At 69.3% G+C, this 42,883-nt stretch carries 34 protein-coding genes and 1 tRNA gene; 19 read left to right on the top strand and 16 right to left on the bottom strand.

The features are described 5' to 3' along the window. Window positions 1-25: 25 nt before the first annotated feature. Window positions 26-814, top strand: coding sequence for a histidinol-phosphatase (gene hisN, locus FFS20_RS11460; RefSeq protein ID WP_137825978.1), 789 nt, complete (start codon window positions 26-28; stop codon window positions 812-814). 1 nt (window position 815) lies between these two features. Next, the gene (locus FFS20_RS11455) at window positions 816-2,090 is read left to right on the top strand and encodes an aminotransferase class I/II-fold pyridoxal phosphate-dependent enzyme (RefSeq protein ID WP_137825977.1); all 1,275 of its coding nucleotides are present in this window, start codon (window positions 816-818) and stop codon (window positions 2,088-2,090) included. 134 nt (window positions 2,091-2,224) lie between these two features. Here FFS20_RS11455 and FFS20_RS11450 read toward each other — a convergent pair whose 3' ends face one another. Beyond that, complete coding sequence (locus tag FFS20_RS11450; protein ID WP_137825976.1) at window positions 2,225-2,773, bottom strand: YceI family protein; 549 nt, start codon at window positions 2,771-2,773, stop codon at window positions 2,225-2,227. A gap of 216 nt (window positions 2,774-2,989) precedes the next feature. Between FFS20_RS11450 and FFS20_RS11445 the strand changes: the two genes are divergently transcribed. Together FFS20_RS11445 and FFS20_RS11440 are read left to right on the top strand one after the other, a co-directional pair. After that, window positions 2,990-3,066, top strand: a tRNA-Met gene (locus tag FFS20_RS11445). Between the two features lie 262 nt (window positions 3,067-3,328). Beyond that, entirely contained in the window at window positions 3,329-4,309 is a 981-nt protein-coding gene (locus FFS20_RS11440; RefSeq protein WP_137825982.1) for an iron-siderophore ABC transporter substrate-binding protein, read from the top strand. A 202-nt stretch (window positions 4,310-4,511) separates the two neighbouring features. Here the strand turns inward: FFS20_RS11440 and FFS20_RS11435 are convergent, their stop codons facing one another. Then, entirely contained in the window at window positions 4,512-7,502 is a 2,991-nt protein-coding gene (locus tag FFS20_RS11435; RefSeq protein WP_137825975.1) for a UPF0182 family protein, read from the bottom strand. Then, window positions 7,499-8,539: a S16 family serine protease gene (locus tag FFS20_RS11430; protein ID WP_249356817.1), complete on the bottom strand. Its 1,041-nt coding sequence runs from the start codon at window positions 8,537-8,539 to the stop codon at window positions 7,499-7,501. Before FFS20_RS11430 ends, FFS20_RS11435 begins: the two co-directional genes overlap by 4 nt. 297 nt (window positions 8,540-8,836) lie before the next feature. Between FFS20_RS11430 and FFS20_RS11425 the strand changes: the two genes are divergently transcribed. Next, window positions 8,837-10,408, top strand: coding sequence for a zinc-dependent metalloprotease (locus tag FFS20_RS11425; protein WP_137825973.1), 1,572 nt, complete (start codon window positions 8,837-8,839; stop codon window positions 10,406-10,408). Continuing rightward, window positions 10,409-10,969, top strand: a complete 561-nt coding sequence (locus FFS20_RS11420) for an NUDIX hydrolase (protein ID WP_137825972.1) — start codon at window positions 10,409-10,411, stop codon at window positions 10,967-10,969. It abuts the gene before it with no gap. A 4-nt stretch (window positions 10,970-10,973) separates the two neighbouring features. On the opposite strand, the gene FFS20_RS11415 is transcribed toward FFS20_RS11420, so the two are convergent. Then, the gene (locus tag FFS20_RS11415) at window positions 10,974-11,525 is read right to left on the bottom strand and encodes a M48 family metallopeptidase (protein ID WP_137825971.1); all 552 of its coding nucleotides are present in this window, start codon (window positions 11,523-11,525) and stop codon (window positions 10,974-10,976) included. Window positions 11,526-12,026: 501 nt separating this feature from the next. Between FFS20_RS11415 and FFS20_RS11410 the strand changes: the two genes are divergently transcribed. Then, on the top strand, window positions 12,027-12,929 hold the full coding sequence (locus FFS20_RS11410) for a hypothetical protein (protein ID WP_249356815.1): 903 nt from the start codon (window positions 12,027-12,029) through the stop codon (window positions 12,927-12,929). Here the strand turns inward: FFS20_RS11410 and FFS20_RS11405 are convergent. Next, window positions 12,906-14,945, bottom strand: a complete 2,040-nt coding sequence (locus FFS20_RS11405; protein WP_137825970.1) for an ATP-dependent DNA helicase UvrD2 — start codon at window positions 14,943-14,945, stop codon at window positions 12,906-12,908. The two genes, FFS20_RS11410 and FFS20_RS11405, sit on opposite strands and share 24 nt — an antisense overlap. Next, on the bottom strand, window positions 14,942-15,919 hold the full coding sequence (nudC, locus tag FFS20_RS11400) for an NAD(+) diphosphatase (RefSeq protein ID WP_137825969.1): 978 nt from the start codon (window positions 15,917-15,919) through the stop codon (window positions 14,942-14,944). Before nudC ends, FFS20_RS11405 begins: the two co-directional genes overlap by 4 nt. 93 nt (window positions 15,920-16,012) lie before the next feature. On the opposite strand from nudC, the gene FFS20_RS11395 reads away from it, so the two are divergent. Beyond that, the gene (locus FFS20_RS11395; RefSeq protein WP_249356813.1) at window positions 16,013-17,227 is read left to right on the top strand and encodes an aminoglycoside phosphotransferase; all 1,215 of its coding nucleotides are present in this window, start codon (window positions 16,013-16,015) and stop codon (window positions 17,225-17,227) included. A gap of 199 nt (window positions 17,228-17,426) precedes the next feature. On the opposite strand, the gene FFS20_RS11390 is transcribed toward FFS20_RS11395, so the two are convergent. Both FFS20_RS11390 and FFS20_RS11385 read right to left on the bottom strand, forming a co-directional pair. Next, on the bottom strand, window positions 17,427-20,558 hold the full coding sequence (locus FFS20_RS11390; RefSeq protein ID WP_137825968.1) for an ATP-dependent DNA helicase: 3,132 nt from the start codon (window positions 20,556-20,558) through the stop codon (window positions 17,427-17,429). Next, window positions 20,558-23,884: a UrvD/REP family ATP-dependent DNA helicase gene (locus tag FFS20_RS11385; protein WP_137825967.1), complete on the bottom strand. Its 3,327-nt coding sequence runs from the start codon at window positions 23,882-23,884 to the stop codon at window positions 20,558-20,560. Before FFS20_RS11385 ends, FFS20_RS11390 begins: the two co-directional genes overlap by 1 nt. Window positions 23,885-23,959: 75 nt before the next feature. Here FFS20_RS11385 and FFS20_RS11380 point away from each other — a divergent pair, with 75 nt between their 5' ends. Together FFS20_RS11380 and FFS20_RS11375 are read left to right on the top strand one after the other, a co-directional pair. After that, window positions 23,960-24,559: a TetR/AcrR family transcriptional regulator gene (locus tag FFS20_RS11380; protein WP_232623565.1), complete on the top strand. Its 600-nt coding sequence runs from the start codon at window positions 23,960-23,962 to the stop codon at window positions 24,557-24,559. Between the two features lie 169 nt (window positions 24,560-24,728). Continuing rightward, the gene (locus tag FFS20_RS11375; RefSeq protein WP_137825966.1) at window positions 24,729-24,953 is read left to right on the top strand and encodes a DUF3107 domain-containing protein; all 225 of its coding nucleotides are present in this window, start codon (window positions 24,729-24,731) and stop codon (window positions 24,951-24,953) included. Between the two features lie 377 nt (window positions 24,954-25,330). On the opposite strand, the gene FFS20_RS11370 is transcribed toward FFS20_RS11375, so the two are convergent. Further along, on the bottom strand, window positions 25,331-25,963 hold the full coding sequence (locus FFS20_RS11370; protein ID WP_137825965.1) for a ferritin-like fold-containing protein: 633 nt from the start codon (window positions 25,961-25,963) through the stop codon (window positions 25,331-25,333). A 61-nt stretch (window positions 25,964-26,024) separates the two neighbouring features. Between FFS20_RS11370 and FFS20_RS11365 the strand changes: the two genes are divergently transcribed. After that, window positions 26,025-27,509, top strand: coding sequence for a DEAD/DEAH box helicase (locus FFS20_RS11365; RefSeq protein ID WP_137825964.1), 1,485 nt, complete (start codon window positions 26,025-26,027; stop codon window positions 27,507-27,509). 173 nt (window positions 27,510-27,682) lie between these two features. Here FFS20_RS11365 and FFS20_RS11360 read toward each other — a convergent pair whose 3' ends face one another. Next, on the bottom strand, window positions 27,683-28,540 hold the full coding sequence (locus FFS20_RS11360) for a PHP domain-containing protein (protein ID WP_137825963.1): 858 nt from the start codon (window positions 28,538-28,540) through the stop codon (window positions 27,683-27,685). 57 nt (window positions 28,541-28,597) lie between these two features. On the opposite strand from FFS20_RS11360, the gene FFS20_RS11355 reads away from it, so the two are divergent. Both FFS20_RS11355 and FFS20_RS11350 read left to right on the top strand, forming a co-directional pair. Further along, a complete protein-coding gene (locus tag FFS20_RS11355; protein ID WP_137825962.1) occupies window positions 28,598-30,100 on the top strand; it encodes an aminopeptidase P family protein in 1,503 nt (500 codons plus the stop codon). Continuing rightward, window positions 30,097-31,290 (top strand): P1 family peptidase, encoded by a 1,194-nt coding sequence (locus FFS20_RS11350; protein ID WP_137825961.1) that lies wholly within the window; start codon window positions 30,097-30,099, stop codon window positions 31,288-31,290. Before FFS20_RS11355 ends, FFS20_RS11350 begins: the two co-directional genes overlap by 4 nt. Before the next feature lie 308 nt (window positions 31,291-31,598). On the opposite strand, the gene FFS20_RS11345 is transcribed toward FFS20_RS11350, so the two are convergent. Next, on the bottom strand, window positions 31,599-33,518 hold the full coding sequence (locus tag FFS20_RS11345; protein WP_137825960.1) for a calcineurin-like phosphoesterase C-terminal domain-containing protein: 1,920 nt from the start codon (window positions 33,516-33,518) through the stop codon (window positions 31,599-31,601). A gap of 166 nt (window positions 33,519-33,684) precedes the next feature. Here FFS20_RS11345 and FFS20_RS11340 point away from each other — a divergent pair, with 166 nt between their 5' ends. The 4 genes from FFS20_RS11340 (at window position 33,685) to FFS20_RS11325 (ending at window position 38,352) form a co-directional block, all read left to right on the top strand. After that, window positions 33,685-34,962: a CBS domain-containing protein gene (locus FFS20_RS11340; RefSeq protein WP_137825959.1), complete on the top strand. Its 1,278-nt coding sequence runs from the start codon at window positions 33,685-33,687 to the stop codon at window positions 34,960-34,962. Window positions 34,963-34,964: 2 nt separating this feature from the next. Then, window positions 34,965-35,498: a DUF1003 domain-containing protein gene (locus tag FFS20_RS11335; RefSeq protein WP_137825958.1), complete on the top strand. Its 534-nt coding sequence runs from the start codon at window positions 34,965-34,967 to the stop codon at window positions 35,496-35,498. Next, the gene (locus FFS20_RS11330) at window positions 35,498-36,625 is read left to right on the top strand and encodes an Mrp/NBP35 family ATP-binding protein (RefSeq protein ID WP_137825957.1); all 1,128 of its coding nucleotides are present in this window, start codon (window positions 35,498-35,500) and stop codon (window positions 36,623-36,625) included. Before FFS20_RS11335 ends, FFS20_RS11330 begins: the two co-directional genes overlap by 1 nt. Before the next feature lie 242 nt (window positions 36,626-36,867). Continuing rightward, complete coding sequence (locus tag FFS20_RS11325; RefSeq protein ID WP_137825956.1) at window positions 36,868-38,352, top strand: polysaccharide deacetylase family protein; 1,485 nt, start codon at window positions 36,868-36,870, stop codon at window positions 38,350-38,352. Window positions 38,353-38,512: 160 nt separating this feature from the next. Here FFS20_RS11325 and FFS20_RS11320 read toward each other — a convergent pair whose 3' ends face one another. Next, window positions 38,513-38,989 (bottom strand): twin-arginine translocase TatA/TatE family subunit, encoded by a 477-nt coding sequence (locus tag FFS20_RS11320; RefSeq protein WP_137825979.1) that lies wholly within the window; start codon window positions 38,987-38,989, stop codon window positions 38,513-38,515. 71 nt (window positions 38,990-39,060) lie between these two features. Between FFS20_RS11320 and FFS20_RS11315 the strand changes: the two genes are divergently transcribed. Both FFS20_RS11315 and FFS20_RS11310 read left to right on the top strand, forming a co-directional pair. Continuing rightward, complete coding sequence (locus FFS20_RS11315) at window positions 39,061-39,399, top strand: MGMT family protein (RefSeq protein ID WP_137825955.1); 339 nt, start codon at window positions 39,061-39,063, stop codon at window positions 39,397-39,399. 32 nt (window positions 39,400-39,431) lie between these two features. Next, window positions 39,432-40,070: a class I SAM-dependent methyltransferase gene (locus FFS20_RS11310; protein ID WP_137825954.1), complete on the top strand. Its 639-nt coding sequence runs from the start codon at window positions 39,432-39,434 to the stop codon at window positions 40,068-40,070. A 111-nt stretch (window positions 40,071-40,181) separates the two neighbouring features. On the opposite strand, the gene FFS20_RS11305 is transcribed toward FFS20_RS11310, so the two are convergent. The 4 genes from FFS20_RS11305 to folP all read right to left on the bottom strand — a co-directional run. Beyond that, the gene (locus FFS20_RS11305) at window positions 40,182-40,352 is read right to left on the bottom strand and encodes a DUF3117 domain-containing protein (RefSeq protein WP_009375197.1); all 171 of its coding nucleotides are present in this window, start codon (window positions 40,350-40,352) and stop codon (window positions 40,182-40,184) included. A gap of 120 nt (window positions 40,353-40,472) precedes the next feature. Continuing rightward, window positions 40,473-41,708 carry a hypothetical protein gene (locus tag FFS20_RS11300; RefSeq protein WP_137825953.1) on the bottom strand — a complete coding sequence of 412 codons (1,236 nt, stop codon included), beginning with the start codon at window positions 41,706-41,708 and terminating at the stop codon, window positions 40,473-40,475. 3 nt (window positions 41,709-41,711) lie between these two features. Then, window positions 41,712-41,975: a DivIVA domain-containing protein gene (locus FFS20_RS11295; protein ID WP_137825952.1), complete on the bottom strand. Its 264-nt coding sequence runs from the start codon at window positions 41,973-41,975 to the stop codon at window positions 41,712-41,714. 206 nt (window positions 41,976-42,181) lie between these two features. Continuing rightward, window positions 42,182-42,883: dihydropteroate synthase (folP, locus tag FFS20_RS11290; RefSeq protein WP_137825951.1), on the bottom strand; the 702-nt coding region annotated here is incomplete at its 5' end.

Below are 42,883 nucleotides of genomic sequence, written 5' to 3'. Positions count from 1 at the left end.
GTCCAACGCTGGCTAGAGTGGAGGGATGAACGACCTCGACCTCGCACTCGACCTCGCCGACCTCGCCGACTCCCTGAGCCTCTCCCGCTTCGTCGCCGCCGACTTCACGGTCGAGACGAAACCGGACCTCACCCCCGTCACCGAATGCGATCGGGCCGTCGAAGAGGCGATCGTCGACCGCCTGCGCCTGACCCGGCCCGAGGACAGCGTGCTCGGTGAGGAGTTCGGGTCGCACGGGACCTCCTCACGGCGCTGGATCATCGATCCCATCGACGGCACGAAGAACTACGTGCGCGGCGTGCCCGTGTGGGCGACCCTCATCTCCCTCTACGACGGTGAGACTCCGCTCGTCGGCGTCGTCTCGGCTCCCGCCCTCGGCAGGCGGTGGTGGGCAGGTGCCGGTGCAGGGGCCTTCGCCTCGGCGATCGGGGGCCCGGCCCGCCGCATCACGGTCTCCGAGGTCGGCGACCTCGCCGATGCCTCCCTCTCCTTCGCGTCGCTGGGCGGGTGGCGCGACCTCGGTGTCCGCGAGGAATTCATCGCACTGACCGACCGGCTGTGGCGCACCCGCGGATACGGGGACTTCCTCTCCTATATGCTCGTCGCCGAGGGCGCGGTCGACATCGCGTGCGAACCGGAGCTCGCGCTCTACGACATGGGGGCGCTCGTCCCGATCGTCACCGAAGCCGGCGGCACCTTCACGAGCACGACCGGCGTGCCGGGACCGTTCGGCGGCAATGCGGTCGCGACCAACGGCCTCCTGCACGAGACCGTCCTCGATGCCCTCGGGCGCGTGGCCCCGGAGGGATTCTGACATGGACCGGGATCAGACCAGACCGAGCCTCGACCGTGCGCCGCTGTGGCGGGAGATGGCCGCAGCCGCAGGCCTCATCGGCAGCGACGGCGCGATCGCCGAGACGATCTACGGCCAGATGACGGCGCTTGCGGCAGCCACCGGCGCGGTCAACCTCGGCCAGGGCGCGCCGGGCACCGACGCTCCCGGGGAGCTCCTCGCCGCCACGGCTGCGGCGATGGACGAGGGATTCAACCAGTACGCTCCCGGTCAGGGCTACCCGGTTCTGCGGGAGGCCGTCGCCGCGCAGCGGGCCCGGGACTTCGGCCAGTCGGTCGACCCCGACGATGTGCTCATCACCTGCGGAGCCACCGAGGGGCTGACGGCGGCAGTCCTCGCCCTCCTCCCCCGCGGGGCCCGTGTCGTGACGTTCGAACCGTTCTACGACGGGTATCCCGCGGCCGTCGCCGCGGCCGGCGGCGAGCTCTCGACGGTGCCCATCCTGCCTGATGGGAACGGCGGATTCCACCCGGATTGGGAGGAGTTCGACCGCGTCATGGCGTCCGTCTCCCTCGTCATCGTCAACACTCCGCACAACCCGACCGGCTTCGTCTTCTCCGCCGCTGACCTCGCGCGCATCGGCGACGCCGCGGCGGCCGCGGATGCGTGGATCCTCACCGATGAGGTCTACGAAGAGCTCATCCTCGCCGGTGACGACCATGTTCCCCCGGCCGTGGCGGTGAGCGATCCGGCCCGCGTCGTCACCGTCTCCTCGGCGGGCAAGAGCTGGAACATCACCGGGTGGAAGATCGGCTGGGTCATCGCTGAGAAGCCGGTGCGGGAGGCGATCCAGGCGGTCAAGCAGTTCCTCACGTTCACCGGGGGCGGGCCGATGCAGATCGGCCTCGCTCGTGTCCTCGAGTCCGGCAGCGGGTTCACAGCTGTGAATCGGGCATCGCTGCGGGCCCGCGCCGAGGTGCTCGTTCCCGCGTGTGCGAACGTGCCGGGCGCCGCGGTGTCGACTCCGACTGCCGGTTACTTCACGGTCGTCGACTTCGCCGCGCTCACCGAGCTCGATGCGTTCGCCCTCAATGATCTGCTCGCACGGGAGCACGGGGTCGTCGGCATTCCCGTGCCGGCTCTCTGTCGGCCGGGATCGACCGCGGCACAGACGTACCGCAGTGCGATCCGATATTCGTTCTGCAAGTCCCCGACCGATGTCGACGAGGGTGCCCGGCGGTTCGGCGCCCTGGCCGAGGCGCTCCGGGCCGATCCGACCCTGCTGCGCGGCCGCTGACGCCGAGGGCACCGCTGTGGCGCGGCAGGGAGCTCTGCCGTGGCTGTCCCCTCAGGGACTTCTGAGACACGACGAAGGCGGACCGCCTGGGCGGTCCGCCTTCGTCTTTCGGTCGGCACTGTCGCAGGCAGCGATCAGGCCTTCGTCAGCTCGAGGTCGAGGACGATCTTGATCTTGTCGGAGACGAGGAGCTCGCCGCCGCCGAGGACGGCCGAGAACTCCATGCCGAACTCCTTGCGGTCGACGGTCGCCGACGCCGTGAGACCGGCCACCTCGTTGCCCATCGGGTCGGTGGCGACACCGTGGAACTCGCTGTCGAACGCGACCTGCTTCGTCACGCCGCGCATCGTCAGTTCGCCTTCGAGCTCGAAGTCCTCACCCGACTCGGCCTTGACGCCGGTCGACTTGAAGATGAGCTTCGGGTGCTCGTCAGCGGCGAAGAAATCGCTCGTCTTCAGGTGCTGATCGCGCTGCGAGTTCCTCGTGTTGATCGACTCGACGACGGCCTCGGCGGTCACCGAGCTGTCCTCGAGGGTGTCGCCGACCTCAACGGTGCCGGAGATGTCCTCGAAGTTGCCGCGGACCTTCGACACGCCGGCGTGGCGGGCAGTGAAGGTGAACTCGGAGTGGTTCGGATCGATGTTCCAGGTGCCGGCGGTGAGTCCCTTGGGAAGTGCGGTCATGATCTCTGCTTCTCCTTATGGTTGAAATTTGAAGTACGCGGACGACTATAGTTCAGTTTTCAACTACATGCAAGCCCTGCGCGTCGCAGCGTCTGCGACCCCGCAGGACTCCCCTCACCCTGGGGCGGACGAGTGAACCCAAGGTTACCTTGTGGCAAAGGTCACGCGACGAGAATTTTGCGCAGGAATTACGCTCGTGTAATGTTGAGACCACGCCGCGGGGTGGAGCAGTTCGGTAGCTCGCCGGGCTCATAACCCGGAGGTCGGAGGTTCAAATCCTCCCCCCGCCACCACAGTGGCAGAACCCCCAGTCAGGTCAACTGACTGGGGGTTCTTCTCATTCACGGCACTCCCCCTCCTGCGGCTCGAGCCTCTCGGTCAAGCACAGGCGCGGATGGCAGGCCGTGCACGGCCCATGTTCCGCTCTCCCGCTTGATCGAGAGCCGGCACGGAGCCACCGCACAGTCCCGTGCCTGCAGCGCCCCGGCGAGGTGAGGGTAGACTAACCCGGTGAAGACTCCCAAGCATTCCCGCGCGCTCTCCGCTGCGGCCACTCTGCTCACTCTGACCCTTCTCGCCTCCGGCTGCGCGGCGACCGAAAACTCCTCGGACGACTCCGCCGGCAACACCGACGTCGCCACGGGCGGCAAGGAATTCGGCACTGCCGATGAGAAGACCGCAGCACTCGGCAGCGACGCCGCTCCCGGGGAATTCCCGCGCACCGTCGACCATGCGCTCGGCACCACGGAGATCGGGAAGCGGCCCGAACGCGTCGTCGTCCTCGACACCGGAGAGCTCGATGACGTCCTCGCCCTCGGCATCACCCCTGTGGGCATGGTGACGACTGAGGGCGCACAGCCCGTCCCCTCCTACCTCGCCGAGGAGACGAAGGGCGTGGAGACCGTCGGAACGATCAGCGAACTCGACCTCGAGAAGATCGCCTCCCTCGAACCGGACCTCATCCTCGGCAGCCAGCTGCGGGCCGACAAGCTCTATGACGAGCTCGAGGCGATCGCGCCGACGGTCTTCTCCATCCGCCCCGGGTTCCCCTGGAAGGAGAACTTCCTTCTCGTCGGCGACGCCCTCGGCCTCGAAGAGGAGGCGACGGCCGAGCTCAACGAGTACGGTCGTGAGGTCAAGGCCCTGGGCGACTCCGTGACCGGCGATCCGACGGTCTCCCTCGTCCGCTTCATGCCCGGGAAGCTGCGCCTCTACGGCAACGCCTCTCTCATCGGCGTCATCCTCGCCGATGCCGGCCTCGCGCGTCCCGAGATCCAGGACGTCGATGATCTCGCTGTCGAGATCTCCCCCGAGAAGCTCGATGAGGCCGACGGTGATGTCATCTTCTACTCGAGCTACGGCGAGCCCGGCGCCACCGGGGAGACCGAGGCGCTGCAGACGAGCCAGTGGACGAACCTGCCGGCGGTGAAGAACGGAAAGGCCCACCGCGTCGATGACGATGTGTGGTTCCTCGGGCTCGGGCCGATCGGAGCCAAGCAGGTCGTCAAGGATCTCGACGGGTATCTCGCGCAGTAACGATCCCCGCAGGCGTGCCCCGCAGCCGGTGCCCCGCAGCCGGTGCCCCGCACACGGTGTCCCGCACGCGGTGTCCCGCACGCGGTGTCCCGACGACGACGGCCCCGGAAGGGTGTCTCCTTCCGGGGCCGTCGTGTCAGCCGAACGGGGCCGTTGTGTCAGCCGAGCTGGGCTGTTGTGTCAGCCGAGTTGCGGGCTCGGGTCAGTTGCCTCCCTGATCGGGGGCCGGCGACTCGGGCGGTGCCGTGGCCCCGCCGTCCTCGGCGAGCGAGGGATCGGCGGCGATGGCATCGTCGATCGCCTTCTTGAGGCGGTCCTGAGCCTCACCATAGGCCTGGAAGTCCCCGGCCTTGAGAGCGGCGTCGGAGTCCTCCATCGCCTTGCGCGCTTCCTGCAGGGCTTCGTTGAGACCCTGGTCCGCGGGCTGACCGCCGCTGTCGCCACCGGAGGAGCCGGACGTCCCGCCCCCGCCCTCGGTGCCGGCGTCACCGGCCTGGGCACCGGAGTCACCGCCGAACACCTGGTCGAGCGCCTCGTCGAGGGTCGGGGCGAACCCGATGTTCTCACCGAAGGCGACGAGCACATGCTGGAGCAGCGGGTAGGACGTCTCACCGGCAGACCGGACGTAGACCGGCTGGACGTAGAGGAGACCACCGCCGACGGGCAGCGTGAGCAGATTGCCGTTCTGCACCTCCGACTCACCCTGACGCAGCAGGTTGAGGCTGCGCTGGACATCGGGTGCGGTGTTGAAGTTGTTCTGCGCCTGACCGGGACCGGGCACAGTCGTGTTGCGCGGCAGCTGCAGAAGTCTGAGCTTGCCGTAGCTCTCCGAGATCTCCCCCTCAGTGGACCCTGCATCCGCATCCGCGGAGAGGAAGCCGGTGAGGTTGTTGCGCGACTGCCCCTCGGAGGACTGCGCGGGGATGTAGGAGCTCGTCAGCGAGAACGACGGCGCATCCTGGCCCGGCATCTGCAGGGTCATGTAGAACGGCGGCTGGGTCAGCCCGCTGTTCGCCCGCTTGGTCGGGTCGGTCGGCAGCGCCCAGAAGTCCTGACCGGTGTAGAACTCGCTGGCCGAGGTCACGTGGTACCGGGTGAGCAGCTCGCGCTGGACCTTGAAGAGGTCCTCCGGGTACCGCACATGGCTCATGAGATCACCGGACATCTCCGAGGCCGGCTTGATGAGGCCGGGGAAGATCTTCATCCATGTCTTGAGGACCGGATCGTTCTCATCCCACTGGTACATGTCGACCGAACCGTCGTAGGCGTCGACGGTGATCTTCACGGAGTTCCGGATGTAGTTGACCTCTTCGTCCGGCAGGGTCGCCACGGTGCCCGGCGCCGAGGCGGTCGTCGAATCCTCGGTCGCCTCCTGAAGCGGCTGCGGAGTCGAGTACGGGTAGTCCTTGGCCGTCGTGTAGCCGTCGAGGATCCACTTGATCTTCCCGTCGACGACGGCCGGGTAGGGATCCCCGTCGATCTTGAGGAACGGCGCGAGCTTCTCCACACGCGACCGCGGATGGCGTTCGTAGAGGATCTGCGAATCGGAGTTGACCGCGTCGGAGAGGAGGATCTGCTCGTCCTGGTACTTCAGGGCGTAGGCCAGGCGGTTGAAGAGGTTGCCCACCGACGGTCCGCCGTCACCTTGGAAGGTGTTGTTGACCTGTCCGGAACCGCTGTCCTCATCCGAGGGGTAGTCGAGTTCGCGCGGGGTCGAGCCCTCCGGGCCGCCGACGATCGAGTACTCGGGCGAGCTCTCGCCGAAGTAGACCCGCGGCTCGTATTCGGGGAAGTCACCGCGCGGCGGAATATCGGACTCCATGAACGTCGGCTCGCCGTCGGGGTTGCGCTGGTTGCCGTTGGCGGCGACGACGCCGAAGCCGTGGGTGTAGACGATCGCCCGGTTGTACCAGCTCTGGTTGCTCACCGAGCTCGGATTGAGCTCGCGCACCGCGATGACGGTGTCGCGCATCTGCCCGTCGATGTTGTACCGGTCGACGTCGAGCTGCGTGGGGAACGAGTAGTACGGCCTGACCTGCTGCAGCTGGCGGAAGGTGTCCGAGACGAGGTTCGGGTCGAGCAGACGGATCGACGCCGCGGTCTCGGCGTCGGCGCGCAGGGCGCCCGCCTCGCCGCTCGTGCTCGGCTCGTACGGCGTCACCTCGATGTCGTTGAAGTCGAAGGCCTCACGGGTGGCGTCGATGTTGCGCTGGATGTACTCGGACTCGAGGCTCTGCTGCGAGGGGTTGACCTGGAACTGCTGCAGGAGCGCCGGGTAGGCGATGATCGACACGCCGCCGAGGACGAGGAGGGTGAGGGTGGCGATGATCGAGATCCGCCAGTTGCCCTTCCACGCGGTGTAGACGAAGAGGAGCGCGACGAGCACGGCGGCGATCGCGACGATCGCCATCGCCGGCAGCGCGGCACGGTCGTCGACATAGGTCGCACCCGGCACGATGCCGCCGGTGGCGGTCAGCCGGTCGTAGCGGCTCAGCCACAGACGTCCCGCCTGGACGAGGACGAGCAGGGCGACAGTGATGCCGATCTGCCACTGCGCGGTCTTCGTCAGGGTGACACCCCGCTGCTCACCGGGGCGGATGCCGCCGAAGAGGTAGTGGGCGACGAGAGCGGCGATGAGCGAGAGGACGAGGGCCATGCCGAGCTGATCGCCGATGAGGCGCAGGCCGGGCAGAACGAAGACGTAGAAGGACTTGTCGATGCCGAACTGCGGATCGGACTCTCCGAACGACGTCGAGTTCAGCCATTCGAGGACGACGTTCCACTGCGCCGAGGCGGTGATGCCGGCGAGGATGCCGACGACGGCGGGGATCGCCAGGGTCGCAACCCGACGCAGGGGTTCGATGGCCTCACGGTAGCGGTCGAGGTTCTCCTGCCGCGGTGTCGTGGGGGCGTAGACGGGGCGATTGCGGTAGGCCAGGTGGAGGCTCAGCCACACCGGCACGGCCATGACGAGGAAGCCTGCGGCGAACGTGATGCCGCGGGTGAACCACATCGTGCGGAAGACCTCGGAGGCCCCGAGCTGACCGAACCACAGGACCTCGGTGTAGACCTGGGTGAACGCGATGAAGGCGACGAGGAGGATCGCCACCGACACCAGTGTCAGCAGCAGGGGCGACCGCCGTGATCCTGATCCGGGCATCTTCGCGGAGGAGGGTGAGGACGTGGTGCTCACTGCTGACCTTTCTCGTTGGTGGTGTCACCGGTCGTGCACGACTTCAGCTGGGACGTGTCTCCGGTGGCATAGCTTTCGACGGCGGAACGGGCGTCGTCGAGGGTGTCGATGCGGGCGACGGTGATCTTCGACTGATCGGCAGCCCCGATCACCTCGGCGCAGTTCTCGGCGGGTGAGAGGAAGAACGTGGCGCCCTTCGCGGTGGCGGCCGCGACCTTCTGCCGGGCCCCGCCGATGGGGCCGACGGTGCCGGCGGGATCGATCTCGCCGGTGCCGGCGACGTGCTTGCCGCCGGTCATCGAGCCGGGGGTGAGCTCGTCGACGATCGCCAGGGCGAACATCGTTCCGGCCGAGGGTCCGCCGATCCCCTCGACGTTGAAGGACACGTCGACGGGGAAGTCGAACTGCTGCCGCATCATGATGCCGATGGCCTTGCGCCCGTCGATGGTCGCCGGGTCGAGGCTGAGGTCGACCTCGGAGCCGTCGCGCTCGACGACGAGGTCGACGGTGTCGGAGTCCTGCACGGTCGAGCTCATCGTCGCAGGCGCCGCCGCGTCGTCCTCGAGGGAGGTCCCGTTGACGGAGACGAGGCGGTCGCCCTTCTTGAGCTTGCCCTCGGCCGGCGATCCGGGCGTGACGTCGTCCACGAGGAGGTCGACGGTGTAGGGCATGTCGAGTTCGCCCATGGCCGCGGCGACGGCGACGTCCTGGCTCGACGTCATCTCCACCGTGTTCGCCTCGGTGACCTGTTCGCGCGTCGTGTCGAGCGGGTAGTACGCCTCGGTCGGCACGACGGTCTCCTGACCGTCGATGAGGGCGCCGAGGGCCTGGGTCGCGTACGTGTCGCGACCGGGTCCGCCGCTAACGGCCACGGTGAGCATGTCGATCTCACCGGTCGTCGGGTAGGTCTGGGCACCGGAGACGCTGATCATGGGCTTGCCCTGGTAGTCGCCGAGGGTGTTGAACACCGGCCCGGGCAGCTGCAGCATATAGGGAATCGGGATGAGCACGGCCAGCGCGATGAGCAGGTAGGTCATGACCCCCGCCGAGGTGGCGAAACGGGGCGAGCGTCGACGGGATCGGCTCCGTGGGGCGGGTGCCTGGACAGGCACCGCTCGGGGGGCATTCTCTGACATGGATTCCTTTCGGTGCACCGCGTCACCAGTCTAGTTGAAAGGCGACGGGCGACTTCTCAGACTCCTTACGCCCGGTGCGAACACGCGCCCCTTTCGCCGGGTGCGAACATGGAGCGAAACTTCGCGCGATTGGGAAGCTTCGCACATGTCCCGAGGTTAACGTGGTGATGACTACGATTCTCGAAGGCGCGTGAGACCATGAGCGACGACAAGTCCAACGACAACAGCAACGAGCAGAACCCGTTCGAGCAGATCTTCGGAATGCTCTTCGGCCAGGGCGGTCCCGGCAATCCGGGCGGTCCGGGCCAGGGCGCCTCCGGTCCGCAGGGCTTCAACATCGACCCGGCGATGATGGCGACGATCATGAGCCAGATGCAGGGTCTCTTCGGCCAGGGAGCCGACCCGAGTGCACAGGCGACGCAGATCGCGCTCCGCAGCGTGCCCTCGCCGGATCCCGCGGTCAGCGATGACGCCGCGCATGCCGCGACGGATGCGTTCCGCCTGTCCGAACTCTGGCTCGCCGAGGCGACCGACCTGTCCGTGGCCAACCGCGCGACCGCGACCCTGACCCGTGCCGATTGGGTCAAGCGCACGATGCCCGGGTGGCAGAAGTTCGTCCTCCCGATCAAGGAGAACATGTCGACGGCGCTCACCGACACCCTGCAGACGCAGGTGCCCGAGGAGATGAAGAGCATCCTCGCCGGTGCCTCGTCGATGTTCTCGACGATGAGCGATTCGATGTTCGCGATGCAGATCGGCCAGGCCGTCGGCGCGCTGTCGGAGAGCGTCCTCACCGGCACCGAGGTGGGACTGCCCCTCCTCCCCCACGATCAGGCCGTGCTCGTCGAAGCGAACATCGCCGCCTTCGCCGAGGAGATCGACGTCGACGTCTCCCAGGTCCGCATCTACCTCGCCGCCCAGGAGCTCGCCCACCTCGCGCTCTTCGAACGCGCCCCGTGGCTCGCCGCCCAGGTGGAGACCGCGCTGACGAGGTACGCGCAGGGGCTCAAGGTCGACACCTCGCAGATCGAGGAGATGGCCTCGTCGATCGATCCGTCGAACATCTCGGATCTCAGCGACAACATCCGCCAGGGACTCTTCAACCCGCCGACGACTGATGAGCAGAAGCGGGCGCTGACGACGCTGGAGAACCTCCTCGCCGTCATCGCCGGCTGGGTCGACGTCGTCGTCTTCGCCGCGAGCGACAAGCTGCCGGCCCGCGAGCAGATCCGCGAAGCGCTGCGGAGGCGACGGGCGACGGCCGGACCGGCGGAGAAGACCTTCTCGACGCTCGTGGGCCTCGAGCTCAGCCCACGTCGGCTCCGCGATGCCGCAGCGCTCTTCGCCTACCTCGAATCGCAGGGCGGCGCCGAGGCGCGCGACAACGTCTTCACCCACCCCGACCTGCTGCCGACGACCGAGGACCTCGACGATCCGCTCGGCTACAGCGAACGCCGTCAGGCCGAATGGGCGGGCGACTCGACGCTCGACGAGGCGCTCAGTCGCATCCTCGCCGAAGGCACCGACGGCGCGTCCGATGCGACCCCGTCGTCGGCCGACGATGCCGACACGGGAGCGGGCACGAGCGCTGACCCGCAGGCGGCAACCGGTGCCGATTCCCCGGCAGACGGGGCGTCGACGTCCGAGGCGAAGAACGACACGTCCGCGGCGCACCGGGAATCGGCTTCCGAGGCCGAGGAGGGATCCGACACGGACTCCGAGGGTCCCGGGTCCGAGACGACCGACGACACCGACCGCGACGAGAAGTGAATGATCGCGCTCTCCACGGCGCGTGACGAGGTCGCGCACACCGCGCACACGAGTGGATTCGCCGAGGCGTTCGCCGGGCTCTTCGAGTCCCGCGGAGCCTCGGCGCTCGTGCGCGCGGGCACGAGCGAACACGTCACCGCGAGCTGTCTCGTCGTCGACCCCGACACCGAGGCGGTCCTGCTCAACCATCACCGCCGGGCCGGCGCCTGGATGCAGTTCGGCGGCCATCTCGAATCCGGTGACGTCAGCCTGCGTGACGCCGCTCGTCGGGAGGCGACCGAGGAAAGCGGTCTCGACCGGTTCCGGTGGCTCTCCCCTGGCCCGCTCGAACTCCACGTCCACGATCTCGCCGGTGATTTCGGCACGTGCCGGCGGCACTTCGACGTCGTCTACGGTGCGGTCGCCTCGGCCAGGCAGAACCCGGCCGTCTCCGATGAGTCACTCGACGTCGCCTGGTTTCCCATCGACGAGCTGCCCGCCGCACTCATGCCCGACCTCGTCACCCGGCTGCCGCAGCTCTACCGCGCCACCGTCGCCGCCCACACCGCAGATCCCCGCTGAGTCCTCACCGGCCGCGGCTGAACCGCTCCCCTGCGCTGAAGCCGTCGAGGTAGAGCTTCGCCTCGGCCTGACGCGGATGCCGGTCGGCGAGAGCATGGAACTCCTTCGAATGCGGGCCGATCTGCAGGTGGGCGAGCTCGTGGACGATGACGGTCTCGAGGACCCAGCGCGGCACGGACTGCAGGCGGTGGGAGATCCGGATGTCCCCCGATGACGTCGTCGTCGAGGCCCAGCGGCTGAGGTTCTGGTTCGTCACCCACCTGATCGAGGCAGGGCGCAGTCGTCCGGCGAAGTACCGACGACTGAGCTCCTCGGCGATCTCCGCGAGGTCGGCGGCCGAGGAATGGTCCTTCGCCGCCAGCCGATTGAAGAGATCGGTGAGGGAGGCGATGTTCGACTCGACGCTGTAGCGCGTCGGCGCGCTGAGCACGTACGTGTCGATCTCCTTCGACACCGCGATCGTCTTCTTCCGTCGCGCCGAACGGCGCACCACGATCTCTCCGCGGGCGATCGCCCGCAGCACGCCGTCTTCCGTCCACCGCTCCCGCTCAGTCATCCCACCATGATAGGAAACGCCACCGACACGAGATTACTTGTGAGTTTCCTGAGTATCGCTTCTCGGGTCGGTCAGGCGTTCGTCCACAGACGCCGACACCACCCGATCGTCACCCGAATCTCAAGTGACCTACGCATTCATCGCCTCCTCGGCACATCGGCCTCGGCGCCGCGCCCGCACCTCCTCCACAGACAGGCGACACCTGTCCACACGTTATCCACAGGATGGCGCCCGAGTGCGGCTCGGAGCGCCATTGACGGGGCCGCGAATGGGGAATAGGTTCTATGTTTGACCCCGGAAAACCCGGAGATGCGTGCGGAAGGGGAAGCCGCACGAGTCACCGCGAGCGCCTGGGGCACTATGCGGTTGAGGGCATGTCGGACAGCGTTTTCGGCCTGTCCTCAACCGTTTTTCCACAAGGTTTTCCACAGATCTGCGCACACCGTGGCGCGGCCCGCCTCCATTCACTAGTCTGGGTCTCCCGACACGGAGACGAGGTGGATGATGCTGCGGATCTGTCCCAGCGTTCCGATCACATGGCGGAGCCCCGCGTGCCTGCAGTTCGGCGTCGAGGACCCGGTGCTCATCGACGGCCTCCTCCCCGCCGACGCTTCCCTCATCGACGACCTGCGGATGGGTCTGGGATCGGGTCAGTTCCACATCCGGGCCCAGGACCTCGGCATCGACCTCGCTCGGGCGACGTCACTGCTCACCCTCCTCGACGAGGCGGGGGTGCTCATCCCCGAGGACTCCGATGCCGATGCCGTGCGGCGCGGCGCGACTCTCCTCGCCACCGCACGCCTCTTCGGCCGCTCCCCCGATCAGGCCGCCGCGGCGCTGGCAGCCCGACCGGTCGGCGTCGTCGGACCGCTGCGCGTCGCAGTCGTCCAGCAGCTGTCCCGCGCGGGATTCGCGGTCACTCCCGCAGCCCGCATCGACGAGCTCGACCTCGCCGCCGATCCGATCGTCGTGACGACCTCGCATCTCGTTCCCGATCTCCACACCGCGACGTGGCTCGTCGATCGGGAGGTCGACCACTGCCAGATCGTGGCCGGCGAATTCTCCGTCGAGATCACCGGGCTCGTCCGTCCCGGCGCAACCCCGTGCACCGTCTGTGCGTGCCTGATGCTCCGCGACGCCGATGAGGGGTGGTTCGACCAGTACCCGCGCATCCGCGCGCTCACCGACCGCGATGACCTCGCCGATCCGCTCACACCCGCGCTCAGTGCCGCCCACCTCGTCCTCGTGCTCCGGGCCGCCCTCCTCACGGAAGCGGAGCCGGTGCACCGCCGGGTCGATCTGCGCACCGGTGCCGTCGACGACGGTGCCCTCGCCTACCACCCGCAGTGCCACTGCCGCGTCCCCGCACCCGGGCTGAGCCTAATCGACGAGGAGGCGCAATAGGCTCTCACCGTAGAGTTCGAGCTTCGTGGCGCCGACGCCGGGCATCCGCGCCAGACCGGGGAGGTCCCGCGGGTGGAGTTCGGCGATCGCTGACAGCGACGCATCGGTGAGCACGAGATACGGCGGCAGCCCCTGTTCGAGCCCGACGCGCGCCCGCCAGCGGCGCAGGGCGTCGAGCAGCTCGAGGTCGACCTCGGCGGGGCAGCTCGCGCAGCGCCCCAGGGCCCGCTCCACCTGGGAGACGAGGACTGTCCCGCACGTTCGGCAACGGTTCGTCCGCACCGTGGTCGCCGGTCGCCGGTGCTCCCCCGGCGCCTCCTCGAGCCGACCGAGCTCGCCGAGGAAGCGTGAGGGCTGCCGCGGCTTCTGCTTCGACTCGTGGCGCGCCAGCGACCAGCTCAGCGACAGGTCGCGACCGGCGCGGGTGAGAGCGACGTAGAAGAGCCGGCGCTCCTCGGCGATCGCCCGCGGGGTCTGCGCATAGCTGATGGGCATGAGCCCCTCACTCAGACCCACGAGGTGGACGCTGTCCCATTCGAGGCCCTTGGCCGCGTGGAACGATGCGAGTGTGACCCCCTCGATGTCGGGCGCGAACTGGTGTTCGGCGCGATCGGCGAGGTCGGCGAGGAAGTCCTCGAGCGGCACCGGCAGCGCGCTGCCGGCCTGATGGGTCTCGGCGAGGTCGACGATCGCCTTGAGCGACTCCCACCGCTGACGGCTGGCCCCGGCCGGCGGCGGAGTCCGCGTGTAACCGGCGGAGACGAGCACCTCGGCGACGATCTCCGGCAGCGGTCGCGCTCCCGCGGCGGCGCGCGCCGCCCGGAGCATGAGTATGGACTCCTTGACCTCCTTGCGCGCGAAGAAGCGCTCCCCGCCGCGCAGGACGTAGGGGATCCCGGCCGCCGTCAGCGCCTGCTCGTAGGCCGGGCTCTGTCCGTTCGTGCGGAAGAGGACGGCGATGTCGCGGGGACGGCGACCGGCCCTGACCTCGGCGGCGATGGCCCGTGCGACACCGAGCGATTCGGCGTCGTCGGTCGGGTATTCGGTCATCCGCGGCTGCGTGCCCTCGGCATTGTCCGTGCGCAGCGTCAGTGCGGTGCGCGAGGTGTGGCGGAGCAGGCTGTTCGCGGTCGCGACGATCGCCTTCGTCGACCGGTAGTTGCGCACGAGCCGGATCGTCTCCGGTGCCGACAGCTGCGACGGCAGGGCCTCGAGCAGGGACGCGTCGGCCCCGGCGAACGAGTAGATCGTCTGCGCGGGATCGCCGACGACGCAGAGGTTGTCGCGCGGCCCCAGCCACCGGGAGAGCAGATCGAACTGGAGCGGGGAGACGTCCTGGAACTCGTCGACGACGAAGTGCCGGTACTGCTCGCGGACTTCGGCGGCGATCGCCGGATACTCCGCGAGGACGCCGGTGAGGACGAGGAGGACGTCGTCGAAGTCGAGGAGGCGGCCGCGGGTCTTCGCCTCCGAGTACGCTTCGGCGATTCGAACCATGTCCTCGACGGCGAGATCACCGGGCAGGTCTCTGGCCTGGGCTTTCGTCGCGTAGTCGGCGACGCCGAGGAGGGAGGCGGCCGCGAATTCGATCTCCGCGGCGACGTCGCGGGCGAGTTCGCGGCTGACCTCGTGGCCGAGCTCCTGCATGACCGAGCCGAGGACCCCCGCCTTGTTCTCGATGATCCGCGGGAAGTCGCCGGTGGCGAAGCGGTCCCAGAAGAACCGGAGCTGGCGCAGGGCAGCCGAGTGGAAGGTGCGGGCCTGGACGGCCGGCACGCCGAGCGAGCGCAGGCGGGCACGCATCTCCCCCGCGGCCTTCGCGGTGAAGGTGAGGGCGAGGACATGATTGGCCGGGAACACCTCGGTGGCGATCCCGTAGGCGATCCGGTGGGTCATCGCCCGGGTCTTGCCGGTGCCGGCGCCGGCGAGCACGATGACCGGGGAGGAGAAGTGGGTGGCGACGGCCCGCTGCTCGTCGTCGAGGGCGGCGAGGAGGTCGGCGGCGCGAGCGTTCACCGACTCTCCAGCCACGACCACAGCAGCTGGCCGGCGATCGAGACGGTGCCGGGGGTTCCCACGCGTCCGGCGGCGATGTCCGCTCTCAGTTCCTCCCTCGTGAACCACTTGAGCGAGGTGATCTCGGCTTCGTCGGCGGTGACGTCCAGCGACACCGCCTCGGCGGAGAAGCCGAGCATGAGGGAGCAGGGGAACGGCCACGGCTGCGAGCCGAGGTAGCGGGGGTTGACGACGGTGACATGCGCCTCCTCCCAGACCTCGCGGATCACTGCGTTCTCCAGCGTCTCTCCGGGTTCGACGAAGCCGGCGAGCAGCGAGTAGCGGTCGGCGGGCCATGCGGCGTTGTTGCCGAGAAGGACGCGTTCGACGCCGTCGGAATCGGTGTGGACGATGACGACGATGATCGCGGGGTCGGTGCGGGGGAAGTGCTCGCTGCCGGTCTCCGGATCGCGGCGGACCCATCCGCCGTGGACCACCTCGGTGGGGGTGCCGGTGCGCGGGGAGTGGGTGTGTGCGCGATGCCAGTTGCTCAGCGCCACGAGTTCGCAGGCCAGGGACACGTCGACGTCGTCGAGGGCGTCGGCGAGTTCGCGCAGCGGCAGCCACACGGGTTCGGCGCTGTCGATGCCGGAGCCGGGGGCGGTGAGGCGATCGGTGGCATCGCGATCGCGCGCGGTCGCCAGGGCGGTGTCGAGGACGCTGCGCCCCTCGTCGGTGAGCCCGATGCCGATGTAGCGCTGGTCCGCGGCATCCCGGCCGAGGTAGATCTCCGTCTGACCGTTCGGCACGAGGTCGCGGGCGGCGCGGAACAGGCCGCCGCCGGCCACGAGCAGGGACCCGCGATGCTCGAACACCGCGGCCGGCCCGCCGGCCCACACCTCGGTGAGATCCCCGTCCGCCCCGCGGGTGAGATGATCGCGGTCGATGCCGTTCCTGGCCAGGCTGACGGGCGTGATCATGGGCAGCGGTTCCATGGATTCCACGATAGCTCAGGGGTCTGACGCGGCGGACACGCGTACGGGTCCAATCCCCGGCCTGAGCGGGGCGCAGACGGTAGATTGGGAAGGGTGGATACGAAGGCGCTCAAGTTGGCAGCGGTCGCGGCGACGATGCTCGACGACTTCTCCCCGACGACATGGACACCGCTGCCCTCCCTCGATGCGGGAGTGAGGATTCTCATCGGCGACGGTGAGACCGAGTACGTGGCGACGGCGCACACCCGTGTCGACCGGTCCGCTGACACCGGATCGATCGCCGAGGCGGCCCGGATCTACGATCTCGCCTACCCGCACGCCGATTTCACATGGCCGCATCTGCGGGCGATCACCGAAGTCGATCCCGCGCTCTTCGCGACTGAGAAGGCGGTCACCGTCACCCTCGCTGATCCGCTTCCCGGCGCCCCGGTCGGGGACGAGCCGATCGCCGATGTCGCACGGGCGAGTTCGCTCGCGCAGACGCTGGCGACGCTGCACTCGGCCGCCCCGGAGCCGATCTCCGATGCCGGGTTCCCCGTCGAGGAGCCCTCCCGCTTCCAGTTCCAGATCCTCGACCGCCTCGATCAGGCCGCGGCCACCGGGCGGGTGCCGTCGACTCTCCTCCAGCATTGGGAGGAGGAGTTCGAGAAGGTCGCGCTCTGGCACTTCCTCGCCACGCCCATCCATGGCGCCATCGACGAAGCGAGTGTCTACACCGATGAGGAGCGGGTGCTCGCCCTCTCGGAGATCGGACGGATCCGGGTCTCGGATCCTGCGATCGACCTCGCCGCCGCCTCGGCGCTCATCGATCCGGCCGCGGTGCCGACGTTCTTCACCGAGTACCGCAGCTCACGGCCCCGTGCCGATGACCACATCGTCACCCGAGCCGAACTCCTCGCCGAGTTCGCCGTCCTCGACTGGCTCCTCGAAGCGGTCGACTCCGGCGACGAGGAGACGATCCAGGACGCCGCTGACCTCCTCACGTCCTTCGACCAGGTGCTTCTGCACCCTGACGGCTCCGACGTGCCGACGGCGCCGGTGTCGTCGGACGATGTGACCGAGGGGTCGCATGCCGCGCCGTCACCGGCCTCCGGCCCCGGCAGGTCGGCCGACGGTGAGCCTCGCGCGGCGAGCAGTCGACGTCCGTCGACGCGCGCGCCCGAGTCCGCGGGCCAGTCTGCGGACCCCGACGTCGACGCCGACGCGGATGACGCTGGCGCGGCGTCGAAGACCCGGACGACCGAGCAGCCCGGGGACGCAGCGGAGACACGCAGCACCGAGCGATCGGGCAGCGCCGAGCGGAACTGATCCCGCGCACAGGTGTGCGCTCAGAACTGACCCCCGCGTACTCGTTCGCGCTCAGGGCTGACCCCCGCGCACAGGTGTGCGCTCAGAACTGACCCGCGCGAACTCGCTCGCGCTCAGGTTGGAACGCGCTCAGACTCGTGCGCGCGTACTCGTCCTCCGGTGCTCCCGTATCAAGCCGTGTCCGTCCGCTCGCTCGCCCTCAGTCATGGGCGGCCAGCCATGCGATCACCTCATCCTCCTCGGGCAGGTCGGAGAAGCTGACGACGTCGTCGCTGCCGACGAAGTAGAACGTCCCAGTCACCTCGGTGACTTCAGGGTGGACCCGCTGGACGGCGAACCGGTAGAGCGCCAGCTGCCACTTCATCACCTCGAGCGTCTCTGCGTTCGGCCGCTTCGACGTCTTCCAGTCGACGACCTCGGCGTGGTCACCGGTGATGAACACGGCGTCGATCTTCCCGGGCACCCGGAACCGACCGAGGACGAGTTCGAAGGACATCTCGATCTCCGCCGCCTGCCGACGGGCGAAGTCCGAGGCGAGGAACGTCTCCTGCAGGCGCGTGAGCTGCGCCGTGTCGGCCGGCCGCACCGTCTCAAGCTCATCGATGTCGATGCTCGCCTGTCCGAAGTGCCGCTCGACCCAGGCGTGGAAGCTCGTGCCGATCTCCGCGGCCCGGCTCGGGGGTTCGGGCACGGGACGCAGCGTCTGCGTGCGGAACTCCTCCGGGTCCCGCCGCCACGACACGAGGTCCGTCGTCGACAGACGGTCGGGCAGTCGTCCCTCCGCGGCCGGCTCCTGGGCACGGAGAATGGCCTGAGCGCGCCTGGCCAGGACGGCCACCGGGGAGTCTCCGCGCGCGAGGGCATCGAGGTCGACGTCACCGGCGGCCTCCACCCAGCGCCCGGCGCGTTCGGCGAGGGCGACCCGTTCGGTGCGCGGCACCGGCCACACCGTCGTCTCGATCCGGTCCGCCGCGGACTCCTCCGCCGGGTCGGGGATCTCCGGGTCCAGCCCTGCGGCCTCGGCGGCCTCACGGAGGAACGGGGAGAGCTCGTCGGGGGTCGAACGGGATCCCATGAGCTCGGCGCCGAGCCAGAGATGATGCTTGGCACGGGTGAACGCGACGTAGGCGAGCCGCCGCTCCTCCTGCTCGTGCGCGTCGGCCACGGCCGGTTTGATGAACTCGCTGACCCATTCGTCGAGTTCCTTCTTCGTCTCGAACTCGGCGCTGCGCAGGTCGTAGTCGACGAGGTGCCGGCGATCGCCGCGCAGCGGATAGGGCAGGGCGGTGCGTCCCATCCACCCCTCCTTGTCCCGGGGCTCGGTCGGAAAGTCCTTGACGACGAGCGAGGGCACGGCGACGGCGTCGAACTCGAGACCCTTCGAGGCGTGGACGGTCATGACGTTGATCGCTCCCGGCGCCACGGTCGGCTCGGCGGCGCTCAGCGCATCCTTGACCTCCATGAGCGAGAGCCATTCGAGGAAGCCGGGCACACTCGGTCGCTCGGCTGTCGCCGAGTACTGGGCGGCGGCGGAGAGGAACCCGTCGATCGCCTGACGATGGACACGGCGCAGAGCATCGCCGAGCGCCCAGATGTCGGAGTCGATGCCCGTCTCCGTCAGCGCAGTCCGCACCACCGAGGTGAGTGTGCCGGTGCCCGCCCGCACCGCGCGCAGGGCCCGGGCGAAGCGGACGAGACGTTCGCGGGCGGTGTCGCTGAGTCCGGTGGCCCGCGTCGCGGGAGTGTCGATGAGCTCGTCGAGGCCCTCGACGATCGTCGGCACATCGATGGCTTCGGCGAGCAGCTCTCCCCCGGCACCGGCGGCCTGCTCCCTCGCTGCGGTCTCCCGACCCTTCGCCTGACGTCGGGTGAAGGCCGAGAGTGCGGCGATGTCGGTCGCGCCGAGGCCGAGCAGCCGCCCGCTGAGCAGCCGCATGAGCTCGTCCCCGGCCATCGGATCGACCGCGGCGCTGAGCACGGCCCGCAGGTCGGCGACGTACGGGTCGCTGAGCAGACCGGAGGATCCATGGACGTGGACGGCGAAGCCCGCGGTCTCGAGCGCGGCGGTGACTGCGGCGAAGTGAGCGCGCTTGCGGCACAGCACCGCAGTCGAGGCGCCTTCCGGCAGTCCGGCCGCCCATTCGGTGAGCGACCGCAGTCCCACTGTGAGGAACGACTCGTCGTGCGCGCCGGAGGAGACGTCGACGACGACATCGCCGACACCGGCGTCGGGGCGGGTCGTCAGGGGCGTCTCCCGACTGCCGGTGAGCCCGTCGGCGACCCGGTTGGCGACGTCGAGGATCGTCCGATCGTTGCGCCAGCTCGTGCTCAAGGTCAGCGACTCGACGTCGGTGAAGTCCGCGTCGAAGCGGATCATGTTGTCAGCACTGGCTCCGCGCCACCCGTAGATCGCCTGTCGGGGATCGCCGACGGCGGTCACCGCCGTCGAGGAGAACAGGGTGGAGAGCAGCGTGAGCTGCGCGACGGAGGTGTCCTGGAACTCGTCGAGGAGGACGATCCTCCACCTCGCCTGCTCCGCCGCCAGGGCCTGCGGCACCTCGTCGACGATGCGCTGGGCGAACCGCACCTGATCGGAGAAGTCCATGGCGAGGTGGCGGCGCTTCGCGCTCATGTACTCCCCGGCCAGGGCCGCCGTGCGGATCTTCTCCTCGAGCTTCCGGCGTCGACCGCTCGGGTCGACGGGTTTGCCCTTGCTCGACACGAGGGCCCCCAGGCACGCCTCAAGGTAGTCGGTCACCTCGGCGACATCACGGCCGTGGTCGTTCATCGCACCGGCGAACGCAATGATGTCGGCGATCATCGTGTCCCTCGCATAGCTGCCGGGCACCGCGTCGGCGGACGCGGCATCGATGACCTCGGCGGCGATCGCGTGGGCACCCGCCTCGTCGAGGAGCACGGTCTCGGGTTCGATGCCGATGCTCGCGCCGTGCTCGCCGACGATCGCCGCCGCATACGAGTTGTACGTCGACACCGTCGGATAGTCGAGTCCGGGCAGACCGAGGTCGCTGCCCTCGCCGAGGTTGTGCCGCAGGCGCGAGAGCAGCACCCGGATGCGGCTGCCGAGTTCCCCCACGGCCTTGCGGGTGAAGGTGAGGCCGAGGATCTCCTCGGGGGCGACGTGCCCATTGGCGACGAGCCAGACGACGCGTTGGGAGATGACGGTGGTCTTGCCCGATCCGGCACCGGCGGTGACCTTCATCGTCTGGGTGGGGTCGGCTTCGATGATGCGCTGCTGTTCGGGGCTCGGACCGAACGCCCGCGTCGGATCGGCAGCGGTGAGCCGAGCGAGGTCGTCGGCGCTGAATCTCATCAGGAATCCTCCAGCATGTGGGGGCCGATCGCCGGGCACGACGATCGCACGGGACAGCTCAGGCACTTCGGCGGGTCGACGCGGGCCGGGAAATCCGCGGAGCGCATCCTCGTCGAGACCTCGCCGATGAGCTCGCGCGCCCACTCCGGGTCCTCGTCGGCACGCACCGCACCCTGCAGGCGCTTCGTCGACTTCGTCCGGCGCAGGAAGACGAGTTCGGCACCGACGGCGTCGACGTCGACGACCCTGCCGTCGGGCAGTGTCAGCGTCCCGGTGTCGACGGCCTCCTGATAGACGCCGAGCTGGGCGTGCCGGGGCATGTCGGCGCCGGCGGGAACGGTGCGCCCTGTCTTGAAGTCGACGATGCGCACCCCGTCGGCTGTCGATTCGACCCGGTCGAGGCGACCCGTGATCGTCCATTCCTGCCCGAGGTCGTCGACGCCGGTGGCATGGACCTGGGCCTCGACGCCGAGCACCTCCCCGGGAGCGTCCTCGATGTACTCGCCGAGGCGGTCGACCATGGCCATCGCCGCCGTGTGCTCCCGCTCGCGCTCCCAGTCGGTGGCGAACTCGAGGGTCGCGAACTCACGTTCGACGTACTCCCTGATCGTCGAGGTCGGGCCGGTGGGATGGTGCTCGGCGGCAGCGTGGAGGATCGTGCCGATGCTCTGCGCGGTCGTCCCTCCCCGGTCTCCGCCGTGGCGGGTGAGGAACCAGCGCAGCGAGCAGTCGGAGAACGTCTCGACCTGCGACGGGGAGATGGTGACGTCGTCGTCGGCCGTGAACAGCGGTGTCGTCGAGGTGACGTCCTCGGCTTCCCGCCACTGTCCGGGTGTGCGCGACCCGGGGACCGCGGCGGTCAGCGCCGCCGACAGGGCCGCCCAGTCCGCGGCCGCCGCCGGCTCGTCGCCCTCACCTGCGGCGTCGCGGGCGGCCTCGAGGAGCTGGGAGCGGGCCAGCGCGGCGATCTCGGCGAGGTCGAGGGGCGGCAGCTCGTCCTCGTCGGTGAGGGTGTATCCGTCGGTCGAGGCGGTTCCGCGTGCCGTGGCTGCGGCGATGACGTCGAAGAACGCCGAAGGCGCGGATTCGGAGTCCGAGAGCGCGGTGACGATGATCCGGTCCCGGCCCCGTGTCAGGGCGGTGTAGAAGAGCTCGGCTTCCTCCCGGAGGTTCGTGCGCTTGGCGTGCGCGTGGTAACCGGGGTCCGCGGTGACGGGGTCGTCGCCGGCGAGGAGCGCGGTGAGATCACCGAGTCCGAGGATGCCGCCGCGCAGCTTCGGGTTGGGCCACACCCCCTCGTTGACGTCGGTGATGATCACGCACGGCACCCGGAGGTGGGCGAGCGAGGCCGGGGTGCCGACCTGGACGTGGTCGGCGAACCCGGAGGAGCGGGCGAGCGAGTCCTGGGCGATGTCCTGCTCGGCGACGATGCCGGCGAACGAGCGGGCGGTGAACCCGCCGCGGTCGGTGATCTTCTCCGCCAGGGTGAACAGGCGCAGCACGGAGTCGAGGTGGGCTCCGGCGATCCCGTCGGGGTCCCGCAGCGCCTCGGCCTGCCAGCGTTCGGCGACGCCGGCGGCCTCCCAGATCGCCCAGAGCGCGGTGTGCGGGTCCGCATCGACGTGGTCGGCGGCGGCACGGAGCATCCGGGCCAGCGTCGACAGCCCCGGGATCGGTGAGTCCGCCGGGGCGTCGCGGAGGGCGAGGGCGAGCGACGCCGTGCTGTCGGCGGCCGGGTAGGCGCTGCGGACGAGGCGGCGGAAGCGGCGCAGCTGCACGGCGTCGAGGCGGATGTAGACGCTGCCGGCCAGGGACAGTGCGACCCGGGTGAGGGTGTCGTCGTCGGCCAGTCCGGGCGCATGGGTGAGCAGGTCGAGCAGGGGCGCGGTCGCCGGGTCGACGTTGAGGGGCTGGACGATCGTCGCCGTCGGCGTGCCCGCCGCGCGGAGTTCGCCCGCGGTCACCCGTGCCGTCGAGGCGTTGCGGCAGATGACGGCGACGTCGGAGTGGGAGTGCCCGGCGGCGACGTACTCGGCGATGCGTCGGGCGAGGTAGCGGTGAGCCGACGCGGCACCGGCGAAGACGTGGGTCTCGACGGGATCGTTCGCCGTGAGCTCCGACCCGCCGGGGGCAGCCGTCTCCTCACGCGGCGGCGAGTGGGTCGGCGCTCCAGTTGCGGACGGCGATTCGGGCACCTCGGACTCTCCCGCCGCGGACTCCCCGACCGTGTCCTGGCCCACCGCACCCTCTGCGCCGTCTGCGGCGGGCGTGAGCGGGCGCGGCATGTGCCCGAGTCCCCACCGGGTGGTGATCCGCGCGCCGAAGCCGTCGGTGACGGCCGCGAGCTCGGCATCGGCGTCGACGACACGGTCGAGGACGACAGTGGCGAACCGGGGATCCGAGGCCGCCCGGTCGAGGACGGAGGCGTCGGCCCCGTGGAAGCGGCCCGTCACCGTCTCCGGGGCGCCGAAGAGCGCCAGGGCGGCCCCGCGCTCGCGCAGCTGCTCGAGCACGCCCCAGCTGGCGGCGGGGAAGTCCTGGACCCCGTCGGCGAGGACGACGGAGGGAACCCGATCGGGAGAGAACGACCACGGCCGCCCGGCGGTCACCTCGGCGGGTTCACGGAGGATCTCGAAGGCCGCGCGGGCGAGCACCGTCGCCGCATCGATGCCACCGTAGCCGGGCATGCTCATGATCCCGAGGTACTCCTCGAGCACCGCTGCGACCGCCTCCCACCGCGGGTCGGGGTGGGAGGCGAGGACCCGCGCCAGGGCGCTGCGGCCGGCGTCGAAGACGTACTCGCCGCGTGCGTCGACGGGCGGCAGCCGGACCCCGAAGTCGAACTCCATCACCCGGTTGAGGACGTCGCGGATCTCCGTGCGGAACGCCGAGGTGGCGCGCACCTCGGCGGTGATGTCGGATGGCCAGGTCGGGGTGCGTCCGTGACCGGCTTCGTGGCCGGCGAGGAGATCGGCGAGGAAGACGTCCTGGTCGGCGCCCGAGACGAACTCGAGCTCCTCCCCGGTGCGGGTGGCGTGGGCCGCGCGGGCGATGCCGTAGGCGAAGGACGAGATGCTGCGGGCCGGAGCGGCCCGGAGGATCGCCTCGGCGGGGACGGGAAGCGCGTTGCGCAGGACGTCGGCATGGTCGCGGTTGGGGGTGAGGACGAGGATCGAGGAGGGATCGACGGACTCGACGAGGCGGCCGTAGACCGCCTCGAGCAGCGTCGTCTTCCCCGTCCCCGGCCGCCCGATGACGGCAGCGGATTCGCGGTTGAGCAGCGCCGCGGACAGCGTCGCCGAGTGATCGGGTGCCAGGTCATCCATACCCGTATTCCATCATGTGCCACTGACACGGTGTTCGCTCCCGGGTCACGGGGCGGATTCGCGTAGGATTGGGGGATGCCGAGTCCGCAGCAGAGAATGCCCCGTGAACAGCGCCGTGACCAGTTGGTCGGGGTGGCGCGCGCCGTGTTCGCCAATCGGGGTTACCGCACGACGTCGATGGACACGATCGCCGAGGAGGCCGGCGTGTCGAAGCCGGTCCTCTACCAGCACTTCGCGTCGAAGCAGGACCTCTACCTCGCCCTCATCGACCACTCGGCCGCGCACCTGGCCGGACAGGTCGCGCAGGCGCTCAACTCGACCGACGACCCCCGCGAGCGCATCCGCGCGACCTACCGGGCCTACTTCGACTTCGCGATCTCCCACCGCGAGGAGTTCGTCATCCTCTTCAACTCCGATGTCTACGAACCCGAGGCCCAGCAGCGCGTGCGCACGATGCGCGAGGGCACCGTCGCCCGCATCGTCAGTGCCCTCCAGAGCTTCACCGATCTCGACGACGCGGACGCAGACCTGCTGTGCCGCACGCTCATCGGCACCGCCGAGGTCGTCATCAAGCAGATCGAGGCGACCCACGAACTCGACATCGACGCGACCGTCGACCTGCTCACCCAGATGAGCTGGGGCGGACTGTCGTCCTTCGCAACCCACACCCGCTGAGCAGGCCGCCCCACGCTGCCCGACCGGGGCCGAGAGCGGGCCGGGCGACGCACCCGCTGAGCTCGTTCGCGTTCGCTGAGAGCCGAGCGCCGACCCCTGCGAGGCGGGAAGAAACCGGGGCGAAGCGAACGTTAAGCTGAAGACGACTACCACCGCGTTAAGGAGAACAATGGAAATCAAGATCGGCGTCCGCCAGTCCCCGCGTGAGATCGTCCTCGACACGGACGAGTCCGCCCAGGACCTCGCCAAGCGCATCGAGGAAGCGGTCAAGGCCGAGGCTCTGCTCACCTTCACCGACACGAAGGGCCGCCAGGTCTTCGTGCCGTCGACGGCGCTGGGCTACATCGAACTCGGCAGCGAGACCTCCCGCCGCGTCGGCTTCGGCGTCGCCTGAGAGACCGCGACGGCCCAGCGTTCCTGGTCCTGAGAGGCCGTGACGCTCCAGCGGTTGAAAGTCCCTCTCTTCCGAGGCGACTTGTCTACCGAGGCGTCGAGTCTTCCGCGGAGTCGAGAAGTGCCGATGAGAAGAGGCCCGGTCTGCACAGACCGGGCCTCTTCCCGACTGGCGACTGCCACGCCTCCGACGACACCACCGCAGCCGCCTCACCTCGCCCAGTGACGCATTGTGCGGAACCTTCAGGGTGGAATCTGCGCCGAAATCGCCATCAATGCGGCGCACAAACGCCGCCGATCCGGCGCACACCGTGACTCAGGGACTCAACGCCACAGAGACTCAGCGCCTCAGTGCCTCCGCACCCGTGACACGTGCGCCTACGCGACGAGTCCGAGGGCCGACATCCGGCGGGAGTGGTTCGCCGTGACCGCGGGGATCGCCTCGACGATGACGGTCTCGTCGATGCCGAGGACCGGGTCGGTGAGCAGGTGCCGGGCGCGGCCGAGGGTCTCGGCGACGAGCTTGCGTCCCCACAGGGCGAGCCGGGAGGCCAGCTGCGTGTCCTCGCCGACGTCGGCGGTCAGCCGATTGCGGACGAAGTCGGCGGCCCGTGTATCATCGAGAACAGCAATTGCCAGGCTGTGCTCGGGTTCTGCGAGCTTATCGGCCGCCATGCGATAGAAGTCGTTCATGATCCCGTCGAAGACGAAGCCCTTCATGAGGCTCTCGTACCAGTCACGGGGACGAGTCCTCTCCGCCAGCACGGAGAATGTCGGCTCGAAGATCCTGCAGAGTTCGATCACATCCTGGCCCGACTCACTGATGCGCTGCGAGAGCTCTTCGAAGTGCGAGAATGAGTGCGATGCCAGCCGTGACAGCGTCACCGTGTCGTCGAGCTCCACAGCCGTGGACGCATTGGTCGCCATTCTCTCGAAGGCGGTGAGCTCACCGTACGCGACCAGCGCAAGCGTTGCAGCATCAGTACTGGCCAAGGGGTAAGAATCGGGCATAGCTCAAGAGTACCGGTTCGCATCCAGCACGGGCGCGAAGGCGCCAAAAGGAGTTTGAGACATGGCGGACACAGACGCCGATTTCGCTGATCTGGGGGTGTCGGGACCGATCGTCGCCTCCCTGGCAGCGGCCGGGATCACCCACCCGTTCCCGATCCAGGCGATGACGCTTCCCGTCGCGCTCTCGGGCGCCGACATCATCGGGCAGGCGAAGACCGGAACGGGCAAGACGCTCGGCTTCGGCATTCCCCTCCTCCAGCGCGTGGTCGGCAAGGACGAGGACGGAGGCGCCGACGCCGGTCAGCGCCTGCCGCAGGCGCTCGTCGTCGTCCCCACCCGCGAGCTCGCCAAGCAGGTCGCCCAGGACCTCGTCACCGCGTCGAGTCAGCGTGACATCGACATCATCACGATCTACGGCGGCAAGGACTTCGATCCGCAGATCAACGCTCTCAAGGCCGGCGTCGATGTCGTCGTCGGCACTCCCGGACGCCTCCTCGACCTCTACGGCCGCAAGGTGCTCAAGCTGAACAAGGTCCGCACCGTCGTCCTCGACGAGGCCGACGAGATGCTCGATCTCGGCTTCCTCCCCGATGTCGAGCGGATCATCAACGCCGTTCCCGCGAACCGGCAGACGATGCTCTTCTCCGCGACGATGCCCGGCGCCGTCATCACCCTGGCCCGCCGCTACATGAATCGCCCCACTCACATCCGCGCCCATGACAACGAGGACCTGTCGCTGACGGGCAAGAACACGACGCAGTTCGTCTACCGCGCGCATTCGATGGACAAGAGCGAGATGGTCGCCCGCCTCCTGCAGGCCGAGGGCCGCGGGCGGACGATCATCTTCACACGCACGAAGCGCACCGCCGACAAGCTCGCCGCCGAACTCTCCGACCGCGGCTTCGCCGTCCGGGCGCTGCACGGCGACCTCGGGCAGGCGCAGCGGGAGAAGGCGCTGAAGTCCTTCCGCGACGGCACCGTCGACGTCCTCGTCGCCACCGACGTCGCCGCCCGCGGCATCGACATCGACGATGTCACCCACGTCGTCAACTTCCAGTCGCCTGAGGACGAGAAGACCTACGTTCACCGCATCGGCCGCACCGGTCGCGCGGGCAACACCGGCACCGCCGTGACGCTCGTCGACTGGGACGACATGCCCCGCTGGCGACTCATCAACAAGGCCCTCGGCCTCGAGCACGACGAGCCCGCGGAGACGTACTCGACCTCCCCGCACTTCTTCACCGACCTCGGCATCCCGAAGGGCACGAAGGGACGTCTGCCCCACAAGCACGGTGAGTCCTCCGACAACGTCGGTGAGGAGAAGCGCCCGGCCCGTCGTCGACGCAGCGGAGAGAAGAGCGAATCCCGCCGAGGCGGTTCGTCCGATTCCCGCCGAGGCGACTCCTCGGACTCCCGCGGAGGCGACTCCGCGACCGACGCGGATGCGAAGAAGCCCCGCCGCACCCGGCAGCGTCGTCGCACCCGCGGCGGCAAGCCCGTCGGTCGCACGAGCCGCGCCGAGGCCTCGGACACCGGCACCGAGTGAGGACGGCACCACCGGCGCCCCGCCCGCAGTCAGCTGCGGCGGGGCGTTCGTCGTCTGTCGCAGAAGCCCGCCCCTGTCGAGACCCGCTCGATCAAGCGACAGTGCAGAGAGCGGGCCGTGCACGCCCCCACATCCGCACTATCGCGTGATCGAGGGCGCGGAGAGCCCCGCGCTCACCCCTGGATGAACTCGACTCCCCCGGGCCTGCCGGCGGCACGGTCGAGGAGTTCGGCGAGCATGTGCTCGGACGTCGAATGCTCGCCGAGGCGGTTGGGCTTGCCCGTTCCGTGGTAGTCGCTCGACCCGGTGACGATGAGGTCGTGGTCGTGGGCGAGCCTGCGCATGATCTCGCGTTCGTTCGGCGGGTTGTCCCGGTGATCGACCTCGAGGCCGTCGAGTCCCGCGGCGATGAAGTCGGCCATCGCGGAATCGGAGACGACGAGACCGCGCATCGCCGCCCGGGGATGGGCGAAGACGGACACTCCCCCCGCCTCGGCGATGAGGCGGATCGCGGTGATCGGGTCGATCGTCGGCAGGGTGACGTGGTACTTCCCGTGGCTCGAGAGGATCGAGGCGAACGCCTCCGAGCGGGTCTCGACGATGCCGGCGGCCACGAGCGCATCGGCGATGTGGGGGCGCCCGATCGTCGCGTCCTCACCGGCGACGGCGAGCACGGCGTCCATATCGATGGGATAGTCCTCGGCGAGCCGGTCGATGATGAGGTGGGTCCGGTCGAGGCGGGCGCGCCGGGTCTCCTCGACGACGCCGGCCAGACCCGTGTCGTAGGGGTCGTGGAGGTAGGAGAGGAGATGGACGCTGATCCCTTCGTGACGGCACGAGATCTCCATCCCGCGGACGAGGCCGAGTCCGTACACCCGGGCCGCCTCCTCGGCGGGAGCCCATCCTGCGGTCGTGTCATGATCGGTGATGCCGACGACGTCGATGCCTTCCATCGAGGCTTCGGAAACGAGTTCGGACGGGCTCTGTGTCCCGTCCGAGAACGCCGTGTGTGCATGGAGATCGATGACCATGCCCTCAAGTCTATCCACACCCCGGAGCCGTCCTGACCGCGTGCCTAGAATGGAGGCATGACAGACAGCACGGAGACCGACCAGCCGATCAACGACCGCGTCAACAACCGCTCGCACCGTCCCAGCTCCCGCGCGTTCCGGGACTTCGTCTCGCAGGGCTGGGATCGCACCCCGCTCAACGCGGAGGCGCTCGCTGCCGCCGGGTTCACCCCTGAGCGCCGGGCGAAGATCTCCGCGACCTTCCCCGGCGAGCGCCTCGTCGTGCCCGCCGGCGGACTCAAGGTCCGGTCGAACGACACCGATTACCGCTTCCGCGCCCATTCGGCGTTCATCCACCTCACCGGTCTCGAAGCCGATTCCGAACCCGACGCCGTCCTCGTCTTCGAACCCGAGGGCGACGAGCACGCCGTCACCCTCTACTTCCGCCCCCGCGCCGGCGCCGACACCGAGGAGTTCTTCTCCGACGCCCGCTACGGCGAGTACTGGGTGGGCCCGCGCGCCGACCTCGAGGCGATGGCGACGATGACCGGCATCGCGACGGAGAGCTCGGCGACCGTCGACGATGCGATCACGAAGGACCTCGGAGCGATCTCCGTGCGCCTCGTGCGCGCAGCCGACACCCGCATCGATTCCGTCATCGACCTCGCCCGCTCGCAGGTCCAGGCCGACCTCGAGACCTCGGAGGCCGGGGATGCCGAACTCGCCCAGGCGCTGTCCGAACTGCGCTTGATCAAGGACGACCACGAGATCGCGGCGATGCGCGAGGCCGTGGCGATCACCCGCGCCGGCTTCGACAACGTCGTGGCCTCCCTGCCCCAGGCCGTCGCCCACCGCCGCGGTGAGCGCGTCATCGAAACCGCCTTCGAGACCGCCGCCCGCTCCGACGGCAACGGCATCGGCTACGACACGATCGCGGCGTCGGGCAACCATGCGTGCACCCTCCACTGGATCCGCAACGACGGACCCGTCGTCGACGGCGATCTCGTCCTCGTCGACGCCGGAGCCGAAGCCGACTCCCTCTACACCGCTGACATCACCCGCACCCTGCCGGTGTCGGGCACGTTCTCCGACGTGCAGGCCAGGATCTACGACGCCGTCCTCGACGCCTCTGATGCCGCGTTCGCCGTGGCCGCCGAGCACACGCAGCGCACCGTGCGCTTCCGCGAACTCCACGAGGCGGCGATGGAGGTCATCGCCGCGAAGCTCGAGGAGTTCGGCCTCCTGCCGGTCTCCGCGGCCGAAGCGCTCTCCCCCGAGGGCCAGCAGCACCGCCGGTGGATGGTCCACGGCACGAGCCACCACCTCGGCCTCGACGTCCACGACTGTGCACAGGCGCGGGCGGAGATGTACCTCGACGGCGTGCTCGAACCCGGCATGGTTTTCACGATCGAACCCGGCCTCTACTTCAAGGCCGACGACCTCCTCGTGCCCGAGGAGTTCCGCGGGATCGGCGTGCGCATCGAGGACGATGTCCTCGTCACCGCCGACGGAGTGGAGAACCTCTCCGCCGGGTTCCCCCGCACGCGTGAGGAGATCGAAGCCTGGGTCCAGGGTCGATGATCCCGACCCCGATCCGCGGGCGAGGCATCCTCGAGATCCCCGGGATCGGGCTCGGGCACGCCGGTGACTTCACTCGGCAGCGCCTCACCGGGGTCACCGCCGTCGTGCCGCCGCCGGGATCGACGGTCGGCGTCGACGTGCGCGGCGGTGGTCCGGCAACGCACGAGACCGACGTCATCGCACCGGGCACCCATGCCTACGGGGCCGACGCGATCGTCCTCACCGGCGGATCGGCGATCGGTCTGCGCACCGTCGCCGGGGTGTCGGAGGCCCTCGCCGAGGCGGGTCGCGGCTTTCCCGCACCCCGCCTGCCGGACACGGTCATCCCGCTCGTCCCCGCCGCCGCGCTCTACGACCTCGGCCGCGGCGGCGGTCCCGTCGCCCCGCCGACGCCCTCTGAGGGAGCGGCGGCGGTCCGTGCGGCTCTCGCGGCGGTCGGCGCGGTCGGCGCGGATCCGACAGACAGCGCGGACCCGACAGGCGGCGGGGAAACGACGGACACCGCGGATCCGGCAGCCAGCAAGGCCCCGACGGACAGCGCGGACTGCGCACCCTGTGTGAGAGGCAGCGTCGGCGGGGCCATCGGGGCGCGGATCGGGTTTCAGACGATGCGCGGCGGTTTCGGGTCGTTCGCGCTGCGTCTGCCCAGCGGACACACTGTCGCAGCCCTCGTCGCGCTCAACGCACTCGGGACCATCGGCACCCCGGACGGCACCCTCTGGGCCTCTCCCCTCCTCCGCGCGTTCGGGTGGGATCTCCCTCCCATCCCCGGGCTGCCGGTGCCGCAGAGCGCGGCGGATCCCGAGGATGCGGACGCCGCGGAGTCCGGGGCGAGCACCTCGGCGACGAATACGACCTTGGCCATCGTCGCCACCGATGCCGTCCTCGACCCAGCGCAGACGACACGGATGGCAGCGAGTGGGCATGCCGGCATCGCGCGGGCGATCCTTCCCTCCCACACGCATTTCGATGGGGACACGGTCTTCTCCATCAGCACGGGGACGGTGCCGCTGGCCGCCGAGGCGAAACCCGACCTCGTCTCGATCCACGCGGCCGCGGCCGATGCGATCACGCTCGCCATGATCGACGCCGCCGTCAGCGCCGTCCCCGTCGCCCCGTCCTGGGACCAGCCGCCGACCCTGACCGACATCGCGCCCGCGTTCGCGGCCGCCTTCACAGCCATTCCCTGAGCAGGCCTGTCCTGAGGCACCCTGTCCTGAGCAGGGCTGCCGCAATGAGGCCCGACCTGAGCAGGCAGCCGGGCGAGCAGGCAGCCGGGCGGACGACCCGCAGACGCTGCCCGGCCTGTCGCCCTCTCCAATGCGACCACACCGGCGGCGAGGTGGATCCCGCTCGACAGCGCATGCAGAGTCGAGTCGGATCCACCTCCCCGCTGCCGGCCGACCGCGCAGACGCGGGCCGAGCTCGCCGAGACAGCCCCACCTCACCGAGACAGCCCTGCCTCGCCGATACCGGCCGGCCTCACCGGCGTGCTGGCTCAGCGTCCGCCGGCCTCGCGCGCCTCCTCGGAATCGAGTCCCGGACGGTCGGCTCCGTCATCGGTCCGCTCGGTCTGCAGCGGGAGGCCGCCGGTGCCGAGCTGCTCGCGTGAGACCTTCGCCGCCGCAGTCTCGTCTTCGACGACAGTGAAGCGCACCGTCTCGGTGAATGAACGGCCGTAGCGGTCGGTGCCGGTGACCCGAGCACTGTGCGTGCCGAGGTCGAGGTCGCCTGGCAGCGGTGCGCGCCACAGGTGGGAACTCGTCTGGCCGACGTTGCCGGAGGTCGTGAGGTTGCGCGTGGCCGTGTACGGGTCGGTGTACTCCCACCCCTTCCGCAGCGCCTCCCCGCGCCCCGGCTGCGTGTGCTCGGCGACGACCGGGGCTGCGCCGTCGATGCTCACCTCGACCCGGGCATCCGAGCTCCCGGCGAGGAAGCTCGACGTCAGCCAGCTCTCACCGGCGCGCAGGTCGCTGCGGGTGACGACCTTCTCGGAGAACGGCGCCGGAGCCTCATCGGTCGTCTCGGCGTCCTGTGCCTCCTGTGCCTCCTGTGCCCAGGCCCTCCAGCTCGGGGAGTTGACGCCGAGGAGGAGCTGATGATCAGGTGATTCACCGCGCACGGTGTAGCGCTCCGAACGCTGCGCACCGTCGAAGGAGAGAGTGAGCACCCCGGGTTCGGCGGCGTCGGAGGTGAACGCGTACGGCAGACCCTCGGCGTTGAGTCCGCCCGAGTACCAGTCCCCGGAGACCGCTCCGGCGACGAGCTGCGTCCTCGGCAGCTCGTCGATGCCCGCCTCCTTCCATTCCTCACGGCTCTCCCCGGCCACGAGGTTCTCCAGGGTGTGCGTGTGCCCGCCGACGGTGACGGCATTCGGATAGTCGGAGAGCACCGAATAGAGGTCTGCGGCATTGTCGACGACGACCTCACGGTGGGTGACGATCGGGGCGTGCGCGGCGACGACGACCTGCGCGCTTCGCGGCACGCTCTTCAGGTCGTTCTCCAGCCACGTCAGCTGCTCCTGGCTGATCGACTCCGTGTACGACTTCGTCTCGGGATCTCCCGAGTACTCGATGCTGTCGAGGACGACGAAGTGCGTGTCACCGACGTCGTAGGAGAAGTAGGCGGGTCCGAAGTCATTGCGGAACGTGTCAAGGGCGTGGGCGTCGTCGGTCGCGTCGTAGTCCTGGTCGTGGTTGCCCGGCGCGACCCGGACCGGACCGTTCATCGCGGCGTAGAGATCGCGCAGGTCGTCGTTGAGGCTGAGGTCGTCGCCGACATTGTCGCCGAGGAGGAGCACCCCGCACGCCCCGTAGTCCGTGCGGTCGGCCAGGTCCTTGACCGCCCCGTCCCGTGCGTAGCCGACCTCGGTCATGTCGTAGGTCTGCGTGTCGGAGGCGATCGCGCACTCCTGATCCGCCGAGGCGGTCGCCGCCGAGGCGATCATCGGGAAGTTCCCCGCCCGTGGGGTCCCTCCGGTCGGAGCGATCCCACCGTATTCGAGGTCGGGTGAGCCCTCGGGCAGGTGGTTGTAGCTGAACTGCGCGACATTGTCGGCGTCGACCGGGACCTGCCAGCCGCTCGGCTGCGTCACCGATACGGTCATGTTCTCCCGCACCGGGAGCCGGTACGTGCCGCTGCCGTCGGTCTCGACGACGTCGAGGCCGTTGGTCACGGACACCCCGGGGATGCCCTCCTCGTCACCGTCGAGGCGCGAGTTCTCATTGGCGTCGTCGAAGACCTGACCGGTGAGCACCTCGGGGTCGGCGGGGGTCCCCCGGTCGACTTGGACGTGGCCTTCGTAGAGATCGGGCGGACCGTCGGCCGCCCGGGCCGCGGACACCCCGGTGGCTGGGGTGAGCAGAGTCAGCACCGCGGCCGTGCTCAGCACGCCGGTGCGCAGTCGTCGCGTGGACATGTGTGTCTCCTTCTCGTCGTCCTGCTGGGGTCGGGATTGCACGTGCCGAGACACGACCCTAGGGAGACTGGGAGAAACCTCAATGGCAGCGACAAGACGACTTGGTGAACGGAACGTGATGCGGACGACGCGGCGCGGTGCCTGACCACGAAGTAGGCTTGAGGATATGAGTGGCTCCTCGAAACGCGTCTTCGTCGCCCGCCTCATCTCCGCCCCGGTCTTCGATCCCCTCGGCGATCAGGTGGGTCGCGTGCGCGACGTCGTCATCGTCTACCGCACGACGATGCGCCAGTACCCCCGCGTCATCGGGCTCGTCGTCGAGGTGCCCGGACGACGCCGGGTGTTCGTGCCGATGGGCCGGGTGACCTCGATCGACGCCGGTCAGGTCATCACCACGGGCCTGGTCAACATGCGCCGGTTCGAGCAGCGCCGCTCGGAGACCCTCGTCGTCAACGACCTCCTCGACCGCCGTCTGCGCCTGCGCGAGGACGACTCCCCCGTCCAGATCGAGGACGTCGGCATCGAGCAGCAGGTCAACCGCGACTGGGAGGTCACCCGCCTCTTCGTCCGTCGCGTCCAGGAGCGCAGCAGCGCTTTCTCCGCCTTCCGCCGGCGCGGGGAGACGATGCAGATCTCCTGGACGGATGCTGACCATCCCGCGGACTCCGCCCACGATCAGGAGGCCACGCAGCTCATCGCCGCGTACCAGGACACGAAGCCGGCCGACCTCGCCGACGTCCTCTTCGAGATGACGCCCGAGCGCCGCCTCCAGGTCGCCCGCGCCCTCGACGACGAGCGCCTTGCCGATGTCATCGAGGAGCTGCCGGACGAGACCCAGGTCGAACTCCTCTCCGCCCTCGACACGGAGAGAGCCGTCGTCGTCCTCGAGGAGATGGAGCCCGATGACGCCGCCGACCTCCTCGGCGAGCTCACCGACGAACAGGCCGAGCAGTTCCTCACGCTCATGGAGCCCGACGACGCCGAGGACGTGCGCACCCTGCTCTCCTACGACGAGCACACCGCCGGTGGTCTGATGACGACCGAACCGGTCATCCTCACCCCGGAGACGACCGTCGCCGAGGCGCTCGCCCACGTCCGCCGCGAGGACCTCCCGCCGGCGCTCGCCGCGGCGATCTTCGTGTGCCGTCAGCCGATCGAGACCCCGACCGGCAAGTACCTCGGCCTCGTCCACATCCAGGAGATGCTGCGCCACCCGCCGCACGAGGCGGTCGGCATCATGCTCGACACCGAGGTCGACCCGATGCCGCCGGACACCCCGCTGGCCGAGGTGACGAAGTTCCTCGCGGCGTACAATCTGGTGTCGGTGCCGATCACCGACGAGAACGACCGACTCATCGGCGTCGTCACCGTCGATGACGTCCTCGACGAGCTGCTGCCCGAGGACTGGCGCACGACCGGCCGCGACGACCACAGAAGGGGGTAACCATGCCGACCGACGATTTCGACGTCCCCCGCTCCTCGAAGCGCAAGCTGCCCCGGTTCGCGATCTCCCCGGAGACCTTCGGCCGCGGCGCCGAGGCGTTCGCCCGCTTCATGGGGACCCCGGCGTTCCTCGTCGGAATGACGGTGTTCTGTGCCGTGTGGCTGCTGTGGAACACGCTGCTGCCCGAGGCGGTGCAGTTCGATCCGCGTTCGCTCAACTTCACCCTGCTCACCCTCATCCTCTCCCTGCAGGCCTCGTACGCGGCCCCGCTCATCCTGCTCGCCGAGAACCGCAGCGCCGACCGTGACCGCGTCGAGTTCGAGCACGACCGGCAGCGGGCCGAGCGCAACCTCGCCGACACCGAATACCTCGCCCGTGAGGTCGCGGCCCTGCGCATCGCGATGCGCGAGGTCGCCACCCGCGACTTCATCCGCTCCGAGCTCAGAGACCTGCTCAAGGAGCTCGAAGAGGACGCCGCCAAGGACAGCGGCGCGACCGACGACCACAGCCCGCGCGACACGAAGGGAGGCCGCTGATGAGCAGCGCCCCGACCATCGACGCCGTGAGGGAGGCCCTCACCACCGTCATCGACCCCGAGATCCGGCGGAACATCGTCGACCTCGACATGGTCTCCGACATCGCCGTCAACGGCGGCACCGTCACCGTCACCGTTCTCCTCACGATCTCCGGCTGCCCGCTCAAGGACACGATCACCCGGGACACCGAGGCGGCCGTGGGCAGACTCGACGGCGTCACCGAGGTGGTCGTCGAGCTCGGGACGATGACCCCCGAACAGCGCACCGCCATGCGGGAGAAGCTCCAGGGCCCCGGCGGCACCCGGGAGGTGCCGTTCGCGAAGCCGGAGTCGCTGACGAAGGTCTATGCCGTCGCCTCCGGCAAGGGCGGGGTCGGCAAGTCCTCGGTGACGGCCAACCTCGCTGCGGCGCTGGCCGCGAAGGGGCTGCGCGTGGGCCTCGTCGACGCCGACATCTACGGCTTCTCGATCCCGACGATGCTCGGCCTGTCCGGGCAGCCCACCCGCGTCGACGACATGATCATCCCGCAGGTCGCCCATGACGTGAAGGTGATGAGCATCGGGATGTTCGTCCCCGGCAACCAGGCCGTCGTGTGGCGGGGGCCGATGCTCCACCGCGCCCTCCAGCAGTTCCTCACGGATGTCTTCTGGGGCGACCTCGACATCCTGCTCCTCGACCTGCCCCCGGGCACCGGTGACATCGCGATCTCCGTGGCCCAGCTGCTGCCGAACTCCGAACTCCTCGTCGTCACCACCCCGCAGCAGGCCTCGGCGCAGGTCGCCGAGCGGGCCGGCGCGATCGCCACGCAGACGAACCAGCCGATCGCCGGGGTCATCGAGAACATGTCGTGGATGGAGCTGCCCGACGGCACCCGGATGGACGTCTTCGGCACCGGCGGAGGCGAGACCGTGGCCGCGAATCTCGCCGCCACGACGAACACCGAGGTGGAGCTGCTCACGCAGATCCCCCTCGACACCCTCGTGCGGGAGGGCTCCGATGCGGGCACGCCCGTCGTGCTCAGCCGCCCCGACTCCCCCGCCGCGCAGGCGTTCGACTCCCTCGCCGACCGCCTCGCGCAGCGCTCGCGCGGCCTCTCCGGACGCTCGCTCGGCCTCAGCCCCGTGTGACGACACGCCGACGATCACGTCACATCGCCGTCACTGCACATCATCGGTGATCACAATCGTGCAACTCCGGTGTGATCTCTGCCCTGAGATCTGTCTCACGACGGTCCAGTAGCGCCCCCGTCATCGCTGGTGAGGCCCATCAGAGCAGGTGAGAGGCCTCACTGCCGCTGTCGTGGGCGTGTCAGGGCAGTCCCTTAGACTGAATGGCGAGCATCCCCCACTGTCGCTTTTAGGACCTCTCTTTGACATTCCCTTCGCGTCGTCGTGCCCTCCGTCCCCTCACCGCCCTGACCGCCGTCACTGCTGCCCTCACGCTGCTGTCGGGCTGCGTCGTCGCCGACGGCACCCGCGACGGTTCGTCCGCGTCGCAGGAGCGGCAGTCGACCGCCGAGGACAACCTGCAGACGCTCACGTCGGCGCTGCGCAGCTACGCCGTCGTCGATGCGAAGACGACGCCGAGCTCCGACGCGCACCTCTTCGGTCTGCCCGGTGCGAAGTCCCTGGCCGAGGCCACGGAGAAGGTCGTGCTCGGCGGCTTCGAATCCGCCGGCGCGTTCGGCGACCGCAAGGCCTTCAGCCCCGTCGTCACCGACCCCTCCGAGCGCTGGGAGGTCTCGAAGTTCATCGCGCCCGGAGCGACCACGGCGCAGCCGACCGCCTCGGCGACGGCCCCCGGCGGCACCGGCGGAGAAGTCGACTACAGCAACCGCGTCCTCACCGCCGGCGGTGACTACCTCATCAGTGCCGTGACCGAGAACCGCGCACCGAGCGATCCGCAGCTCGGAGCCCCTGGCACCGCGACACCCTCTCCGAGCTCGACGCCGTCGGCGGCAGCGACGACGGTGTTCGTCACCGACCTCGCCAAGGACACGACCGTCGAGGCCGCCGACCTCTTCACGGCGAAGACGGATCCTGGAGCGATCGGCGCCGATGAGACCGGTGCGCTGACAGTCGACGGCGAGCCGGTGAGCACCGACGAACTCACCGCTCTCGGCCAGACGGTGACGGCAGCGCTGCACACTCCGGTCAACCTGCCGCAGGGCGCGGATGAGCGCGACCCCGACTACTCGTGCGCCCTGCTGCCGTGCGTGGCCCTGACCTACGACGACGGTCCGGGAGAGACCTCGATCGAGGACAAGCTGCTCGCCGACGCGAAAGACGCGAAGATCCGTCTCACGTACTTCCTCCTCGGCAAGAACGTCGAGCACAATCCCGGGGTCGTCGGTCGCATGGCCGAGGCCGGACACGAGCTCGGCAACCACTCGTGGAGCCACCCGCAGCTGTCGAAGCAGAGCCCCGACACGGTGAAGAAGCAGATCGGCGACACCGACAAGGCGATCGAGAAGGCCGGCGGCGGCAAGGTCACCGTCATGCGCCCGCCCTACGGCGCGATGTCGAAGGCCTCGGCGAAGGCCATCGACCATCCCGCGATCATGTGGGACGTCGACACCGAGGACTGGCGGCACAAGAGCGCGTCGATGATCGTCGACGCGGTCCGCGCTGCGGCGAAGCCCGGCTCGGTCGTGCTCATGCACTCGATCCATCCGACGACGATCGATGCGGCACCGGAGGTCTTCAAGACCGTCGCGGATGAGGGGCTCTACGCCGTGACCGTGTCCGATCTGTTCGCTCCGAAGACGATGGAGAGCGGTGCCGAGTACTTCTGCCGCGGCTATGCCACAGTCCTGTGCTCGAACCCCGAACACCCGGCCGTCCACCGCAACTGAAAGCGCGCCGCGCGCGGGAGCACTGCAGCCGATCAGGCATTGAGACGCACAGTCCTTCAACCGCTCGCGTCGCGCTGCGCCCACAGAGCAATGGCCCCGTCACCGACGTGACGGGGCCATTGCTCTGTCCCCGAGGCGGCAGAAGAGACGAAGGACTCAGTCAGGTGGCTTCGGAGTCGAAGGGGGCCGCCTCGGCGCGATTGCGGCGCACATGCTGGGCCTGGAACCGCTCGATCGGCGAGGCCGCTGCCGGGGCACCGGCAGCCCCGCCGGCAGCTCCCCCTGCAGCACCGGTTCCGGCTGCACCGTTCGGGTTCTCCGTATCGTCCTGCGAGGCGGGAGCGGCGAGCTCCTCGCGGCGCTTGGCCTCACGGATCGCCGAATCCTCTTCGACGAGGGCCTCACGGACGATGCGACGCGGGTCGTACTGACGGGGGTCGAGCTTCTGCCAGTCGACATCCTTGAAGTCGTCGCCGAAGTCGCGTTTGACGTTGTCCTTCGCGCCCTCGGCCATGCGGCGGAGCTGGCGCACGAGGTCGCGCAGCTTCTGCGCGTATTCGGGGAGGCGTTTGGGGCCGATCACTACGAGTGCGACGATCACGAGGATGACCATCTCGGTGCCGTTGACGCCAAACATGATCTCCATTCTAACGCCGCTGACAGTATGCTCGTTCTCAGGTCGTGTCCCCGTTCGCAAGGAGTTGAGCCGTGGACGAGGTCGTCGTCGAACGCGTGCTGCGCATCGTCGAACTCGTGCCCACCGGCCGCGTCGTCAGCTACGGCACCGTCGGCGTCGTCGCCGCCTGTTCACCCCGTTACGTGGGCCGGGTGATGAAGGAGTACGGGGCGAACGTCACGTGGTGGCGCGTCGTCAACGCCGCCGGTGCGCTGCCGGCGCCGCTGCTCGGACGCGCCCGGGACCACTGGCGGGCCGAAGCCACCGCTCACACCCAGGAGAAGGCGCTCACCTCGGCGTTTCTCAGTGCCGAGGATCTCGACGCGCTGTGGGTGCGCCACGGAACAGACCCCGAGGAGCGGTTAGACTGACGGTTGAGCAGCAGCGGAAAGCGAGGGGTCGATTGTCACGTGAGCATGCCGGTGATGTGACGTTCGCCGAGCAGTACAACGGACCTGACGCGCTTCTCGACGCCGCCCGGACCCTCTCCCACGAGTACGGGATCAGTCCGGTGTCCCAGACGACCTCGGCCACCCTCACCCTGCTCGCACGCCTCCTCGGCCCCGTCGCCGCGGTCGAGGTCGGCACGGGAACCGGAACGTCGACGCTCGCGTTGCTGCGCGGCATGCCGAACGCCGGGATACTCACCTCGATCGACACGAACTCCACCGCGCAGGGCGCTGCCCGCGACCTCATCGACCTTGCCGGCATCCGTCCCGGCCGGCTGCGGCTGATGAGCGGACGCGCCGAGGATGTCCTGCTCAGGCTCGCCCCGAGCGCCTACGACCTCGTGTTCCTCGACGTCGACCCCACCGGGCTCGAGCGGATGATCGAACCGGCGCTGCGTCTCCTCGACGCTCAGGGGCTCCTCGTCATCAACCAGACGCTGCTCGCCGGCAGCGTCGCCGACCCGGTCGACCGGTCCGCGCGCACGCAGGCCGCTCGGAGTCTGCTCAACCGGCTGGCCGCCCAGGAGCGGCTCGAACGCGTCCTGCTGCCGATCGGCGAGGGTCTGCTGGCCGTGCAGAAGACGTGGCGCTGACCCGATCCCGCACCCGCAGGTCAGGCTCCCTGACGACAGAGGGGCAGCGACAACAGAGAAGCAGCAGAGACGATTCGTCTCTGCTGCTTCTCATGCGGGCTGTGCTGCTGGTCAGATGCCCAGGGTCTCCGCGAGGGTGTCGTGCAGCGCCGTCGCTTCGTCAGCGCTGAGCTCGATCACGAGCCGGCCACCGCCCTCCACCGGAAGCCGCATGACCATGCCGCGGCCTTCCTTGGTGACTTCCAGAGGTCCGTCGCCGGTGCGGGGTTTCTGAGCTGCCATGTGGGCGCAACCTTTCGTTGTTTGAACAGAGTGAACAGATCACACGATCAGCCCACTGTGATAGTCCGATTATTCCATGAACCGCACTCGCACGGGGACACTTGCCGAAATTGTCGCAGATCACGGCGGCAGGTCGGAGGGCGGAGTGAAGTGCCAGAGGTAGCCCACCCAGACGATCTGGAGCATGATGAACGCTGCGATGACGACGACGCGGTACCCGCGGGAGCGCACCGCCGCCAGGGTCAGCGCGATCGGGAAGAGCGGCAGCAGCAGGCGCAGAGTCGAGGTCTGCGGGGTGAAGAAGATGAGCAGGTAGAGCCCGTAGGCGGTGCAGAAGAGCTGCAGCGTCCGGCCCATCCGGGCACCCGCAGGCGAGAAGATGAGGGCGAGCATTCCGGCGATGACGCCGAAGAGGAGGAGCGGTCCGAACGGACCGACGAGGCCGTTGGCCGCCCCCAGCCATTGGACGAAGTAGGACGATGTTCCGGTGTGCCAGGCCGCCTCGGTGTCGGTGTAGGCCGTCATCGACCCCGTCGTCAGCCACGCATGGACGGGATGGAGGAGGGCGGCGACGCACGAGAGCACGCCGAGCGTCCACGACCGCACGACTTCCCCGAGCGGGTACGGATCGGTCCGGCGGCGGAGGAAGCGGTCGATGAGGACGAAGAGCATGAAGAACGAGAACGCCACCCCGATGGGCCGGGAGAGGTCCATGAGGATGACGACGGGGATCGCGGTGAGGTAGCGGCGTTCGACGACGAAGAGGAGGGCCAGGGCCTGGAGCAGGAGGGTGAGCGACTCGGCGTACCCGGTGGAGAACACCGCCGCGGGCGGGAAGACCATGACGAATGCGAGCGCGGTGAGCGCCTGTCCGGGCGGAACGAACTTGCGGAAGAGCGTGAGGATGACGATCGAGGCCAGGCCCGCGGCGATCGTCGACACGAGCGGGGAGATGACCTCGTAGCTCAGTCCGGTCAGGCGCGCGAGCTCCCCGGTGATCGCCGGGTGGAGCGGATAGAAGGCCCACTGGTTCTGGATGATGTCACCGGTCTCGGTGACCGGCAGCGTTGCGGGGTACCCCTCGCTCGCGATGCGCGCGTACCATGCGGAGTCCCAGAAGTTGAGGAAGTCGCCGAGCGTCGTCGTCACCGGGCTCGACGACCAGCCGGCGACCTCCTGCCGGCGCAGGACTGCGGCGAAGATCGCGATGCTCACGATCCGCGAGGCGACGTAGACGGTCAGCGCCTGCACCCACAGCGGCAGCTGGAGGAAGAGGACGCCGGCCCGGTGGAGGCGGGAGGAGTTGAAGACTTCGGGGACGAGGGTGATGCCGGGGAGGTCTGCGGGTCTGCTCATCGCTTAACGGCGCGCGGCTTCCAGTTCGCTGATGCGTTCGCGCAGGCGGCCGATCGCCGCATCGACCTCGTCCATCCGATACCCGCGCAGTGCCGGACGGAATCTCAGCTCATCGACGTCGGCGACGGTGAAGTCACCGGACAGCGGGGCGGCCACAGCATCGGTCTCCTCGGCGGCTTCGGAGCTGAAGAGCTCGAAGGATGCGGCAAGGACGATGACGAGAACGAAGATCGCCGCCGCGACCCCGATGACTATCCACAATGGCATGAGCCCATCATTTCACATCGCTCCTGAGCATCGGCGGAGGTCGGCGTGTGCGAACCCTCTCAGCGGAGGCCGGCGTGTGCACGCTCTCAGCGCAGGTCGGCGTGTGCACGCTCTCAGCGCAGGTCGGCGTGTGCGAACGCTCTCAGCGCAGGTCGGCGACCGCGGCGGCAGTCCTCAGCCCAGGTCGGTTTCAGCCCAGGTCGGTCTCAGCGCAGGCCGCGGACCGTGTGCCGCGGCTGTGCCTCGCCGGTGATCGCGAGCGTCACGGCGATCGCGTCGGCGGTCGCCGCCACATCGTGGGCGCGGATGATCGCCGCGCCCCGTTCGACCGCCAGTGCCGTCGCCGCGATCGTCCCGTGCAGTCGGTCGGCGGGTCCGGCCGCCCCGATCGTCTCTCCGATGAAGTCCTTCCGGGAGATCGCCAGCAGCACGGGGTAGCCGGTGTCGCGGAAACGGGCCAGCTCCCGCAGCAGGCGCAGCGAGTGATAGGTGTTCTTCCCGAAGTCCGGGGTCGGGTCGATGACGATCCGCTCCGGTGCGACCCCTGCCCGCTGGGCCGCCTCGGCGAGGGCGACGACCCCGGCGACGGTGTCGGTGACGACCTCGCCGGCATGGAGGCCGTAGCGGCTGCGGTGGGCGTCGGTGCGCGGGGTGAGGCCACCGGTGTGGGAGCAGACGAGGCCGACGTCGAAGGCGGCCGCGACCTCGGCGACGCGGGGGTCGGCACCGGCCCAGGTGTCGTTGAGGAGGCCGGCACCGGCCGCGCAGACGGCCTCGGCCACCTCGGCGCGCCACGTGTCGACGCTGATGAGGAGACCGGGATGGCGCTGCCGGACAGCGGTGACGGCCGGGGCGACGCGGTCGATCTCCTCGCCCACGGAGATCTCCCTCCCCCGGCCGGCGCGGAC

This window comes from Brevibacterium sp. 2SA (assembly GCF_005502845.1).
In the GTDB taxonomy this organism is placed as follows: domain Bacteria; phylum Actinomycetota; class Actinomycetes; order Actinomycetales; family Brevibacteriaceae; genus Brevibacterium.
The sequence above is the reverse complement of the archived record's forward strand: the minus strand, read 5'-3'. Positions and strand labels throughout refer to the sequence as shown.

What these genes read in the sequence shown, in the direction of transcription:
- hisN (WP_137825978.1), top strand. Translation starts at nt 26, where the DNA reads ATGAACGACCTCGACCTCGCACTCGACCTCGCCGACCTCGCCGACTCC.
- FFS20_RS11455 (WP_137825977.1), top strand. Translation starts at nt 816, where the DNA reads ATGGACCGGGATCAGACCAGACCGAGCCTCGACCGTGCGCCGCTGTGG.
- FFS20_RS11450 (WP_137825976.1), bottom strand. Translation starts at nt 2,773, where the DNA reads ATGACCGCACTTCCCAAGGGACTCACCGCCGGCACCTGGAACATCGAT.
- FFS20_RS11430 (WP_249356817.1), bottom strand. Translation starts at nt 8,539, where the DNA reads ATGACCTACCTGCTCATCGCGCTGGCCGTGCTCATCCCGATTCCCTAT.
- FFS20_RS11425 (WP_137825973.1), top strand. Translation starts at nt 8,837, where the DNA reads ATGAGCGACGACAAGTCCAACGACAACAGCAACGAGCAGAACCCGTTC.
- FFS20_RS11420 (WP_137825972.1), top strand. Translation starts at nt 10,409, where the DNA reads ATGATCGCGCTCTCCACGGCGCGTGACGAGGTCGCGCACACCGCGCAC.
- FFS20_RS11415 (WP_137825971.1), bottom strand. Translation starts at nt 11,525, where the DNA reads ATGACTGAGCGGGAGCGGTGGACGGAAGACGGCGTGCTGCGGGCGATC.
- FFS20_RS11410 (WP_249356815.1), top strand. Translation starts at nt 12,027, where the DNA reads ATGATGCTGCGGATCTGTCCCAGCGTTCCGATCACATGGCGGAGCCCC.
- nudC (WP_137825969.1), bottom strand. Translation starts at nt 15,919, where the DNA reads ATGGAACCGCTGCCCATGATCACGCCCGTCAGCCTGGCCAGGAACGGC.
- FFS20_RS11390 (WP_137825968.1), bottom strand. Translation starts at nt 20,558, where the DNA reads ATGAGATTCAGCGCCGACGACCTCGCTCGGCTCACCGCTGCCGATCCG.
- FFS20_RS11385 (WP_137825967.1), bottom strand. Translation starts at nt 23,884, where the DNA reads ATGGATGACCTGGCACCCGATCACTCGGCGACGCTGTCCGCGGCGCTG.
- FFS20_RS11380 (WP_232623565.1), top strand. Translation starts at nt 23,960, where the DNA reads ATGCCGAGTCCGCAGCAGAGAATGCCCCGTGAACAGCGCCGTGACCAG.
- FFS20_RS11375 (WP_137825966.1), top strand. Translation starts at nt 24,729, where the DNA reads ATGGAAATCAAGATCGGCGTCCGCCAGTCCCCGCGTGAGATCGTCCTC.
- FFS20_RS11370 (WP_137825965.1), bottom strand. Translation starts at nt 25,963, where the DNA reads ATGCCCGATTCTTACCCCTTGGCCAGTACTGATGCTGCAACGCTTGCG.
- FFS20_RS11365 (WP_137825964.1), top strand. Translation starts at nt 26,025, where the DNA reads ATGGCGGACACAGACGCCGATTTCGCTGATCTGGGGGTGTCGGGACCG.
- FFS20_RS11360 (WP_137825963.1), bottom strand. Translation starts at nt 28,540, where the DNA reads ATGGTCATCGATCTCCATGCACACACGGCGTTCTCGGACGGGACACAG.
- FFS20_RS11355 (WP_137825962.1), top strand. Translation starts at nt 28,598, where the DNA reads ATGACAGACAGCACGGAGACCGACCAGCCGATCAACGACCGCGTCAAC.
- FFS20_RS11350 (WP_137825961.1), top strand. Translation starts at nt 30,097, where the DNA reads ATGATCCCGACCCCGATCCGCGGGCGAGGCATCCTCGAGATCCCCGGG.
- FFS20_RS11345 (WP_137825960.1), bottom strand. Translation starts at nt 33,518, where the DNA reads ATGTCCACGCGACGACTGCGCACCGGCGTGCTGAGCACGGCCGCGGTG.
- FFS20_RS11340 (WP_137825959.1), top strand. Translation starts at nt 33,685, where the DNA reads ATGAGTGGCTCCTCGAAACGCGTCTTCGTCGCCCGCCTCATCTCCGCC.
- FFS20_RS11335 (WP_137825958.1), top strand. Translation starts at nt 34,965, where the DNA reads ATGCCGACCGACGATTTCGACGTCCCCCGCTCCTCGAAGCGCAAGCTG.
- FFS20_RS11330 (WP_137825957.1), top strand. Translation starts at nt 35,498, where the DNA reads ATGAGCAGCGCCCCGACCATCGACGCCGTGAGGGAGGCCCTCACCACC.
- FFS20_RS11320 (WP_137825979.1), bottom strand. Translation starts at nt 38,989, where the DNA reads ATGTTTGGCGTCAACGGCACCGAGATGGTCATCCTCGTGATCGTCGCA.
- FFS20_RS11305 (WP_009375197.1), bottom strand. Translation starts at nt 40,352, where the DNA reads ATGGCAGCTCAGAAACCCCGCACCGGCGACGGACCTCTGGAAGTCACC.
- FFS20_RS11300 (WP_137825953.1), bottom strand. Translation starts at nt 41,708, where the DNA reads ATGAGCAGACCCGCAGACCTCCCCGGCATCACCCTCGTCCCCGAAGTC.
- FFS20_RS11295 (WP_137825952.1), bottom strand. Translation starts at nt 41,975, where the DNA reads ATGCCATTGTGGATAGTCATCGGGGTCGCGGCGGCGATCTTCGTTCTC.